This window comes from Streptomyces sp. NPDC004721, assembly GCF_053601495.1.
Window position 1 is genome coordinate 112,901 of the sequence record NZ_JBSGBZ010000018.1, and the last position, 52,651, is coordinate 165,551.

The 52,651-nt window shown below is 71.2% G+C and carries 42 protein-coding genes and 2 pseudogenes (1 of these 44 only partly in view); 23 read left to right on the plus strand and 21 right to left on the minus strand.

The features are described 5' to 3' along the window. Together ACWEK3_RS18820 and deoC are read right to left on the minus strand one after the other, a co-directional pair. A protein-coding gene (locus ACWEK3_RS18820; protein ID WP_453250150.1) for an aldehyde dehydrogenase family protein crosses the window boundary here: on the minus strand, positions 1-990 show its 5' portion. 462 nt of this gene lie to the left of the window's left edge; the window shows 990 of its 1,452 coding nt (coding positions 1-990); its start codon is at positions 988-990; the stop codon falls past the left edge of the window. 5 nt (positions 991-995) lie between these two features. Continuing rightward, positions 996-1,946, minus strand: coding sequence for a deoxyribose-phosphate aldolase (gene deoC, locus ACWEK3_RS18825; protein WP_453250164.1), 951 nt, complete (start codon positions 1,944-1,946; stop codon positions 996-998). A gap of 142 nt (positions 1,947-2,088) precedes the next feature. Here deoC and ACWEK3_RS18830 point away from each other — a divergent pair, with 142 nt between their 5' ends. Beyond that, complete coding sequence (locus ACWEK3_RS18830) at positions 2,089-2,781, plus strand: PH domain-containing protein (protein WP_361415824.1); 693 nt, start codon at positions 2,089-2,091, stop codon at positions 2,779-2,781. Positions 2,782-2,926: 145 nt separating this feature from the next. Here the strand turns inward: ACWEK3_RS18830 and ACWEK3_RS18835 are convergent, their stop codons facing one another. The 3 genes from ACWEK3_RS18835 to ACWEK3_RS18845 all read right to left on the minus strand — a co-directional run bounded on the left by ACWEK3_RS18835 (position 2,927) and on the right by ACWEK3_RS18845 (position 6,283). Continuing rightward, a complete protein-coding gene (locus ACWEK3_RS18835; protein WP_450543490.1) occupies positions 2,927-4,591 on the minus strand; it encodes a phospho-sugar mutase in 1,665 nt (554 codons plus the stop codon). Between the two features lie 284 nt (positions 4,592-4,875). After that, positions 4,876-5,700 (minus strand): purine-nucleoside phosphorylase, encoded by an 825-nt coding sequence (locus ACWEK3_RS18840; RefSeq protein WP_450543488.1) that lies wholly within the window; start codon positions 5,698-5,700, stop codon positions 4,876-4,878. A gap of 145 nt (positions 5,701-5,845) precedes the next feature. Next, on the minus strand, positions 5,846-6,283 hold the full coding sequence (locus tag ACWEK3_RS18845; RefSeq protein ID WP_361415818.1) for a gamma-glutamylcyclotransferase: 438 nt from the start codon (positions 6,281-6,283) through the stop codon (positions 5,846-5,848). A gap of 106 nt (positions 6,284-6,389) precedes the next feature. Between ACWEK3_RS18845 and ACWEK3_RS18850 the strand changes: the two genes are divergently transcribed. Together ACWEK3_RS18850 and ACWEK3_RS18855 are read left to right on the plus strand one after the other, a co-directional pair. After that, positions 6,390-7,853, plus strand: a complete 1,464-nt coding sequence (locus ACWEK3_RS18850) for an NAD(P)H-quinone dehydrogenase (protein WP_361415816.1) — start codon at positions 6,390-6,392, stop codon at positions 7,851-7,853. A gap of 175 nt (positions 7,854-8,028) precedes the next feature. Continuing rightward, complete coding sequence (locus tag ACWEK3_RS18855; RefSeq protein ID WP_390723192.1) at positions 8,029-8,988, plus strand: DeoR/GlpR family DNA-binding transcription regulator; 960 nt, start codon at positions 8,029-8,031, stop codon at positions 8,986-8,988. Between the two features lie 202 nt (positions 8,989-9,190). Here the strand turns inward: ACWEK3_RS18855 and ACWEK3_RS18860 are convergent, their stop codons facing one another. After that, positions 9,191-10,963, minus strand: a complete 1,773-nt coding sequence (locus tag ACWEK3_RS18860; RefSeq protein ID WP_450543484.1) for an acetyl/propionyl/methylcrotonyl-CoA carboxylase subunit alpha — start codon at positions 10,961-10,963, stop codon at positions 9,191-9,193. 365 nt (positions 10,964-11,328) lie between these two features. Here ACWEK3_RS18860 and ACWEK3_RS18865 point away from each other — a divergent pair, with 365 nt between their 5' ends. Then, a complete protein-coding gene (locus tag ACWEK3_RS18865; protein WP_450543482.1) occupies positions 11,329-11,892 on the plus strand; it encodes a hypothetical protein in 564 nt (187 codons plus the stop codon). Here the strand turns inward: ACWEK3_RS18865 and ACWEK3_RS18870 are convergent, their stop codons facing one another. The 4 genes from ACWEK3_RS18870 to ACWEK3_RS18885 form a co-directional block, all read right to left on the minus strand. Beyond that, positions 11,893-12,513, minus strand: a complete 621-nt coding sequence (locus ACWEK3_RS18870) for a Maf family protein (RefSeq protein ID WP_453250151.1) — start codon at positions 12,511-12,513, stop codon at positions 11,893-11,895. Positions 12,514-12,545: 32 nt separating this feature from the next. Continuing rightward, positions 12,546-12,674 (minus strand): morphogenic membrane protein MmpB, encoded by a 129-nt coding sequence (gene mmpB / locus ACWEK3_RS18875; RefSeq protein WP_361427639.1) that lies wholly within the window; start codon positions 12,672-12,674, stop codon positions 12,546-12,548. Between the two features lie 953 nt (positions 12,675-13,627). Next, a complete protein-coding gene (locus ACWEK3_RS18880; RefSeq protein WP_453250152.1) occupies positions 13,628-13,834 on the minus strand; it encodes an acyl-CoA carboxylase subunit epsilon in 207 nt (68 codons plus the stop codon). A 9-nt stretch (positions 13,835-13,843) separates the two neighbouring features. Further along, on the minus strand, positions 13,844-15,445 hold the full coding sequence (locus tag ACWEK3_RS18885) for an acyl-CoA carboxylase subunit beta (protein ID WP_376398283.1): 1,602 nt from the start codon (positions 15,443-15,445) through the stop codon (positions 13,844-13,846). A gap of 111 nt (positions 15,446-15,556) precedes the next feature. Here ACWEK3_RS18885 and ACWEK3_RS18890 point away from each other — a divergent pair, with 111 nt between their 5' ends. Further along, positions 15,557-16,441, plus strand: coding sequence for a biotin--[acetyl-CoA-carboxylase] ligase (locus tag ACWEK3_RS18890; RefSeq protein WP_450543477.1), 885 nt, complete (start codon positions 15,557-15,559; stop codon positions 16,439-16,441). A gap of 116 nt (positions 16,442-16,557) precedes the next feature. Then, positions 16,558-17,721: an adenylate/guanylate cyclase domain-containing protein gene (locus ACWEK3_RS18895; RefSeq protein ID WP_450543475.1), complete on the plus strand. Its 1,164-nt coding sequence runs from the start codon at positions 16,558-16,560 to the stop codon at positions 17,719-17,721. 19 nt (positions 17,722-17,740) lie between these two features. On the opposite strand, the gene ACWEK3_RS18900 is transcribed toward ACWEK3_RS18895, so the two are convergent. Then, the gene (locus ACWEK3_RS18900; RefSeq protein WP_450543473.1) at positions 17,741-18,493 is read right to left on the minus strand and encodes a hypothetical protein; all 753 of its coding nucleotides are present in this window, start codon (positions 18,491-18,493) and stop codon (positions 17,741-17,743) included. Between the two features lie 227 nt (positions 18,494-18,720). Here ACWEK3_RS18900 and ACWEK3_RS18905 point away from each other — a divergent pair, with 227 nt between their 5' ends. The 3 genes from ACWEK3_RS18905 to hutH all read left to right on the plus strand — a co-directional run bounded on the left by ACWEK3_RS18905 (position 18,721) and on the right by hutH (position 23,054). Beyond that, positions 18,721-19,515 carry an enoyl-CoA hydratase/isomerase family protein gene (locus ACWEK3_RS18905; protein ID WP_453250153.1) on the plus strand — a complete coding sequence of 265 codons (795 nt, stop codon included), beginning with the start codon at positions 18,721-18,723 and terminating at the stop codon, positions 19,513-19,515. Positions 19,516-20,266: 751 nt separating this feature from the next. Next, the gene (locus ACWEK3_RS18910; RefSeq protein WP_390877625.1) at positions 20,267-21,418 is read left to right on the plus strand and encodes a GGDEF domain-containing protein; all 1,152 of its coding nucleotides are present in this window, start codon (positions 20,267-20,269) and stop codon (positions 21,416-21,418) included. A 97-nt stretch (positions 21,419-21,515) separates the two neighbouring features. Then, positions 21,516-23,054, plus strand: a complete 1,539-nt coding sequence (gene hutH / locus ACWEK3_RS18915; RefSeq protein ID WP_383057239.1) for a histidine ammonia-lyase — start codon at positions 21,516-21,518, stop codon at positions 23,052-23,054. Positions 23,055-23,096: 42 nt separating this feature from the next. Here the strand turns inward: hutH and ACWEK3_RS18920 are convergent, their stop codons facing one another. After that, on the minus strand, positions 23,097-23,432 hold the full coding sequence (locus ACWEK3_RS18920) for an LAETG motif-containing sortase-dependent surface protein (RefSeq protein ID WP_450543469.1): 336 nt from the start codon (positions 23,430-23,432) through the stop codon (positions 23,097-23,099). A 109-nt stretch (positions 23,433-23,541) separates the two neighbouring features. On the opposite strand from ACWEK3_RS18920, the gene ACWEK3_RS18925 reads away from it, so the two are divergent. The 7 genes from ACWEK3_RS18925 (at position 23,542) to ACWEK3_RS18955 (ending at position 34,048) form a co-directional block, all read left to right on the plus strand. After that, positions 23,542-23,946: a hypothetical protein gene (locus ACWEK3_RS18925; RefSeq protein ID WP_450543467.1), complete on the plus strand. Its 405-nt coding sequence runs from the start codon at positions 23,542-23,544 to the stop codon at positions 23,944-23,946. A 220-nt stretch (positions 23,947-24,166) separates the two neighbouring features. Further along, a complete protein-coding gene (locus ACWEK3_RS18930; RefSeq protein WP_450543465.1) occupies positions 24,167-25,411 on the plus strand; it encodes a L,D-transpeptidase in 1,245 nt (414 codons plus the stop codon). A gap of 112 nt (positions 25,412-25,523) precedes the next feature. After that, complete coding sequence (locus ACWEK3_RS18935; RefSeq protein ID WP_450543463.1) at positions 25,524-26,975, plus strand: ABC transporter permease; 1,452 nt, start codon at positions 25,524-25,526, stop codon at positions 26,973-26,975. A gap of 69 nt (positions 26,976-27,044) precedes the next feature. Further along, a complete protein-coding gene (locus ACWEK3_RS18940) occupies positions 27,045-27,728 on the plus strand; it encodes an ABC transporter ATP-binding protein (protein ID WP_361413073.1) in 684 nt (227 codons plus the stop codon). Positions 27,729-27,953: 225 nt separating this feature from the next. Next, entirely contained in the window at positions 27,954-31,187 is a 3,234-nt protein-coding gene (locus ACWEK3_RS18945) for a S8 family peptidase (RefSeq protein ID WP_453250165.1), read from the plus strand. Positions 31,188-31,307: 120 nt separating this feature from the next. Beyond that, positions 31,308-31,820, plus strand: a complete 513-nt coding sequence (locus ACWEK3_RS18950; RefSeq protein WP_450543461.1) for a hypothetical protein — start codon at positions 31,308-31,310, stop codon at positions 31,818-31,820. A gap of 167 nt (positions 31,821-31,987) precedes the next feature. After that, positions 31,988-34,048, plus strand: a complete 2,061-nt coding sequence (locus ACWEK3_RS18955) for a restriction endonuclease (protein ID WP_453250154.1) — start codon at positions 31,988-31,990, stop codon at positions 34,046-34,048. A 132-nt stretch (positions 34,049-34,180) separates the two neighbouring features. On the opposite strand, the gene ACWEK3_RS18960 is transcribed toward ACWEK3_RS18955, so the two are convergent. Together ACWEK3_RS18960 and ACWEK3_RS18965 are read right to left on the minus strand one after the other, a co-directional pair. Continuing rightward, entirely contained in the window at positions 34,181-35,404 is a 1,224-nt protein-coding gene (locus ACWEK3_RS18960; protein WP_450543457.1) for an FG-GAP-like repeat-containing protein, read from the minus strand. Between the two features lie 358 nt (positions 35,405-35,762). Beyond that, positions 35,763-36,443 carry an NADP-dependent oxidoreductase gene (locus ACWEK3_RS18965; RefSeq protein WP_453250155.1) on the minus strand — a complete coding sequence of 227 codons (681 nt, stop codon included), beginning with the start codon at positions 36,441-36,443 and terminating at the stop codon, positions 35,763-35,765. A gap of 484 nt (positions 36,444-36,927) precedes the next feature. Between ACWEK3_RS18965 and ACWEK3_RS18970 the strand changes: the two genes are divergently transcribed. Then, positions 36,928-38,043 carry a quinone oxidoreductase family protein gene (locus ACWEK3_RS18970; RefSeq protein WP_453250156.1) on the plus strand — a complete coding sequence of 372 codons (1,116 nt, stop codon included), beginning with the start codon at positions 36,928-36,930 and terminating at the stop codon, positions 38,041-38,043. A 116-nt stretch (positions 38,044-38,159) separates the two neighbouring features. Here ACWEK3_RS18970 and ACWEK3_RS18975 read toward each other — a convergent pair whose 3' ends face one another. From ACWEK3_RS18975 to ACWEK3_RS18985, 3 genes and pseudogenes are all read right to left on the minus strand, one after another. After that, positions 38,160-38,495, minus strand: coding sequence for a hypothetical protein (locus ACWEK3_RS18975; RefSeq protein WP_453250157.1), 336 nt, complete (start codon positions 38,493-38,495; stop codon positions 38,160-38,162). Between the two features lie 257 nt (positions 38,496-38,752). Beyond that, positions 38,753-39,646, minus strand: a complete 894-nt coding sequence (locus ACWEK3_RS18980) for a hypothetical protein (protein WP_453250158.1) — start codon at positions 39,644-39,646, stop codon at positions 38,753-38,755. Positions 39,647-39,882: 236 nt separating this feature from the next. Next, positions 39,883-40,326, minus strand: a pseudogene (locus ACWEK3_RS18985) (DUF4291 family protein); the annotation flags it as partial. Between the two features lie 134 nt (positions 40,327-40,460). Here ACWEK3_RS18985 and ACWEK3_RS18990 point away from each other — a divergent pair. The 3 genes and pseudogenes from ACWEK3_RS18990 to ACWEK3_RS19000 all read left to right on the plus strand — a co-directional run bounded on the left by ACWEK3_RS18990 (position 40,461) and on the right by ACWEK3_RS19000 (position 44,143). Continuing rightward, entirely contained in the window at positions 40,461-41,180 is a 720-nt protein-coding gene (locus ACWEK3_RS18990; protein WP_450543447.1) for a helix-turn-helix domain-containing protein, read from the plus strand. Next, a pseudogene (locus tag ACWEK3_RS18995) lies at positions 41,180-42,965 on the plus strand (ABC transporter permease). The gene ACWEK3_RS18990 and the pseudogene ACWEK3_RS18995 overlap by 1 nt, the downstream one beginning before the upstream one ends. 584 nt (positions 42,966-43,549) lie before the next feature. Next, a complete protein-coding gene (locus tag ACWEK3_RS19000; protein ID WP_453250159.1) occupies positions 43,550-44,143 on the plus strand; it encodes a hypothetical protein in 594 nt (197 codons plus the stop codon). Positions 44,144-44,710: 567 nt separating this feature from the next. Here the strand turns inward: ACWEK3_RS19000 and ACWEK3_RS19005 are convergent. Further along, the gene (locus tag ACWEK3_RS19005; RefSeq protein WP_450543441.1) at positions 44,711-45,163 is read right to left on the minus strand and encodes an SRPBCC family protein; all 453 of its coding nucleotides are present in this window, start codon (positions 45,161-45,163) and stop codon (positions 44,711-44,713) included. 385 nt (positions 45,164-45,548) lie between these two features. On the opposite strand from ACWEK3_RS19005, the gene msrA (ACWEK3_RS19010) reads away from it, so the two are divergent. Beyond that, the gene (gene msrA / locus ACWEK3_RS19010) at positions 45,549-46,061 is read left to right on the plus strand and encodes a peptide-methionine (S)-S-oxide reductase MsrA (protein WP_450543439.1); all 513 of its coding nucleotides are present in this window, start codon (positions 45,549-45,551) and stop codon (positions 46,059-46,061) included. Between the two features lie 436 nt (positions 46,062-46,497). Here the strand turns inward: msrA (ACWEK3_RS19010) and ACWEK3_RS19015 are convergent, their stop codons facing one another. Continuing rightward, positions 46,498-47,817, minus strand: a complete 1,320-nt coding sequence (locus ACWEK3_RS19015; protein WP_450543437.1) for a membrane-associated oxidoreductase — start codon at positions 47,815-47,817, stop codon at positions 46,498-46,500. Between the two features lie 514 nt (positions 47,818-48,331). Between ACWEK3_RS19015 and ACWEK3_RS19020 the strand changes: the two genes are divergently transcribed. Then, the gene (locus ACWEK3_RS19020) at positions 48,332-48,976 is read left to right on the plus strand and encodes a CBS domain-containing protein (protein ID WP_450543435.1); all 645 of its coding nucleotides are present in this window, start codon (positions 48,332-48,334) and stop codon (positions 48,974-48,976) included. 306 nt (positions 48,977-49,282) lie between these two features. On the opposite strand, the gene msrA (ACWEK3_RS19025) is transcribed toward ACWEK3_RS19020, so the two are convergent. Together msrA (ACWEK3_RS19025) and ACWEK3_RS19030 are read right to left on the minus strand one after the other, a co-directional pair. Beyond that, entirely contained in the window at positions 49,283-49,948 is a 666-nt protein-coding gene (gene msrA / locus ACWEK3_RS19025; protein WP_453250160.1) for a peptide-methionine (S)-S-oxide reductase MsrA, read from the minus strand. A 202-nt stretch (positions 49,949-50,150) separates the two neighbouring features. Then, the gene (locus ACWEK3_RS19030; protein ID WP_453250161.1) at positions 50,151-51,269 is read right to left on the minus strand and encodes a hypothetical protein; all 1,119 of its coding nucleotides are present in this window, start codon (positions 51,267-51,269) and stop codon (positions 50,151-50,153) included. A 130-nt stretch (positions 51,270-51,399) separates the two neighbouring features. Between ACWEK3_RS19030 and ACWEK3_RS19035 the strand changes: the two genes are divergently transcribed. Next, entirely contained in the window at positions 51,400-52,554 is a 1,155-nt protein-coding gene (locus ACWEK3_RS19035) for a cystathionine gamma-synthase (protein ID WP_361413083.1), read from the plus strand. The last annotated feature ends 97 nt before the right edge of the window (positions 52,555-52,651 follow it).

A 52,651-nucleotide genomic window follows, 5' to 3' on the forward strand; every position in this document is an offset into this window, starting at 1 on the left:
GAGCGGATCGCCCAGGCGCAGGGTGGAGAGCCTGCGCTTGAGGGAGTCCAGCAGCTCGTCGTGGATCGACTCCTGCACCAGCAGGCGCGAGCCCGCGCAGCAGACCTGGCCCTGGTTGAAGAAGATGCCGTTCACGATGCCCTCGACGGCCTGGTCGATCGGCGCGTCGTCGAAGACGATGTTGGCGCCCTTGCCGCCCAGTTCGAGGGTGAGCCTCTTGTCCGTGCCCGCGACCGTGCGCGCGATCGCCTTGCCGACGGCCGTGGAGCCGGTGAAGGCGACCTTGTTCACGTCCGGGTGCGCCACCAGCGCGGCGCCCGCGTCGCCGTAGCCGGGAAGGATGTTGACGACACCCTTCGGCAGGCCCGCCTGGCGGCAGATGTCCGCGAAGAACAGCGCGGAGAGCGGGGTGGTCTCGGCGGGCTTGAGCACGACCGTGTTGCCGGTCGCCAGGGCCGGGGCGATCTTCCACGCCAGCATCAGCAGCGGGAAGTTCCACGGGATGACCTGGCCGGCCACGCCGAGCGGCTTCGGGTTCGGCCCGTAGCCCGCGTGGTCGAGCTTGTCCGCCCAGCCGGCGTAGTAGAAGAAGTACGCGGCCACCAGGGGCAGGTCCGCGTCCCTCGTCTCCCGGATCGGCTTGCCGTTGTCCAGCGTCTCCAGGACCGCCAGCTCACGGCTGCGCTCCTGGATGATGCGGGCGATGCGGAACAGGTACTTGGCGCGCTCGGAGCCGGGCAGCGCCGACCACTTCGTGAAGGCCTTGCGGGCCGCCTTGACCGCGCGGTCCACGTCCGCCTCGCCGGCCTGGGCGACCTCGGACAGCACCTCCTCCGTGCTGGGGGAGACCGTCTTGAAGACCTTGCCGTCGGCGGCCTCGGTGAACTCGCCGTCGACGAACAGGCCGTAGGACGGCGCGATGTCGACGACCGACCGGGACTCGGGAGCCGGTGCGTATACGAAGGGGGAAAGCGGGTTTTCCGTGTTCATGGGGCTCAGTCCACCGTCACGTAGTCGGGGCCGGAGTAGCGGCCGGTGGCCAGCTTCTGGCGCTGCATCAGCAGGTCGTTCAGGAGCGAGGAGGCGCCGAAGCGGAACCAGTGGTTGTCCAGCCAGTCCCCGCCGGCGGTCTCGTTGACCAGCACCAGGAACTTGATCGCGTCCTTGGAGGTGCGGATGCCGCCGGCCGGCTTCACGCCCACCTGCACGCCGGTCTGCGCCCGGAAGTCACGGACGGCCTCCAGCATGAGCAGCGTGTTGGCCGGGGTGGCGTTGACGGCGACCTTGCCGGTGGAGGTCTTGATGAAGTCGGCGCCCGCCAGCATGCCGAGCCAGCTCGCGCGGCGGATGTTGTCGTACGTCGACAGCTCGCCGGTCTCGAAGATGACCTTCAGGCGGGCGCTCGAACCGCAGGCCTCCTTCACGGCGGCGATCTCGTCGTACACCTTGAGGTACTTGCCGGCGAGGAACGCCCCGCGGTCGATGACCATGTCGATCTCGTCGGCGCCCGCGGCGACCGCCGCGCGCACGTCCGCCAGCTTGATGTCCAGCGGCGCCCGGCCGGCCGGGAAGGCGGTGGCGACCGAGGCGACCTTCACGGTCGAACCGGCCACGGCCGCCTTCGCGGTGGCCACCATGTCGGGATACACGCAGACCGCGGCCGTGGCGGGGGCCGTACGGTCCGTCGGGTCGGGGTGGACCGCCTTGGCGCCGAGCGCCCGGACCTTGCCCGGGGTGTCCGCGCCTTCCAGCGTCGTCAGGTCGACCATCGAGATGGCGAGGTCGATCGCGTACGCCTTCGCGGTGGTCTTGATGGAACGGGTGCCGAGCGAGGCGGCGCGCGCCTCCAGGCCGACCGCGTCGACGCCGGGCAGCCCGTGCAGGAAGCGGCGCAGCGTGCTGTCGGACGCGGTGACGTCAGCGAGAGGGGGTGCAGTGGTGGGCATGGTCACCAGGCGAGCATATCTACGCGCGTAGCGGCTGTACACCCCCGGGGCTCATCTTGTGGCCCGGCCGATATCCGCACCGTGACCCGTGCTCCGGCACCGCGGATGAGGCCGCCCGCGGACGTCGGGCACAATCGGGGCCATGACGACGCCCGAGCACGAACCCCCCGCGCCGCAGCCCTCCGCCTCCGCGTACGAGGACCGGGTCCACCGGTCGTCCGCAGGCATCGCGGGCGGTGTCCTGCTGCTCGCCATCATCCTGTGGCTGGGCATCGACGCGCTGGTCGCGGGCGAGGGCCGCACCCCGTGGCTGGCTCTCGCCGGGATGATCCTCGCGGTGCCGCTGGTGGTCGCCTTCACCCTGCGGCCCGCCGTGTACGTCAACGCCGACCGGCTGCGCGTCCGCAACCCCTTCCGCGTGATCGTGCTGCCCTGGGGCCAGGTCTCCGGGCTGCGCTCCGGCTACTCGAACGAGGTGCTGGACCGGTCCGGCACCAAGTACCAGCTGTGGGCGGTGCCCGTCTCGCTGCGGGGGCGCAAGCGGGCCGCCCGCCAGGAGGCGCGGGCCGCCGCCACGGGCGAGCGCGTCGCGGGGACGGGCCGGTCCGGCGGGCGCGGCGGTGGCGTCCTCGGGTTCGGCGGGCCGGGCGCCGGAGGCGACGGGCCGATCCGCGCGGCGGGCGACCAGTTCATGGACGATCTGCGCGAGCTGCGGGACACCCGGGAGAACGCCGAGGCGGCCCAGGGCGAGGTGACGGTCCGCTGGGCGTACGAGATCGTGGGCCCTGCGCTGGCCGGCGCGGTGGTGCTGGCGATCCTGATCGCGCTGGGCTGAAGCGCGCGGGCGATACGCCGGTACGCCGGCAGGTCGCCCGACGGCGTGTCCGTGCGTCCGCAGGCCGGACTGCCTGAGCCGGAACGGGTGCCCCTCCACCGGTGGAGGGGCACCCGTTCCGTTTCGCCGCGGGCCGGGCCGCGGGTCAGATGCCCGCCGCCTCCGACAGGTCCCGCTTGATCGACGCCAGCAGGGCGTCGGCCTTGCCGCGGGCCGCCGGGAGGTCGGCGTGGGTGCCGACCGGGATCACGACCTCCAGGTAGCACTTCAGCTTGGGCTCCGTGCCGCTGGGGCGGACGATGACGCGGGCACCGTCGAGGGTGTAGCGCAGGCCGTCCGTGGGCGGCAGCCGGTCCGTGCCCCGGGTGAGGTCCTCGGAACGGGTGACGGGCAGGCCCGCGAGCGCGGTCGGGGGCTGCTCGCGCAGGCGCCGCATCGCGTCGGCGATCAGCGAGAGGTCCTTGACGCGGACCGAGAGCTGGTCGGTGGCGTGCAGGCCGTGCTCGACGGCGAGGTCGTCCAGGAGGTCCAGCAGGGTGCGGCCCTCCTCCTTGAGCCGGGACGCCAGTTCGGTGATCAGGAGGGCGGCGGTGATGCCGTCCTTGTCGCGTACGCCGTCGGGGTCGACGCAGTAGCCGAGGGCCTCCTCGTAGCCGTAGCGCAGACCCTCCACGCGGGCGATCCACTTGAAGCCGGTGAGCGTCTCCTCGTGGGGCAGGCCCGCCTTCCCGGCGATGCGCCCGAGGAGGGAGGAGGAGACGATCGACTCCGCGAAGGTGCCGGTCACGCCGCGGGAGACCAGGTGGGCGGCGAGCAGGGCGCCCACCTCGTCGCCGCGCAGCATGCGCCAGTCGGTGCCGTGCCCGACGGCCACCGCGCAGCGGTCGGCGTCGGGGTCGTTGGCGATGATCAGGTCGGGCTCGGTCGCGCGGGCCCGGGCGAACGCCAGGTCCATCGCACCGGGCTCCTCCGGGTTGGGGAACGCGACGGTCGGGAAGTCCGGGTCCGGCTCGGCCTGCTCGGCGACCAGCTCCGGGGCCGGGAAGCCGGCCCGGGCGAACGCGGCGAGGAGGGTGTCCTTGCCGACGCCGTGCATCGCCGTGTAGACGGTGCGGGCCGTGCGCGGCGAGCCGGGGGCGAGGACCGCGTCCGTACGGGCCAGGTAGGCCTCCAGGACGGAGTCGTCGAGGATGTCCCAGCCGGAGTCCGGGCGGGGCACCGCGGTGAGTGTGGTGATCGCGTCGATCTCGGCGGCGATTCCGGCGTCCGCCGGGGGCACGATCTGGGAGCCGTCGCCCAGGTAGACCTTGTAGCCGTTGTCGCGGGGCGGGTTGTGGCTGGCGGTGACCTCCACACCGGCGACCGCGCCGAGGTGCCTGATGGCGAAGGCGAGGACCGGGGTGGGGAGGGGGCGGGGGAGCACGGCGGCGCGCAGTCCGGCGCCGGTCATGACGGCTGCGGTGTCGCGGGCGAAGTCGGCGGACTTGTGCCGGGCGTCGTAGCCGATGACGACGAGGCCGGCGTTCTCGTCCCCGTGGGCGGTCCCGTTCTTCTTCAGGTACGCGGCGAGGCCGGCGGCGGCGCGGATGACGACGGAGCGGTTCATGCGCATGGGCCCGGCGCCGAGTTCGCCGCGCAGGCCGGCGGTGCCGAACTGGAGCGTGCCGGTGAAGCGGGCGGCCAGCTCCGCGGTGCTCTCGGTGGCCCCGGTGTTCGCGGCTTCGAGGAGCCGGGCGAGTTCGTCACGGGTGTCGGCGTCGGGGTCCTCGGCCAGCCACGCCTTGGCCCGTGCGATGAGGTCGTCGTGCACGTTGGGGTCAGCCTCTCGTGAGTTTGTCGGCCTGGGCCGTCTGCCTCCGGCGAGTGGGTGCCGGGGCACCTGGGATGCGTTGGGGGCGGAGCCGTGGGGCGCGTCCGGCCGCCGCGCGCGAGCGTACTGCCCGGGGTTTCGAGGCCGCGCCGGGCGGAGACCGCCGGGCGGGCACGAAGTGTGGGGCAGGGGCCGCCGGCACACCCCACGGCCCCTTCCGCAGTCCGGCGGCTCTCCCTTCGTGGGTGCCGCCGGTCGTTCGGCGTGCCGCGGGGTGGCGGGGTCTACAGGCGGCCCAGCACCTGGCTCAGCAGGGAGCCCATGCGGGTGGCGCTGTCGCGGCCCGCCTGGAGGACCTCCTCGTGGTTGAGGGGCTCGCCGGTCATGCCCGCGGCGAGGTTGGTCACCAGGGAGATGCCGAGGACCTCCGCGCCCGCCTCGCGGGCGGCGATCGCCTCCAGGACCGTGGACATGCCGACCAGGTCCGCGCCGATGGTGCGGGCCATGCGGATCTCCGCCGGCGTCTCGTAGTGCGGGCCGGGGAACTGCGCGTAGACGCCTTCCTCGAGGGTGGGGTCGACCTCCTTGCACAGGGCGCGCAGGCGCGGCGAGTACAGGTCGGTGAGGTCGACGAAGTTGGCGCCGACGATCGGCGAGGTGGCCGTCAGGTTGAGGTGGTCGCTGATCAGCACCGGCTGGCCGGGGCGCATGCCCTCGCGCAGGCCGCCGCAGCCGTTGGTGAGCACGATCGTCTTGCAGCCGGCCGAGACGGCGGTGCGCACGCCGTGGGCCACGGCGGCCACGCCCCGGCCCTCGTAGTAGTGGGTGCGGCCCAGGAAGACCAGCGCGCGCCGGTCCCCGATGCCGTACGAGCGGATCTTGCCGCCGTGGCCCTCCACCGCCGGCGGCGGGAATCCGGGCAGCTCGGTGACCTGGAACTCGGCGTCGGGGGTCCCCAGGGCGTCGACGGCCGGTGCCCAGCCGGACCCCATCACGAGGGCGACGTCGTGGGACTCGGCACCCGTGAGTTCGCGCAGGCGCGCGGCAGCGGCGTCGGCGGCGGCGTACGGATCGCCCTGGATGTCGTCCGGAAGAAGAGATGCGTTCACGCGGATGAGCGTAGCCGGTATTCGCCTACGCGCGTAGATGCCAGTGGTCACGGCAATGCGATCGTTGTCTTGTCGTTTCCGGCGAGGAGTGGTGCCGGGGAGCCCGCTCAGGCCTTCGTTCAGGCCTTCACGAGCCCCGCGCCGCTCAGCACGGCCGCTTCCGCAGCTCCATCACATAGTCGTGGGGTGCCCCCGCCGACTCCGCCGCGTCCGCGATCTCGCCGAGGTAGCGGGCGGAGGGGAGACCGCCCTCGTAGGCGTTGAGGACGTAGACCCAGGCCCGTTCCTCGCCGTCCAGGGTGTGGACGCGCACGCGTGCGCGCCGGTAGACGTCCATGCCCACACCGACCCAGCGGTCGAGGGCGTCCTCGTCCATCGGGGCGATGTCGTACAGGGCCACGAAGACCTGGGAGATCGGATCCTCGACCAGGGTCGCCAGCGCGCCCTCCCAGCTCACCTGCTCGCCGCCGAAGGTCAGCCGCCAGCCGTTCAGCCAGCCCGTGGCACGCAACGGCGAGTGCGGGGCGCGGCGGGACATCAGCCGCGCGTCGAGATTGCCGGCGTATGCGGCATAGAGCGACATGCGTCGAGCGTACGGCAGCCGCGCACCCGCCTCACGGGTCCCAGGCGCAACGGGAGAGTCCGGCACCGAGCCCCCGGGGCCGTAGCACCTTGAACGGTGCGGGACAATGGAGTACGTGACTCGGATCGTGATCATCGGTGGTGGACCCGGCGGCTACGAAGCGGCGCTGGTGGCGGCGCAGCTCGGCGCGGAGGTGACCGTCGTCGACTGCGACGGTCTGGGCGGAGCGTCGGTGCTGACCGACTGCGTGCCGTCGAAGACCCTTATCGCTACGGCCGAGGTGATGACCACCTTCGACTCCTCGTACGAGGAACTGGGGATCACCGTCGCCGACACCCCCTCCGACGGCGGCCCCGCCCAGGATCTCCCGGCGGACCAGGTGGTGGGCGTCGACCTGGGGAAGGTCAACCGCCGGGTGAAGCGGCTGGCGCTCGCCCAGTCCCACGACATCACCGCCTCCGTGACGCGGGCCGGCGCCCGGGTCGTGCGCGGGCACGGCCGGCTGGAGGGCATGCAGGCGCTCGACGGGTCGCGCACGGTCGTCGTCAGGGCGGCCGACGGGAGCGAGGAGCGGCTCACCGCCGACGCCGTGCTGATCGCGACCGGCGGCCACCCGCGCGAGCTGCCCGACGCCCAGCCGGACGGCGAGCGCATCCTCAACTGGACCCAGGTCTACGACCTCACCGAGCTGCCCGAGGAGCTCATCGTGGTCGGCTCGGGTGTCACCGGTGCCGAGTTCGCCGGCGCCTACCAGGCACTCGGCTCGAAGGTCACGCTGGTGTCCTCCCGCGACCGTGTGCTGCCGGGTGAGGACCCGGACGCGGCCGGCGTCCTGGAGGACGTCTTCCGCCGCCGCGGCATGAACGTCATGGCGCGCTCGCGGGCCGCCGCGGCCAAGCGGGTCGGGGACCGCGTGGAGGTGACGCTGGCGGACGGCCGGGTCATCACGGGCAGCCACTGCCTGATGGCCGTCGGCGCCATCCCCAACAGCGCCGGGCTCGGCCTGGAGGAGGCCGGCGTCAAACTGCGCGAGTCCGGTCACATCTGGACCGACAAGGTGTCGAGGACGACGGCTCCGGGCGTGTACGCGGCCGGCGACGTGACCGGAGTCTTCGCGCTGGCGTCGGTGGCGGCGATGCAGGGACGTATCGCCATGTACCACTTCCTCGGCGACGCGGTGGCCCCGCTGAACCTGAAGACGGTCTCCTCCAACGTCTTCACCGACCCCGAGATCGCCACCGTCGGCTACAGCCAGGCCGACGTCGACGCCGGCAAGATCGACGCCCGCTGCGTGAAGCTGCCGCTGCTGCGCAACCCGCGCGCCAAGATGCAGGGCATCCGGGACGGATTCGTCAAGATCTTCTGCCGTCCGGGCACGGGCATCGTGGTCGGCGGCGTGGTCGTAGCGCCGCGCGCCTCGGAACTGATCCACCCCATCTCGATCGCCGTCGACAACAATCTGACGGTCGAACAGATCGCGAACGCCTTCACCGTGTATCCCTCGCTGTCGGGGTCGATCGCAGAGGTGGCACGGCAGTTGCACACGCGCAAGGCGACGGCCGAGGCGTAGGCGGGTCCGGCGTCCTGACCGACTCCCCATCGGTCACGGGGAGTTGCGGACCATGCCGGTGGCACGGGCGAGGGGACCAGGCCCTATACCACCTCGCACCCTGCCCTGCGAACAACTTCTGCTATTCGGCGCAAACTGCTGAAAGCAGACGGTCGCTGGGGTTACTGTCAGTTTCGTGTTCGCTGCTGAACGTCGCCAATTGATCCTCGAAATGGTGCGAGCGAACGGTGCCGTGTCGCTCCGTGAACTCGCCCGCGTCGTCCAGACCTCCGAAGTGACCGTACGGCGGGACGTGCGGGCGCTGGAGGCCGAAGGACTCCTCGACCGCCGGCACGGCGGTGCGGTACTCCCGGGTGGGTTCACCCGGGAGTCCGGCTTCCCGCAGAAGTCGCATCTCGCGACCGCGGAGAAGACGGCCATCGCCGACCTCGCCGCGAGCCTCGTCGAAGAGGGCGAGGCGATCGTCGTGGGCGCGGGTACCACCACTCAGGAGCTGGCCCGCCGGCTCGCCCGGGTGCCCGGCCTGACCGTCGTCACCAACTCCCTGCTGGTCGCGCAGGCGTTGGCCCATGCCAACCGCGTGGAGGTCGTGATGACCGGCGGCACGCTGCGCGGCTCCAACTACGCGCTCGTCGGGTCGGGGGCGGAGCAGTCGCTGCACGGGCTGCGGGTGTCCAAGGCCTTCCTGTCGGGGAGCGGGCTGACGGCCGAACGGGGCCTGTCCACCTCCAACATGCTGTCGGCGTCCGTCGACCGGGCCCTGGTGCAGGCCGCCGCGGAGGTGGTGGTCCTCGCCGACCACACCAAGCTCGGTACGGACACGATGTTCCAGACCGTCCCGACCGATCTCATCACCCGCCTGGTGACGGACGAGCCCCCGGGCCACGACGACCGCGCGGCCACCGAGCTCCAGGCCCTCGCCGACCAGGGCGTCCAGATCGCCGTGGCCGGCGCGACGGGAAACCCGGTGGCGGACCAGCCCCCGCCCCGCGACCGTCGCCGTGAGGTCCCGCTCCCGGGCCCCCGCCGCAACCAGCCGCCGAGCGCGAACCTCCGCCCGGCGTCCCTGGGCGGGGAACAGCCGCACGGCACGGAACGCCCGGCCGCGCGGGTGGCGGACCTCCGGAGGCGATGAGGGGCGTCGAACCGCCCTTGGGACCTTAGGACCGCCTTCGGGGCCTTAGGACCGCCTTCGGGGCCTTGGAGCCGCCCTCGGGAGAGACTTCCGACCGTCCTGCGCAAAGACTTCCGACCGCCCTACGGAAAGCACGGCGCCCGGCGGGCCGCTCTCGCGGCTCGCCGGGCGCCTGTGCGTGTGGTGCGGGTGCTCCGGGGGATCAGTCCTTGATCTCGCAGATGACGGCGCCGGAGGTGATGGAGGCGCCGACGTCGGCCGACAGGCCCTTGATGGTGCCGCTGCGGTGGGCGTTGAGGGGCTGCTCCATCTTCATGGCCTCCAGGACGACGACCAGGTCGCCTTCCTTCACCTCCTGGCCCTCCTCGACGGCGACCTTGACGATGGTGCCCTGCATCGGGGAGGCGAGGGTGTCGCCGGAGGCGACGGGGCCGGACTTCTTCGCGGCGCGACGCTTGGGCTTGGCGCCCGCGGCGAGGCCGGTGCGGGCCAGGGACATGCCCAGCGAGGTGGGCAGGGAGACCTCCAGGCGCTTGCCGCCGACCTCGACGACGACGGTCTCGCGGCCCGCTTCCTCGTCGGTGTCGGTCTCGGCGAGGGCGGTGAAGGGCTTGATGTCGTTGACGAACTCGGTCTCGATCCAGCGGGTGTGGACCGTGAACGGGTCGGTGGAGTCGGTCAGTTCGGGGGCGAACGCCGGGTCGGTGACGACCGCGCGGTGGAAGGGGATGGCGGTGGCCATGCCCTCGACCTGGAACTCCTCCAGGGCGCGGGCAGCCCGCTGGAGGGCCTCCTTGCGGGTGCGGCCGGTCACGATCAGCTTGGCCAGCAGGGAGTCCCAGGCCGGGCCGATGACGCTGCCGGACTCCACGCCCGCGTCCAGGCGAACGCCGGGGCCGGACGGCGGGGCGAAGTTCGTCACGGTGCCGGGGGCGGGCAGGAAGCCTCGGCCCGGGTCCTCGCCGTTGATGCGGAACTCGAAGGAGTGGCCGCGCAGCGGCGGGTCGTCGTAGCCGAGTTCCTCGCCGTCGGCGATACGGAACATCTCGCGGACCAGGTCGATGCCGGCGACCTCTTCGGTGACCGGGTGCTCGACCTGGAGGCGGGTGTTGACCTCGAGGAAGGAGATCGTGCCGTCCTGGCCGACGAGGAACTCGCAGGTGCCGGCGCCGACGTAGCGGGCCTCCGTGAGGATGGCCTTGGAGGCGCGGTACAGCTCGGCGACCTGAGCCTCGGACAGGAACGGCGCGGGGGCCTCCTCGACCAGCTTCTGGTGGCGGCGCTGGAGGGAGCAGTCGCGGGTGGAGACGACGACCACGTTGCCGTGCTGGTCGGCCAGGCACTGGGTCTCCACGTGGCGGGGCCGGTCCAGGTAGCGCTCGACGAAGCACTCGCCGCGGCCGAAGGCGGCCACGGCCTCGCGTACCGCGGACTCGTACAGCTCGGGGACCTCGTCCAGGGTGCGGGCGACCTTGAGGCCGCGTCCGCCGCCGCCGAAGGCGGCCTTGATGGCGATCGGCAGGCCGTGCTCCTCGGCGAAGGCCACGACCTCCTCGGCGCCGGAGACGGGGTCGGGCGTGCCGGCCACCAGCGGGGCGCCGGCGCGCTGGGCGATGTGCCGGGCGGCGACCTTGTCGCCGAGGTCGCGGATGGCCTGCGGCGGCGGGCCGATCCAGATCAGGTCGGCGTCGAGCACGGCCTGGGCGAAGTCGGCGTTCTCCGAGAGGAAGCCGTAGCCGGGGTGGATCGCGTCCGCGCCGGACTCCTTCGCGGCCTTGAGTACCTTGTCGATGTCCAGGTAGCTGGTGGCCGGGGTGTCACCGCCCAGGGCGAACGCCTCATCCGCGGCGCGGACATGCAGAGCGTCCCGGTCCGGGTCGGCGTAGACGGCCACGCTCGCGATACCGGCGTCCCGGCAGGCCCGGGCAACGCGGACAGCGATTTCGCCACGGTTGGCGATGAGCACCTTGCGCACGATTGAGGCTCCCTCCTTGAAACAAGCCGAGTTTAGGGACTGCCGACACGGCACTTCGACCCGTCCCCGATGGTGAGCTTGCCCACACGGAGCGTGATTCGAGGCGCGCTCGACCTGCGAAATCCCTTGTCGCATCGCTGTACGCAGGACTCCTCCGGAAAACCCTAGCCCTCCCATGTGGCCAAGGTCTCTGTGAGGGCGTGCTGCGACGCACTTCGTTTCTTTGTGGAGTCCCTACGAATGGCCCAACGATTCTTTGCCGGTGGCAGAACCCTTGTCCCCCGGTTTACCCGTTAGTAGCGTTCACGATGTCTCGGCGGTACTCGCGGTAACAGGGCTCCGGACGGAGCGGCAGTCGGAAGTGGGTGGGACCGGTGCGCAGACCGGTGGCGTGGGTGGTGGCGGTCGTGCTCTTCGCCGAGGCGTTCGGCGTGGTGGCGCTGAACTGGTTCCTCGGCGAGGTCGTGCACCGGCAGAGGATGTCCCTGGCTGGCCTGGATCCGAACGTGATGTCGAACTCGTCGAAGGCCGGCGGTCTGGTCTTCGGCCTCTACTTCGCCCTGTGCGGGCTGGTCGCCCTGCTCGTGGCGGTACGGGGCCGCCGCCCGGCCGGCTTCGGACGCGTCCTGCTGATCAGCGCGGCCGTGGCGCACGGGCTGCTGGGCGCGTTCGCCTGGGGACTGGTGGGCTGGCGGGCGTTCCTGTTCATGGTGCTGGTGCTCGGGCTCATCGTGCTGCTGCTGATGACGTACGACCGCGAGGAGGGGACGGCCGGTGAAGTGCCGGGCGGCGGCGCCTGGGACAAGGGTGGCCCAGGGTTCGAGGCCGACCCAGGGTCCGGGAGCGCCCCCGGGCCCGCGAACCAAGCGGATCACGGGAGCGAGGCGCCCCGGCCTGTCACCCCTCCGGCCGAGGCCCGCACTCGCTGATCAGTCCTCGGCGGGCGCCCACAACTCGGTGATGCCCACGCCGAGTTCGGCCAGCAGGCGGCGGATCAGGGGCAGGCTGATGCCGATGACGTTGCCGTGGTCGCCGTCGATGCCGTCGATGAACGGCGCCGAGCGGCCGTCCAGGGTGAAGGCGCCGGCCACGTACAGCGGCTCGCCCGAGGCGACGTACGCGGCGATCTCCTCGTCCGTCGGCTCGCCGAAGCGGACCACGGTGGAGGCGGTGGCCGAGGCGTGCCGCCCGCTCTCCGTGTCCCAGACGCAGTGCCCGGTCTGGAGGGTGCCGGCCCGGCCGCGCATCGCCTTCCAGCGGGCGGTGGCCTCCTCGGCGTCGGAGGGCTTGCCCAGGGCGTGGCCGTCCAGGTCGAGCACGGAGTCGCAGCCGATCACCAGCGCGCCCCGGACCTCCGGCCGGGCGGCCACCACGGAGGCCTTCGCCTCGGCGAGCGCGAGGGCCAGTTCGGCGGGGGTGGGCGCGGTGATCGCGTCCTCGTCGACGCCGCTGACGATGACCTCCGGGTCGAGCCCGGCCTGCCGGAGCAGCCCGAGCCGGGCGGGGGACTGGGAGGCGAGCACGAGTCGGCGGCGCGGCTGGTCTGTCATACGGTCAGCGTATCGGCGGCGGCTCTTCCGGCTCACCTCACGCCGATCACGAACATCGCCAGCACCATGGCCAGTGCCATGAGAATCCCCAGCCGCCGCAACATGTCCTGCGTGTCACGCAGTTCCTTCGGCGGCTCGTTCTCGGGATCGGACCACAGCATCCTCCGATCGTGCGACCGCGACCACGCCACGCGCCTGAGTACGCGTACTCAACTTTGCCCCACACCCGCCCCACCGAGCGCTCACGCGGGCGGGCCGGCCGCGCCGCCTCAACGGCTGAACCGAACTTGACGACCGGGGTCCGACCCCGGTTCACCGCTCCGACGTCGGCCCTGTGGCTGTGGGCGCTACTGAGCGGGACAGCGGCCGGCCGGCGGACGGGTAGACCCGGGGCGGAGCCATGCCCGAGCACACAGGGAGACGCCGAGGAACCCGGCCGGAACACAGGGGCGACGCCCAGCCGAGACGCAGGGACGGGGTGCGGGGGGCGGAGCCCCAGGTGCGGTCGCTTGAGTTCTGCCGAGTCGGGCGGGCGGTGGGGCAGGCACGCGGGGTGCAGCCCCGGCGGGGTGCGGGGGCGGAGCTCCGCCGGGGTTGGGGCGGAGCCCCAGGGAACGGTCACTTGAGCCTTACCGAGTCGGGCGGGCGGTGTGCCAAGCACCCTGGGCGGAGCCCCTCAGGGGTGCAGGGGCGGAGCCCTGCGGGGTCGGGGGCGGAACCCCAGGTGCGGTCGCTTGAGTTCTGCCGAGTCGGGCGGGCGGTGCGGCAGGCACGCGGGGTGCAGCCCCGGCGGGGTGCGGGGGCGGAGCCCCTCAGGGGTGCGGGGGCGGAGCCCCGGGTGGCGGTCGCCTCAACCCTACCGAGCCGGGCGGGTGGGTGGGCAAAGCGGGGCGCAGCCCGGCAGGGGCGCAGGGGCGGAGCCCCAGGGAACGGTCGCCTGAGCCCTGCCGAGTCGGGCGGGCGGTGCGGCAGGCACGCGGGGTGCAGCCCCGGCGGGGTGCGGGGGCGGAGCCCCGCCGGGGTCTGGGGCGGAGCCCCGGGGAACGGTCTCCTGGGCCCCACCGAGTCGGGCGGGCGCGTGGGTAAAGCACTCTGGGCGGACGGTGGCGGGCGGTCAGCCGGGCCAGTAGGTGCGGGACCAGGCCGTCGGGCCCGGGTGCGGGACCAGGTGGGTGGCGATGCGGGACGGATCGGACCAGGAGTCTCGGGGGGCCGGCGCGCCGGACGGCGTGCTGGCTGCCGCCGCGGCGCGGGCCCGGACCACCGCCAGGGCGGCGGCAAGCTCCTCCGGGGTCGGATTGCCTCGTACGACCTTGATCACAGCGGCTCCTTACAGGGGGATGTTGCCGTGCTTCTTCGGAGGCAGGGATTCCCGCTTGGTGCGCAGTTGACGCAGGCCGCGCACGAGGTGGGAGCGGGTGTCGGAGGGTTTGATCACGGCGTCGACGTAGCCGCGTTCGGCCGCGACGTAGGGGTTGAGGAGGGCGTCCTCGTACTCCTGGATGAGGCGGGCGCGGGTCGCCTCGGCGTCGCCCGTGGCCTCGGCCTCGGCGATGGTGCGGCGGTGCAGGATGTTGACCGCGCCCTGGGCGCCCATGACGGCGATCTGGGCGGTCGGCCAGGCCAGGTTGAGGTCGGCGCCCAGGTGCTTGGAGCCCATGACGTCGTAGGCGCCGCCGAAGGCCTTGCGGGTGATCACGGTGATCAGCGGAACCGTCGCCTCGGCGTAGGCGAAGATCAGCTTGGCGCCGCGGCGGATGATGCCGGTGTGCTCCTGGTCGACGCCCGGGAGGAAGCCGGGCACGTCGACGAAGGTGAGCACGGGCACGTTGAAGGCGTCGCAGGTCCGTACGAAGCGGGCGGCCTTCTCGGAGGCGTCGATGTCCAGGCAGCCGGCGAACTGCATGGGCTGGTTGGCGACGATGCCGACCGGGTGGCCCTCCACCCGCCCGAACCCGGTGAGGATGTTCGGCGCGAACAGCGGCTGGGTCTCGAAGAACTCGGCGTCGTCCAGGACGTGCTCGATCACCGTGTGCATGTCGTACGGCTGGTTCGCGCTGTCCGGGACGACCGAGTCCAGCTCCAGGTCCTCGCCGGTGACCGCCACGTCGGCCTCCTCGGGGAAGACCGGCGGCTCGGAGAGGTTGTTCGAGGGCAGGTACGACAGCAGCTGCTTGACGTACTCGATCGCGTCCTTCTCGTCCCCGGCCATGTGGTGGGCCACGCCGGAGGCGGTGTTGTGGGTGCGGGCGCCGCCCAGCTCCTCGAAGCCGACGTCCTCGCCGGTGACCGTCTTGATGACGTCCGGGCCGGTGATGAACATGTGCGAGGTCTGGTCGACCATGATCGTGAAGTCGGTGATCGCCGGCGAGTAGACCGCGCCGCCCGCGCACGGGCCCACGACCAGGCTGATCTGCGGGATCACCCCGGAGGCGTGGGTGTTGCGGCGGAAGATCTCCCCGTACGCGCCGAGGGAGGCGACCCCCTCCTGGATCCGGGCGCCGCCCGAGTCGTTGATCCCGATGACCGGGCAGCCGGTCTTCAGGGCGAAGTCCATCACCTTGACGATCTTCTGCCCGTAGACCTCGCCGAGCGCTCCGCCGAAGACGGTGAAGTCCTGCGAGAACACCGCGACCGGGCGGCCGTCGACCATGCCGTAGCCGGTGACGACGCCGTCCCCGTACGGCCGGTTCTGCTCCAGGCCGAAGTTGGTGGAGCGGTGCCGGGCGAACTCGTCCAGCTCGACGAACGACCCCTCGTCGAGCAGCAGTTCGATCCGCTCGCGAGCCGTCAGCTTCCCCTTGGCGTGCTGCTTCTCCACGGCGCGCTCGGAGCCGGCGTGCGTCGCTGCCAGGACGCGGCGCTGAAGATCCGCGATCTTGCCCGCGGTCGTGTGAATGTCGATCTCTTGGCGCTCTTCCGGCTCGGACATCGGGATCGCGGCTCCCTGCCTGCTCACAAGGGGGGACGGTTACTCATCCGTAGCGTAGTAGGGCGTCCGCCGTTCGGCAGTGCGGCGTTTCCCACACCTAGGGTGGCTTGCATGACGCCCCGAGATGCAGCAGACGGCAACCCCGACAACACGCCGCACGACAGCCGCTGGTCCGACCTGGACCGCCCGCCCCTGAACGCCGGGGCCCTGCGGCGCGGGCTGGTACGGGCGGACGGGCTGTGGTCCGAGGTGGACGTGGTGCAGAGCACGGGCTCCACGAACACGGACCTGGTGGCCCGCGCCGCCGCCGGGAAGGCCGCCGAGGGTGCCGTCCTGGTCGCCGAGGAGCAGACCTCCGCCCGGGGCCGTCTGGACCGCCGGTGGACGGCCCCGCCCCGCTCCGGGCTGTTCTTCTCGGTGCTGCTGCGGCCCAGCGAGGTGCCGGTGGCCCGCTGGGGCTGGCTGCCGCTGCTCACCGGCGTCGCGGTGGCCACGGGCCTGTCCCGGGCCGCCGGGGTCGACACGGCGCTGAAGTGGCCGAACGACCTGCTGGTGACCGTCGGCGGTGAGGAGCGCAAGGCCGGCGGCATCCTGGCCGAGCGGGCCGGCGAGGGCGCCGTGGTCATCGGCGTCGGCGTCAACGTCACGCTGCGGCAGGAGGAGCTTCCCGTCCCGCGGGCCGGCTCCCTCGCCCTCGCCGGAGCCGTGAGCACCGACCGCGATCCGCTGCTGCGGGCGGTCCTGCGCTCCCTGGAGGACTGGTACGGCCGATGGCGGGCGGCGGGAGGCGATCCGGCCGCGAGCGGTCTCCAGGAGACGTACGCGGCGGGCTGTGCGACGCTCGGGCGGGTGGTCCGGGCGGAACTGCCGGGCGACCGGTCGTTGGTGGGGGAGGCGGTCGCGGTGGACGGCGACGGCCGGCTGGTCATCGCCACGGAGGAGGGAGTGCAGGAGCCGGTCGGCGCGGGCGACATCGTGCATCTGCGCCCCGTGTGAATCGGTGCCGGTCAGCTCCTCCCTCGGCGCAGCCTGACGGAGTGAGCTGGCGCACACCTGCCGTAGAGTTGAGGCCGGTCGATACCTGACCGTGGCAGATCGGAAGGGCAGCAGGCGTGACCGTCGACGACACGGGCTCCGGCGCGGACGCGGACGGCCGGGAGGAGCCTCCGCCATTCCCGTCCTCGCTCGAGCAGGAGGACTCCGACGACGCCGAATCCGGCGGACACCCTCTCGCGCTGCGTCTCGAACAGCTCATCCTGGGCGCGGAGCGGCGCTACACCCCGTTCCAGGCGGCCCGCAGCGCCGGCGTCTCCATGGAGCTGGCCTCCCGCTTCTGGCGGGCCATGGGCTTCGCCGACATAGGCCAGGCCAAGGCGCTCACGGAGGCCGACGTACTGGCCCTGCGGAGGCTCGCCGGTCTGGTCGAGGCGGGGCTGCTCAGCGAGGCCATGGCCGTGCAGGTGGCCCGGTCCACCGGGCAGACCACCGCCCGTCTGGCCGAATGGCAGATGGACTCCTTCCTGGAGGGCCTGACCGAGCCGCCCGAGCCCGGCATGACCCGCACCGAGGTCACGTACCCGATCGTCGAGCTGCTGCTGCCCGAGCTGGAGGAGTTCCTGGTCTACGTCTGGCGCCGCCAGCTCGCCGCCTCGGCCGGCCGGGTCGTGCAGGCCGCCGACGACGAGGAGATGGTCGACCGGCGGCTGGCCGTGGGCTTCGCGGACCTCGTCGGCTTCACCCGGCTGACCCGCCGTATGGAGGAGGAGGAGCTCGGAGAGCTGGTCGAGGCGTTCGAGACGACCTCGGCCGACCTCGTGGCCGCGCGCGGCGGCCGGCTCATCAAGACGCTCGGCGACGAGGTGCTGTACGCCGCCGACGACGCCGGAACGGCGGCGGACATCGCGCTGCGGCTGGTCGAGACGATGGCCCACGACGAGACGATGCCGGAGCTGCGGGTGGGCATGGCGTTCGGCACGGTGACCACTCGTATGGGCGATGTGTTCGGCACCACCGTCAACCTCGCCTCCCGGCTCACCTCGATAGCGCCGCGTGACGCCGTCCTGGTGGACAGCGCCTTCGCCGAGGAGCTGATCCGTACCGGGGACGCCCCGGCGTCCGAGGCGGAGGCGGCCGAGGCCGCGGCGGCCGCGGAGAAGGAGGGCGAGGAGCCGCCGGTGTACCGGTTCGCCCTTCAGCCGATGTGGCAGCGTCCGGTGCGCGGTCTGGGCGTGGTCGAGCCCTGGCTGCTCACCCGGCGGAGCGACGGGACCCCGTAACCGGCGGTCGCGGTCCGGATCAGCGGCCGGGGACGGCCTCGACGCCGACGCAGAGCCCGATGATCGGCAGGCACAGACCGCCCCCGCCGGAGGGCGGGGCCGGGGGCTGCGTACTCCGGCTCGGGGCCGGTGCGGGGCGCGGGGCCGGGGCCGTGCTGGCGGACGGCCGTGGTGCGTTGGTGGGCTCCGGGTGCTCGGGGTGCTCGGGGTGCTCGGGGTACTCCGGCGGGTCCGGGTCCTCGGGGAGTGCCGTGGGAACGGTCGTGGTCTCCGGGAGCGCCGAGGGCTCCGCGGCGGCCGTCGCCGCGGACGGGGACGCCACCGGTACGGCGCTTCCGTCCGGGACCGGTGCGCCGCTCACCCCGTGCAGGGCGACGGTCGCCGAGGTCGCGGTCGCCGGACCTGCCCCGATCGTGCTGGAGGTGTCGGCGGGGGTTCCGGCGGAGCCGCCCGAGTTGTGGCCCGGGGCCGCGTGGGGTTCGGCCTCCGCGGCGCCCAGGCGGGTCGGCCCGGACTCGGGCGCCAGCCGTACGAGGCTCAGCACGCCGGCGGCCACCGCGAGCCCACCGGCGGCCAGCAGCGCCTTGCGCGGCCGGCGCCTGCGGTGCCGTCCGCGGGCACGGGGGCCCCAGGGCCGCGTCCATGCGCCGGCGGCGTCCTCCGCCGTGGCGCCGGCGCCTATGCCTGTGCTGTCGCAGTGATCGCCGTTGTCGTTCTTGTTGCCGTCGTTCTTGTGGCCGTCTTGCCGGACTGTGGCCGTGTGCGTCGTCATCGCCGTCCTCCCCGATGCGCTCGCGCCCCCCGATGCGCCATGGCGGAGGCACGTTATGCGCTCTCATGGGGGTTCGGCGGGAGTTGGCCGGGGATGTCACTCGAACGGGGGGCCGGGTCTCGACAACGGGGCCGCGCCTGTGCCTCGTCCGCCCTTTCCTCGGCGCGGGCCCTGCTGCGATGATCGGGGCAGGTTTCTTGTTAACCCGCGTTAACCAGGAGGGTGTCATGAGCGAGGAGCGGTTCGGCGAGTTCGTGCTGGTGCGACGGCACGACTACGTCGCGGAGCTCGTCCTGGACCGGCCCAAGGCGATGAACGCCGTGTCCACGGACATGGCCCGGTCGATCGCAGGGGCGTGTGCGGCGCTCGCCGCCGACCGGGACGCGCGCGTGGTCGTCCTGACGTCCTCGCACCAGCGGGCGTTCTGCGTCGGCGCCGACCTGAAGGAGCGCAACTCCTTCAGCGACGCCAACCTGGTGCGCCAGCGCCCGGTCGCGCGCGGGGCGTACACCGGCGTACTGGAGCTGCCGATGCCGACGATCGCCGCCGTGCACGGGTTCGCGCTCGGCGGCGGCTTCGAACTGGCCCTGTCCTGCGATGTGATCGTGGCCGACCGTACGGCCGTGGTGGGGTTGCCGGAGGTCTCGGTGGGGGTGATCCCCGGCGGCGGCGGTACGCAGCTGCTGCCCCGGCGGGTGGGCGCCGCGCGGGCGGCCGAACTGATCTTCACGGCGCGGCGGCTGGAGGCGCCTGAGGCGGCCGAGCTGGGCCTCGTGGACCGCCTGGTGGACGAGGGCCGGGACCGCGAGGAGGCCCTGGAGCTGGCCTCCCGGATGGCGGCGAACTCGCCGGTCGGACTGCGCGCCGCCAAGCGCGCCCTACGGCTCGGACACGGGCTCGACCTGCGGGCCGGCCTGGAGGTCGAGGACGCGGCCTGGCGCTCGGTCGCCTTCTCCGCGGACCGCGCGGAGGGAGTGGCAGCCTTCAACGAAAAGCGCCCCCCGCACTGGCCGGGCGAGTAGCCACCCCTTCGCGACAACTGCACCCCACACCGACCGGGACGGCGGCCACTCGACACCGAACAGTCCGGCGACCGCCGCGCTGACCGGAGAAGCCGGGCGCCACCGCAGGGCACGGACGGCCCGCGGCCCCACACCTGCCGTCTGCCGGGACCGCGGTACCGGCCGGGTTGCGGCGGCCCGGCGCTGTTGCCGTCGTGCTCGGCGGTGCCGGCCGTCCGGTGCCGAGCCGGAGTCGGCGTCCGGCGACTGCGGGCAGCCGTGCAGCGCGCTGATCGGTAGAGGTCGGTGCCGCCGTCGGGCGCGGACGGCCCGCGGCCTCGTGCTTGCCGTCAGGCATGATCGCCGGGCCGTGTGGCCGCCGTGTCGGCGGGGCTGTGGCTGCCTGGTGCTGTGGTCGTGGTGCTTGGCCGGGCTGCGGCTGCCTGGCGCTGTGGTCGGCGGGTGGTGGCTGTTCGGCCTCTGGCGGGGAGCCGGCAGTCGGGCGGCTGCCGGCGGCTGCGTCGCGCACTGGCCGGAGGGGTCGGGAGCCCGTCTGCCGGGCCCGGACGGCCTGCGGCCCTGCACCTGCCGTTCGCCGTGACCGCCGTGCTCGGCGAGCCGCGCGCCTGGCCGGGGCCCCGGGCGCCGTGCCTCGCGGATTCGGGGGCGTGCGAGCCCGTGTGGGATTCTGTGGGCCCGGCGGAGTCGTTCGCGGCGCACTGGCAGGTGGGCCAATGTCTCGATTCATCTGAAACATCCCTAGCCTGGGGTGATGGGCGAGAACAGGCGGCTGGCGGACGTCGTGGCGTTGGCGCAGGGGATGGCCGCGGCGCAGACCTCGCGTGAGTCGTGGCGGGCGGCGGCGCTCGGCGCGTGCCGGGCGCTGGAGGGGAGCTTCGCCGCGCTCTCGGTGTGGGAGCGCGAGCACGGCCGGCTGCGGGTCCTGGTGAACGTGGGGGACCGTGCGCCGGAAGAGGCGGAGTTCCCGGAGGGCGAGGCCTACCCGGTGCACCAGTTCCCGGAGATCACCGAGTTCCTGCACGAGCGGTGGGCCTCGGGCGGCGAACCCGACGCCTGGGTGGAGACCGCCGACGGCGCGGCCGCGGGCCACCCCGGCTACAGCCACCAGCGCGTCGCCGCGCTGCGCAGGCGAGGGCGCGGCTGCTGCGTGGTCGCGCCGATCGTGCAGCACGGACGCGCCTGGGGAGAGCTCTACGTCGCCCGTCCGGTCGGCACCCCCCTCTTCGGCCGCTCCGACGCCGACTTCGCCACCGTGCTGGCGGCCGTGGTCGCCGCCGGGCTCGCCCAGAGCGAGCGGCTGGAGGAGGCCCGCAAGCTGGCGTTCACGGACGCGCTGACCGGACTCGCCAACCGCCGTGCCGTCGACGTGATGCTCGACGAGGCGATCGAGCGGCACCGCGCGGACGGCGTCGTCGTCAGCCTCGTCGTCTGCGACCTCAACGGACTCAAGCAGGTCAACGACACCCTCGGCCACGCCGTCGGCGACCGGCTCCTCGAACGGTTCGGCTCCGTGCTGTCGCTGTGCGGCGCGATGGTGCCGGGCGCGCTCGTGGCACGGCTCGGCGGCGACGAGTTCTGCCTGGTCGCGGTCGGCCCCTCGGCCGACGACGTGATCAAGGCGGCCGACGAGCTGTGCCGGCGCGCGGCCGAGCTGGAGCTGGGCGAGGGCGTCGCCTGCGGGGTGGCCTCGACGGAGCACGCGATCCGGCCGGTGCCGTCGGCCCGGCGGCTGTTCCGGCTCGCCGACGCCGCCCAGTACCGGGCGAAGGCGCTGCGCGCCGACCGGCCCGTGGTCGCCGGCCGTGAGGGCGCGCAGGACCCGGTCGTCCGCCTCGTCGACGCGCCCCCGCCCGCACCGGAGGCCCCGGTGGAGCGGCGCCGCTTCCGGGGCCGCAGGCCCTGACCGGCACCCGGGGTTTTCGGCCGCGAGTTGTAAGAGGCACTCCCGGCATCCACTAGTGACATCTTCGCATTCACTGCGTACGCTCCTGAATATGGATATGCATACTGTGGTGGTGGGGACGTCGGGGGTCACGGCGTCCGACGTTCTCGCCGTGGCGCGCGGCGGCGCCCGTATCGAGCTCTCCGACGAGGCGGTGGCGGCCCTCACGGCGGCCCGGGAGATCGTGGACGCGCTGGCGGCCAAGCCCGAACCCGTCTACGGCGTCAGCACCGGCTTCGGCGCCCTGGCGACCCGGCACATCAGCCAGGAGCTGCGCACCCAGCTCCAGCGCAACATCGTCCGCTCGCACGCCGCCGGCATGGGCCCGCGGGTCGAGCGCGAGGTCGTGCGGGCGCTGATGTTCCTGCGGCTCAAGACCGTGTGCTCCGGGCACACCGGCGTACGCCCCGAGGTCGCGCAGACCATGGCCGACGTGCTCAACGCCGGCATCACCCCGGTCGTGCACGAGTACGGCTCCCTCGGCTGCTCCGGCGACCTCGCCCCGCTGTCCCACTGCGCCCTCACCCTCATGGGCGAGGGTGACGCGGAGGGTCCCGACGGCGTCGTACGCCCCGCCGCCGAGCTGCTCGCCGAGCACGGCATCCAGCCCGTCGAGCTGCGCGAGAAGGAGGGCCTGGCCCTCCTCAACGGCACCGACGGCATGCTCGGCATGCTGATCATGGCCCTCGCCGACCTCGACACCCTGTACAAGTCCGCCGACATCACCGCCGCCCTCAGCCTGGAGGCGCTGCTCGGCACGGACAAGGTCCTCGCCCCCGAGCTGCACGCCATCCGCCCGCACCCGGGACAGGGCGCCTCCGCCGCCAATATGCTGGCCGTGCTCAAGGGTTCCGGCCTCACCGGGCACCACCAGGGCGACGCGCCCCGCGTCCAGGACGCCTACTCCGTGCGGTGCGCCCCGCAGGTCGCCGGCGCCGGCCGGGACACCCTCGCGTACGCCCGGCTGGTCGCCGAGCGGGAACTCGCCTCCGCCGTGGACAACCCCGTCGTCCTGCCCGACGGCCGTGTGGAGTCCAACGGCAACTTCCACGGCGCCCCGGTCGCCTACGTGCTGGACTTCCTCGCCATCGCCGCAGCCGACCTCGGCTCGATCGCCGAGCGCCGTACCGACCGGCTGCTCGACAAGAACCGCAGCCACGGCCTGCCGCCGTTCCTCGCCGACGACGCCGGCGTCGACTCGGGTCTGATGATCGCCCAGTACACGCAGGCCGCGCTGGTCAGCGAGATGAAGCGGCTCGCCGTACCGGCGTCCGCCGACTCCATCCCGTCCTCCGCCATGCAGGAGGACCACGTCTCCATGGGCTGGTCGGCGGCGCGCAAGCTGCGCACGGCCGTCGGCAACCTGAACCGGATCATCGCGGTCGAGCTGTACGCCGCCGCGCGCGCCGTTCAGCTGCGCGAGGGCCTGACCCCGGCTCCGGCGAGCCAGGCGGTCATCGACGCCGCTCGCGAGGCGGGCGTCGAGGGACCGGGTCCGGACCGCTTCCTCGCGCCCGACCTCGCCGCGGCGGACGCCTTCGTGGCGGACGGCCGGCTCGTCGCGGCGGCCGAGACCGTCACCGGCCCGCTCCAGTAAGTCGGCGGGCCGGGGGCCAAGTCGAGGGAGCGCCGGGCGGGTTCAGAAGCCCAGGCGCTCCCGGCGCACGGAGTAGACCACGAAGCCGGCGCCCAGTATGAGGAGCGCGGTGCCGCCGGCGACGTACGGAGTGGTGTCGATGCTTCCGGTGTCGGCGAGTTCGGTCCCGCTCCCGGCGGAGGCGTCCTCCCGGGCGCCGGACGTCTCCGCCGCCGAGGCGGGCCGCCCCTGCTCCGTGACCTGGGCGGTCGGTACCGCCGGGCCCGCCCCTCTCGCCGGAGTGCCCACCGACGCGTCCGCGGAGGGGACGAACCACAGGGCGCCCAGCAGGGTGCCCGCGGCGGTGGCGGTCAGCAACGTACGGCGAGCGGATGACACGGAATATCGATCCCCTTGTGGCGCTGGCGAATTGGCCGTGTGGGGCGATGTTAGTGAACGTCGCGGGTCACAGGAAAGTCACGGGACGTTTGAGCCGTACCCTCCGACCATGAGCACTCCAGAGACTTCACGTTTTGTACGCCTCAGTGTCGAGCTCGTCCTCGAGATCGAGGACGAGGACGCCGTCATCGGGGCGGCCCGCAGCCGGATCGCCGAGCACATCGAGGACGGCGAACTGGACCCCGCGGAGCGGGCGCACGCCGAGGGCGCTGTGACGGAAGACACCGCCGAGGCCCTGGCGTACCTGGTCGATCCGTTCGACCTGGTCGGTGAGGTGCCGGGGGTGGAACTCCAGCAGGCCTCCTGGTCGAGCGAACCCATCGCGTACGACCCGGATTCGCCCGACTGGGAGTTCGGCGAGGATGATGACGACGAGGAAGCCGACGAGGAAGGCGACGAGGGCGACGAGGACGGGGACGACGAGAAGGTGGGCGGCGCCGGACACTCCGGCTGACGTCGCCCGGATCACATCGGCGACCCCGGCCGCAACCGACGTCCGGGGTTTCGTCGTCTCATGCAACGTGCAGGCCGGGCAGCGCACCGTCCGCTACGGCGGACGTGGCGAGTCCCACATTTCCACGACGTGGGAAGGGGACGAAACGGTCGTAGCGTTGAGGTTTCGCGACGGGGGCCTCGAGGGGTTTTGGGACTCGCCAACGATGGAGAAGCGTGTGATGACGAACAGTAAGCGGCGCAAGCGCCTGACGGCCGCGTCCGCACTGCTCGGCGGTGTACTGGTGCTCACGGGCTGTTCCGGCAGCAGCGACGCGGCCGACGGCGGTGGCGACACCTCGCAGGCCAAGGCCGACAAGGCCGCGGCCGAGGAGTCGTCGGAGGCCCAGATCAAGATCACACCAGCGGACGGCTCCGACAACGCCTCGATCAACAACTCCGCCGCCGTGACCGTGGCCAAGGGCACGCTGACGAAGGTCAGCATGACGACGGCCGACGGTACGGCCGTCGAGGGGCAGATATCGGCCGACAAGAAGAGCTGGAAGCCCGACGCCCAACTCCAGCGCGCCACCACCTACAAGGTCGCCGCGAGCGCCACCGACGCCAAGGGCCGGGCCGCTCACGAGAACGCCTCCTTCACCACGGTCGCCCCGGCGCACAGCTTCATCGGTTCCTTCAATCCGGACAACGGCACCACGGTCGGCGTCGGCATGCCCGTCTCGATCAACTTCGACAAGGCGATCACCAACAAGGCGGCCGTCCAGAAGGGCATCACCGTCACCTCCTCCAGCGGCCAGGAGGTCGCCTGCCACTGGTTCGGTGTGCAGCGCATGGACTGCCGTCCCGAGCAGTACTGGCAGGAGAACTCCACCGTCACGCTGAAGCTCGACCTCGACGGCGTCGAGGGCGCCCAGGGCGTCTACGGCGTCCAGCAGAAGACGGTCACCTTCAACATCGGCCGCAACCAGGTCTCCTACGTCGACGCGAAGACCAAGCAGATGAAGGTCACGCGGAACGGAAAGGTCGTCAAGACCATCCCGATCTCCGCGGGGTCGCCCGAGAACAAGACGTACGAAGGCCGGATGGTGATCTCCGAGAAGTTCAAGGAGACCCGGATGAACGGCGCGACGGTCGGTTTCACCGACGACGACGGCAAGGGCGAGTACGACATCAAGGACGTGCCGCACGCCATGCGCCTGACCAACTCCGGCACCTTCATCCACGGCAACTACTGGGGCGGGCCGGGCGTCTTCGGCAACGTCAACACCAGCCACGGCTGTGTCGGCCTGCAGGACAAGAAGGGCGCGAACGACCCGAACACGCCGGGCTCGTGGTTCTTCGACAACTCGATCGTCGGTGACGTCGTCGTCGTCCAGAACACCGGCGACAAGACCGTCGCCCCGGACAACGGCCTCAACGGCTGGAACATGAGCTGGGCGCAGTGGAAGGCCGATTCGGCCGCCTGACGACCGCTTGCCCGTGAAGACCGGTGCCGCCCCTCGGGGCCGCACCGGTCTTCTCATGCTTCTCTTATGACGGCCTCAAGACCTCATCAGGCGGCGCTCCTACCGTCGGCGCATGTTCTTCACCTACCTGAGGCGCGAGCTGCGCCGCCGTCGAAAGGCGGCTCTCGTCGTCGCCTCCGGCCTCGCGCTGGGCATCGCGCTGGTCATCGTGGTCAACTCCGTGTCCAACGGCATGGGCAGGGCGCAGGACAAGGTCCTGCAGTCGCTGTACGGGCTGGGCACGGACATGACCGTCAGCAAGGCCGCCACGCCGCCGTCCGGCGACTCGCGCCCGCGCTTCAAGTTCGACGCCAAGGGGAACGGCGACGAGGGCGAGCAGAGCAGTGACCGGGTCATGGCGCAGGGCTTCACCACCCTGTCCGCCTCCACGGTCACCAAGGTGGCGGACCAGCAGGGCGTCTCCTCCGCGGTCGGCGGGCTCAGCCTCAACGTGGTGAGGGTCAACGGCCAGTTCACCCGCGGCCAGTTCCAGCAGGGCGGCGGCGGTGGCGAGACGCGCGGGGCGCCCGGCTCCGGGCCGCAGGGCCGGGTCATGGGCGGCGGCGCCGACTTCGACGTCAACCAGTACACGGTCTACGGCACCGACGTCACCCGGCCGGAGCTCGGCCCGCTGACCTCCTCGGAGATCACCGACGGCCGCACCTTCAAGTCCGGCGAGACCGACGCCAAGGTCGCCGTCGCCGACTCGGCGTATGCCAAGGAGAAGAAGCTCAAGGTCGGTGGCAGCGTCACCATCAAGGGCGTCAAGTACGAGGTCATCGGCATCGCCACCGCGAGCAGCGGGGACGCGGCGGCCAACTTGTACATCCCGCTGAAGCAGGCGCAGACCCTCAGCGGCGACAAGGACAAGGTCACCACGATCTACGTCAAGGCGGCCGACTCCCAGCAGATCGACGCCGTCAAGAGCGCCATCCAGAAGAACGTCCCGGGAACCACGGTCACCACCTCCGCCGACCTGGCCAAGACCGTCTCCGGCTCCCTGTCCACCGCCTCCGATCTGGCCACCACCGTCGGCAAGTGGCTGTCCATCGCGGTGCTCGTGGCCGCCTTCCTCGTCGCCGGCCTGCTGACCTCCTCGGCGGTCTCCCGGCGGGTGCGCGAGTTCGGCACGCTCAAGGCGCTGGGCTGGAAGTCGGGCCGGGTGACCCGGCAGGTGGTCGGCGAGGCCGTCGTCAACGGCCTGGTCGGTGGCGCCCTCGGGATCGCGCTCGGCCTGGCGGGCGCGTACGCGGTGACCGCGATCAGTCCGACGCTTCAGGCGCAGCTGGGTGGTTCCGGTGGCGGCCCGGGTGGCGGGGGCGTCTTCCGCGGCGGCGGGGGCCTCGGCGGACCCGGCCGGCAGGCCGCGAAGTCCCTGGAGGTCGCGCTGACCGCGCCGGTCAGCCTCACCACTATCGTCCTCGCGGTCGGCCTCGCCGTGGCCGGCGGCCTGATCGCGGGCGCGTTCGGCGGCTGGCGGGCCTCCCGGCTGCGCCCGGCCGACGCCCTGCGGCGCGTCGAGTAGCGCGCCGCCCGCCGCGACCCAGAGGGCCGTCGGCCCAACTTCTCCCCGCATCCCAGGAGCTGTTCCCCCATGTACGAACTCACCGGCGTCACCAAGCACTACACCCGGGGCAAGGAGGTCGTCCGCGCCCTCGACGAGGTCGACCTGACCATCGGCGACGGCGACCGGCTGGTCATCCAGGGCCCCACCGGCGGCGGCAAGTCGACGCTGCTGCAGATGCTGGGCGGCCTGGACCGGCCCACCTCCGGCCAGGTCGTCCTCGACGGCACCGACCTGGCGAAGCTGCCCGAGGCCCGGCTCACCCGGGTGCGCAGCGAGAGCATCGGCTTCGTCTTCCAGTCCTTCAACCTGATCCCGACCCTGACCGCGCAGGAGAACGTCGAGACCGCCCTCGTCCCGCTCGGCTTCAAGGCCGCCGAACGGCGCGAACGGGCCGCCGAGGCACTGGAGTCGGTCGGGCTCGGCGAGCGGCTCGGGCACCTGCCGTCCGAGATGTCCGGCGGCCAGCAGCAGCGCGTTGCCATCGCCCGCGCCCTGGTCAAGCAGCCGAAGGTGCTGCTCGCCGACGAACCCACCGGAAACCTCGATGAGTCCATGCGCGACGAGATCATGGACGTACTGGAACGCATGTGGAAGGAGCACGGGCTGACGTTCGTCATGGTCACCCACGACTCCGCCATCGCGAGGAAGGCCCCGCGCGTCGCGACCATCCGCAAGGGCCGCATCACCGTCAAGGAGAACGCGGGCGCCTGAGGGGGAGGCCTGACCGCACCCTGGTATTGAGCAGTTGATCACCCCCCGGCATACTTCTTCTTCCGGGGGGTGGGGGTGTAGCGCACGTGTGCGAGCCTTCCCCCGGCCGAGTGGACAGGGAATCCGCTCGGCACTCTTTTTCCAGGGGGAGTTTTGCGCAGACAAGTGAAAAGAGCGTGCTTGGGCACGGTCGCCGCAGCGGCGGCCGTCGCCCTCGCCGCGGGTATGACCAGCCCCGCCTCGGCGGGGCCCGAGCAGCGCTCGGCCCACGCCGCCGGGCCCACGGCCCACCGCACCGTCACTCTCATCACCGGCGACCGGGTCACCGTGGACGCCAAGGGGCGCGTGGTCGGCCTGCACCGGGCCGAGGGCCGCGAGCAGATACCCGTGCAGGTCCGCCGGACGGGCGGACACACCCTCGTCGTGCCGGCCGACGCGTCCCGTCTGATCGCCTCCGGCAAGCTGGACCAACGCCTGTTCGACATCACCGAGTTGAACAAGTCCGCCACCCGCAGGTCGCTCAAGAACGGCCTGAAGGTCATCGTCGGCTACCAGGGCGCGGCCACCACCGCCCGGGCCGACGTCCGCGAGGCCGGCACCCTGCGCCGGGCCCTGAAGGCGCTGAACGCCGACGCGGTGCAGACGCCCCTCAAGGACACGCCCGAGCTGTGGAAGGCCCTCACCAAGGGGGACCGGACCAGCGCCGGCATCGCGCACATCTGGCTCGACGGCGTCCGCAAGGTCAACCTCGACAAGTCCGTGCCGCAGATCGGCGCGCCGAAGGCCTGGCAGACCGGCTACACCGGCAAGGGCGTGAAGATCGCCGTCCTGGACACCGGTGTCGACGCCACCCACGACGATCTGAAGTCCCAGGTGGTGGCGGCCAAGAACTTCTCCACCGCCGCCAGCACGACCGACCGCTTCGGCCACGGCACCCATGTCGCCTCCATCGCGGCGGGCACCGGCGCCAAGTCGGGCGGCAAGTACAAGGGCGTGGCGCCCGGCGCCAAGATCCTCAACGGCAAGGTCCTCGACGACGACGGCTACGGCGACGACTCCGGCATCCTGGCCGGTATGGAGTGGGCGGCCCAGCAGGGCGCCGACATCGTCAACCTCAGCCTCGGCGGCCCGGACACCCCCGGAGTCGACCCGCTGGAGGCGGAGGTCGACAAGCTCTCCGCCGAGAAGGGCATCCTCTTCGCGATCGCCGCGGGCAACGAGGGCCCGGAGACGCTCGGTTCGCCCGGCAGCGCCGACTCCGCCCTCACCGTCGGCGCCGTCGACAAGAAGGACCGGTTCGCCGACTTCTCCTCCACCGGCCCGCGTCTGGGCGACGGCGCCATCAAGCCCGACGTCACCGCGCCGGGCGTGGCCATCACCGCCGCCGCGGCCAAGAACAGCCTGATCGCCAAGGAAGTTGGCGAGAGCCCGGCCGGCTATCTGACCATCGACGGCACCTCGATGGCGACCCCGCACGTCGCCGGTGCCGCCGCGCTCCTCAAGCAGCAGCACCCCGACTGGGGTTACGCCGAGCTGAAGGGCGCGCTGGCCGGCTCGGCCAAGGGCGGCCCGTACACCCCCTTCGAGCAGGGCGCCGGCCGTATCGCCGTCGACAAGGCGATCCAGCAGACCGTGATCGCCGACCCGGTGTCGGTGAGTTTCGGCATCCAGGCCTGGCCGCACACCGACGACGAGCCGGTCACCAAGCAGCTGACCTACCGCAACCTCGGCACCGAGGACGTCACGTTCAGCCTGGCCATGACGGCCACCGGCCCCAAGGGCCAGCCCGCCCCGGCCGGTTTCTTCACGCTGGGCGCGACCGAGGTGACGGTCCCGGCCGGCGACAAGGCCTCCGTCGACCTGACCGTGAACACCCGGCTGGGCGGCACTCTGGACGGCGCGTACTCGGCGTACGTGACGGCGACCGGCGGCGGGCAGACCGTCCGCACGGCCGCGGCCGTGCAGCGCGAGGTCGAGTCGTACGACGTCACCGTCAAGCACATCGGCCGGGACGGGAAGCCCGCCGTCGGCTACGACACGGTCCTGTTCGGCTACACCGGCCTCGGCGCGGACCGCGCCTACCAGGTGCCCGCGGGATCCGGCACGTCGACCGTGCGCGTGCCCAAGGGCACCTACCTGCTGGATGCCTGGATCGCGAAGGACTTCACCACCTTCAAGGGCGGCCTGGACTGGCTGGTCCAGCCGAAGCTGACCGTCACCGGGAACGTCACGGTCACGGTCGACGCCCGCAAGGCCAAGAAGGCCGACATCACCGTGCCGGACAAGACCGCACGGCAGCACATCGGGACGATCGGCTACGTCTACGACCCGGCGATGATCGACCTCTCCGTGATCGTCGACTCCTGGTCCGATCTGCGCACCGGCTCCATCGGCGGCGACGTCACCGGGCTCACCCAGGCCTGGAGCGGCCAGTGGACCAAGGGCGCGAAGGCCGAGTACGACGTGGCGACCTCCGCGACGGTCAAGCGGTTCCAGGGCGGCAAGGTCCGCCACTTCGCCGCGCGTGAGCTCGCCACGGTGAAGAACAACGTGGGCGCGGGCGCCTCCGGCAAGACCGGCGCCGTCACGCCGTTTGGCATCCTCCCCGACAGCATCGCCGTCACGGACAGCATCGAGCAGAAGCTGCCGGGTACGCGGACGCTGTACCTGTCGACTGGCAACGGCATCATGTGGGGCCTGTTCATGGAGCAGTTCCGCGGCCACGACAAGAAGGGCCGGCCGATCACCGAGGCGCTGTACGCGCCCGACAGCTTGAAGACCTACAAGGGCGGCAAGACCTACACCAACACCTTCAACAGGGCGGTGTTCGGTCCCCACCTGAGCCGGAACTACGGCGTCTTCCGCTACGGGAACGAGCTCTACGGCGCCCTGCCGCTGTTCTCCGACTCCCAGGCGCACTGGGGGCTCTCGACATTCACCTCGGCGAACACGACCCTGTACCGCAACGGCAAGAAGGTCGCCTCCAACAAGGACCCGCTGTTCGGGGACCAGCCCTTCATCGTGACCGCGGGTGACGCCCAGTACCGGCTGACCACCTCGGTCAAGCGCAGCGTCAAGGTCGCGAACGCCTCCACCCGCGTCGACGCGAGCTGGACGTTCCGTTCCAAGAAGCCGTCCGGCCGGGCAGAGGTCCAGCTGCCGGCCTCCATGCTCCGCTTCAAGGCCGGCACCGGCCTGGACAACCGTGTCCCGGCGGGCAAGAAGGCCACCTTCCCGGTCACCGTGGAGGGCGCGGCCGCGGGCAAGAACCTCAAGTCGCTGAGCGTCTGGGTGTCGTACAACAGCGGCAAGACCTGGAAGAAGGTCACCGTCACGAAGGGCAAGATCACCGTCAAGAACCCGGCGAAGGGGAAGGCGATCTCCTACAAGGCCAAGATCACGGACAAGAAGGGCAACGTGTCCACGGTCTCGATCTACGGTGCGTACTACGGCAAGTGAGCCGGTAGTCGACGGCCCTTGATGGGTTGATGGGCCTGACGGTCCGCCGGAAGCATGGCTTCCGGCGGACCGTTTTCGTTCCCGTCCCCGCTGGGCCCGGGTTGGCCTAGGGTCGTGGCCATGACAGCCGAACTGACCGCGATGATCACCGCCGTCGTCGGCGTCCTCGGTACGCTCTTCGCGCCCGTGCTCAGCCAGCGGCTGACCGCACGCGGGCGCGCGGAGGAGGCCGAGGCGGCGGAACGCAGACGGCGGTTCGAGGAACGCCGCGACGCGTACACGGCGATGAACCGGGCCTCGCGCCAGTTCCACACGCTTCTCAAGGACGCCCTGCACCGCATCCGCGACGGCGTGTACTCGGAAGAGGACCGCGGCCGGCTGGAGGAGGCGCGGCGCGACCACCGCGACCGCTATGCCGAGGCCCAGATGGTGGTGCCCGAGCGGATCCTGAGCGCCTCGCGGGCGGTGAACGAGGTCCTCGCGGGCGTCGACGCCGCGGCCAAGCGCCTCGACCGGGGCCTGGCCGGGGAGGTCGAGAGCGCGGAGCAGGCCCTGCTCGACCTGAAGGAGGCCGAACCGCGCCTGTCGATGATGCGCAGGATGATGCGGGAGGACCTGGGCGTGCGGGACTGAGGCGTGCGGAGCCGGGTGGTCCCTGTGCGGGACCTCTGGAAAGGGGCGACGACTGAGCGGGATGCTCCTGCCGGGCGGATGTGCGAGACGGCCATCGCTGGATAGAGTCGTCCCGTTACAACTGGTTGTGGGGACAACCGGAGTGCCTTGGGGAGGGCCCGCAACACATGAGTCGTCGTTCTAATGGCTTGGTCGGTGCCTGGGCTGAGATGCAGAGGCAGCAGCAGCGCCAGATGGAGGCCGAAGCCCGACGGCGGCGTCAAGAAGCGCAGCAGGCACGTGTCCATCAGCGGCGAGCCGCACAGAGCCATCGCGAGTACAGGCAGGCAGAGGCCCGACGCCGTACCGAGGAACTCGACGCACAGGTTGCGTCCCTGCAGGCTCTTCTCGCCTCGGGTTGTCAGGCTCCCGCGTTCAGGGCTTCCTCTCTCACGCGCCGTGAAGAGATCCAGCCCTTTGCTCCAGGCCCACTGGCGCAGCCCGTGCCCATGCCGAATTTGGATCACTACCAGGCGCAGGGCGGGTGGACTGCCAGTCGCCGAGCACAGGCGCAGGCCGAAGCTCGGGCGCGCTTCGAGCGGGACTGGCACGCGGCGCAGGCGGCGGAGGCGCAGCGGCAGCAGCAGCTGGCGTCGTACCAGCGGGAGTACCAGCAGTGGGCCGACGCCCAACTGACCGATGTACGGCGGCACAACGCCGGCATCGTCGAGCTGACCGAGGGCGTGAGGCGCCGCGATCCCGACGCCGTGGTCGAGTACTTCTCCGCCGCTCTCTACGCGTCGACCGCGTGGCCGGAGGGTTTCCCCCGCCAGGTGGCGGCGGCGTACGACGCGGCAGCCGGACAGTTGGTGCTGGACTGGGAGCTGCCCGCCTACGGCGTCGTCCCCGAGGTCAAGTCCGTCCGGTACGTGTCCGCGACGGACCAGGACAAGGAGACCGCCCGGCCGGTGACTCAGCGCAGGGCCCTTTACCGGGAGGTTCTGGCGCAGTGCGCGCTGCTCGTCCTGCACGAACTCTTCGCCGCGGATGAGCTGGGCGCGCTCGAGTCGGTGACCTTGAACGGCTTCGTGGACGGGCACGACCCCACGACGGGACGGCCGGGCCACATCTACCTGGCGACCGTCATGGCCCCGCGCTCGACGTTCCGCGATCTGCACTTGGCGCAGGTGGACGCCTGCAGCTGCCTGGCCGATGCGCTGCGCGGGCAACTCTCGGCCCGCCCCGACCAACTCACTCCGGTACGGCCGAGCCGCCGGCCGCAGGAGGTGGGGAACCGTGTCGTCACGCATGGCAGCGATGAGGAACCCGACCTGTACGAGATGGATCCGATCGCTTTCGAGGATCTCGTTGCCGATCTCTTCCGGGCCATGGGGATGCAGGCAGTCACCACCCAGCGCTCGAACGACGGCGGAGTGGACGTCGACGCGCTGGATCCGGCACCGATCCGCGGTGGCAAGATCGTCGTCCAGGTCAAGCGCTACCGCAACACGGTGCCGCCCACCGCCGTGCGCGACCTGTACGGGACCGTGCAGGACGTCGGCGCGAACAAGGGCGTGCTCGTGACGACGTCGAGGTTCGGCCCCGGCTCACACACCTTCGCCAACGGCAAGCCGCTGGAACTGATCCCGGGAACCGAACTCGTCGACCTGCTGCACCGCCATGGGCTGCGCGGACGCCTGGGCGATGGCGCCCGTCAATCAGCGGCTCAGCCGACGACGACGGTCGTGGACACTGGGCCGCCCGACGACCACAACGTCCTGGGCATGTCGTGGACCGGAAGTGTCGCCCTGGACGTGTGCGCTCTCGTCTGCCGTGGCAACCGTGTCCTCAGCGACGATCACTTCGTCTTCTTCAACAACCCGCGTACACCGGACGGCTCCGTGCGTGCCGTTCCCGCCAACCCACCCGACAAGGCCGCGATCTGCGTCTCCTTCGACGCGCTGCCGGCCGAGGCCGACCGATTCGTACTCGTGGCCGCCATCGACCCGGAGGTCAACCCGGACGCCGACCTCGCGGGCTTCACGGACGCCTCCATCCGCCTGTTCGACCCGAGGCTGGCCGAGCTGGGACGCCTGGAAGTCTCCGACGGCCGTCCCCATGAAACCGCCCTGGTACTCGGCTCCTTCCGCCGCAGGCCCAACGGTGACTGGGACTTCGTCCTGGGCGGCAGGGGCTACACGGGCGGCCTGGAGGAGCTCGTCCAGGACTTCGGCATCGAGGTGGAGTAGAACCAGTGGGCGGGGCAGTTCGAAGATCTGCCCGCGATCCCATGAAGCCGAGCGCGCGCAGACCAGGGGTGGTCTGCGCGCGCATCACGGAGGCGTGCGCCTCCTGTGCCGTGCTGGTCGAAGCCGGCCGTCCTAGCAGAAGCCGTTGAGGCCCCACCATTCGCCGTCGGTTCGCGCGCCGGCCGTCAGGGTGCCGGTGTCCCGTCCCCGGTAGGTGACCAGCCAGCCCAGGTGGCCGGAGTAGCCGTCGATCACGTACTTCGTGTTGGTCACGGCGGCGAGGTCGGGACGCCCGTCGCCGGAGAAGTCGCCGACCGAGATCAGGTTCGCCATGGCGTTCCAGCCGCCGGAGCCGATGAGCTTGCGCGCGCCGAGCCTGCCCGTGGAGGTGCCCGGGTAGAGCCACAACTTGCCCGTGGACGCCTCGCGTGCGTAGAGGTCGGGACGGCCGTCGCCGGTCACGTCGCCCATGCCGACGAGCGCGTTCATGCTGTTCCAGCCGCTGGAGCCGATGAGCTTGCGCGCGCCGAGCTTGCTGGTGGAGGTGCCGGGGTAGAGCCACAGCTTGCCCGTGGCCTTCTCGACCGCGATCAGGTCGGAGCGTCCGTCACCAGTCAGGTCGCCGAAGGCGGTGATGTGGTTCATGGAGTTCCAGCCGCTCGAGCCGAGCAGCCTGCGGGTGCCCAGGGAGCCGGTACCGGTGCCGGGGTAGAGCCACAGCTTGCCGGTGGACGCCTCGCGGGCGATGAGGTCCTCGCGGCCGTCTCCACTGAAGTCGCCGTGGCGGGTGAGGGCGCTCATGCTGTTCCAGCCACCCGCGCCGATGAGCTTGCCGGTACCGTTGCCCGGAGTGAGCCAGAGCCGTCCGGCCATGTCACGGACGATCATGTCGGCCCTGCGGTCGCCGTTCATGTCCCCGAAGCCCAGGGCCTTCGGGGAGGTCTCGGAATACCAGCGCGGGTAAGCGGGCTGGCTGCACTCGCGCTCGGTGCGGACGAACTTGATCGAACTGGTGGTCGCGTCCGGGCCCCAGCTCCACTCGTCGGCCTTGTTCGGCTTCTGGGCCCAGTAGCCGCCCCACGGCACGTAGTTCTTGTCCTCGTAGAGGCAGGCGATCTTCTTCGTACGGTTGGTGTACGTGTGGATCTTGTTGTCCCAGCTGCCCAGGTCCGCGACGTTCTTGTTCGTCTTCCACATCGAGCCGTTGGGGCCCTCGCCCTTCCACCCGCAGAAATAGCCCGCCGGGCAGCTGTTCGAACTCGCGGCCGCCGGCGCGGCGTTCACGGCGGCCAGACCGGTGCCGGCGAGCACGAGGCCGACGAGTGTCGCCACGCCTCGGTTGAAACGGTTCTGCATGTGCTGTCTCCCCTCCCTTGGACGTGCGCCGGTGCCTCGTCCCGTCAACACCTCGGGGTTTCCGGATGGTTGCTGCGGGCTCCTGGTGGCCGTCCGACACAAGCCAGGTGATCGTAAGGCACCTTGAGCTCCCCTTGCAGCGCCAGTTCCCGCGCACCTGGCGGCGTCGACGGGGCGCGGTGATCCGTGGAGTTCGCCGGCCGATCGTTCTCTCAAGGCGACGACGAGCGGCGAAGGCCTCCACTTCTTTCCTGTCCCACCGCACCTGCTCGTAGCCGCGGCCGTGAGGAGTTTGCCACGGTATCTGCGTCCCCGGCTCGTAGGGGAAGCGGGCCCGACTGTCGTGGACCGTGGCTGACTATCCGTCCGCGACATGGCCCACCGTGTCGAATACGACGTCCAGATCGGCCACGTGGTCGTCGAACCGGCCGCCTGCGTAGTCGATGACGTTCCGGGCGCCGAGGCCCGCGACGAATTCGGTGTCGCGGGCCGGGGCGGTCGCGGTGACCCGTGCGCCCAGCGCGGCGGCGATCCGTACGGCGAACGAGCCGACGCCTCCGGCACCACCGTGGACGAGGACATGCTGGCCGGACTCCAGGTGGGCTTGGCCGACGAGTCCCTGCCATGCCGTGAGCGCCGGCAGTGGGACGGCCGCCGCGCTGCGGTGGTCCAGGCCGGCCGGCTTGGCGGCGAGGATCCCGGCCGGTACGGCGACGTACTCGGCGGCGGCTCCGTCACGCAGGAACGGGATGAGCCCGTACACCTCGGCACCCAGGGCCGGGGCCGTGACACCGGCCCCGTGCTCGACCACGACACCGGACACCTCGTGCGCGGGAATGACGGGCGTCCGCTCCCGCCCGGATCCGTCGAAGCTGTCGGTCCAGGTGGCGTCCCAGGCAAGCTCTCCTGCGGTGATGGAGGCGGCCCGTACCGCGACGACGACGTCGCCGGGGCCGGGCCGGGGACGCGGCGCGGCCTCGTAGACCAGTTGTTCGGGGCCGCCGCGCCGGTGAGCACGTACTGCGCGCATCGTGGCCATGAGGCCGTCACCTCCTGATGATGGGCGGTGCCGTGCCGAAGGCCACGCAGTCACGACCAGCCTCACAGGTGCGACCGAAGCCAGGCATCGCCCATTCAAGGGATCTCTGCCGCCGCGCCGTGCCGATCGGGCAGGATACGCCGGCGCCTGCGAGCCTGCGCTGTCATGTGCTCCAGTAGGGGGTTGATCAATGGATTGCCCAGGCTTCTGTGGGAGTCACGCGCTTGAGCCGACGAGACACAGCAGATGAGACGAGCACGGGGTCGGGAGGAGAGTCGTACCGGTCACTGTCTTACACGTGGGCGCGCACGAACGGGCGATGGGCGATGGCCGCTGAGCGTGCCGACGGCCCTCCCCGGTGCTTAGCATGGTGCTGTTGAGGTGACCGTTTCGTCACGGTTTCCGCAGGGGGTTCCTTGCGTGAAATCGCGTTCGTCCTGCCGGCGCCGTCGCGGCCGTGCATGTCATCGGATGGAAGCGAAACATGCAGCAGCAGACTCAGACGATTCCGAAGACGCGTCTCGGCGTCGGTTACACAAGAGACCGAGCTGGGCTGCCGCTCGAGGCGGTGCGTGTTCCCGTCCCGCAACCGGCCGCCGACCAGGTTCTGATCCGCGTCGCCGCCTCGTCGCTCAACCCACTGGAGTACAAGCTGGCCGAGCTCAATTTCATGGGACGGACGCCTCCCGTAGCCCTTGGTCTTGATCTCGCGGGCCTGGTGGTTGCCGTGGGCCATGGTGTGAGTGGCGTAGCCGTCGGCGACGCGGTTGCCGCCATGGCCGATTTGAACGGTGATGGCGGCTGGGACGCAACGGGCGGGAGCGGAAGCGAAGGCGGCTATGCCGTCACCCGTCAGTTCCTCACTGCCCGCAAGCCGCCATCCCTGAGCTTCCGCGATGCGGCGGTGCTTCCGATGGCCTTCCTGTCCGCTTTCGCGGGTCTTTACCGGACTGTCCAGGACGGTGACACGGTCTATGTCCCCGGAGGCGGGGGCGGCGTCGGGCATCTCGCCGTGCAGATGGCGGCGCGTGCCCTGGGTGCTGGACTGGTCATCAGCAGCGGCAGCACGCCGCAATCGATCGCTCTGGCCCGGCGTTGCGGGGCCCAGCACGTTTTCGATTACAAGCGCGACGACGTTCCGGCCGAAATCGCGAAGCTGACGAACAGCCGGGGCGTCGACCTCGTTTTCGATGCCACCTACAGCGAGCGGGGCTTTGTCGAGACCGCGAAGGCCGTCCGGCGGGGCGGCAGTTGGATCGTGCTCGGCGTCGGCCCCGGCAAGACGACACGCTTGGTCGAAACGGACAGCCCGGTGGATGCCATCCTCGCCGAGCGCGGCGCCGAGCGTGTCGACGTCAATTTGCTGCGCTACTTCTCCGAACCCGCCACGCTCGACAGCGAGGCGCAGGCCTTTTTGCAGCGCGGGATGGTTCTGGCGATGGAGTGGGCGACGCGAGGACGTGTGGTCCCGCACGTCAGCCAGACCATCGACAGCACCGTTGAGGCGATCAACGCGGGACTGCAGTCGCTCAAGGCGGGCCGTGGCACCGTGGGCAAGGTGGCGGTGATCGTGGATGGCGACCTGGCCGCGGAGAAATGACGGACGGCCGTCTCGCGCCCCGGATGCCCGTGCCCCATCCACGCACGCCGCGCTCAGCTCCAGCCGGATCGGCGACACCCGTAACAACGACGGCCCGGGGACCGGACCCCGCGATGTCACTCGGGGGCGAAGGAGAAGCTGCGCCACGGACCGGTGACCCTGGCAACCTGGTCGGACTGTCCGATGTCCAGGTAGTTGCGCTGCCCACCCGGCGGCACGGTGCAGTCCGGTGTGGTGTACAGAGCCAGGTTGCTCTGTGTCCGGTTCTCGACGTGTGTCACGCCCTCGGGGAAACGGTGACATCCGTGGATCGGCGGGTTGGAGACGGTTTCCACGAGCCTGACACCGTTCCGCGCCACGATCTGACCGGACGCCTGGTCCCGGCACGCGGTGAGCGCAATGCCGACCAACGCGATGCCGATGAACGCGGCCAGCGACCGTGAAGAAGGCATCGAGCCTCCTGAAGTACGGGGAGCTGCAGGAAACGTCGTCCTTCCTTCACTATCCGACAGACCTGACGGACCCGCATGGTGAGGACAGCCGTCGCGGTCCGTGGACCGAACCGAGCGCTCGGTGACGGCGACCGCCGGCATCTCCCAGGCCACCGGCTACCGCTACCTGTACGAAGGCAGGCATCGACGGCCTCGCCGATCAGGCCCCAGACCTGCACGGGGTCCTGGACCGCAGCCGACGCGGGACGGTGAGCCCCCTATGGCCGTCCGTACGGCACCGGCAGACCGGTGAACGCGTCCAGGAGCACACGCTCGCCGAGCGGCCGGTCCAGCTTCACCGGCACCACCTCGCTGAGCCCCTGGTCGGTGCAGGGACCCTCCTTCCTCCCGACGACGGACGCGGACAGCACCACACTCCCGTCCGTCTCCAGCACAGCCACGGCAGGACCGTTGTCACAGGCCCCGTGGTCGGCGATCACCGTGACGGACCGGCCGTCCCTCGCGGTCCCGGCCAGCTGCCGAAGCGGCTGCAACGTGTCGCTGGGCCCCTCCGCTATCGGCTCGACCGGCGGCGTGGGGGGCTTCAAGGGACGGACGGCGGCCCGCTTGAGCGGAGTGCCGTAGCCGTCCAGGGTGAAAAGCCAGGCCGGGACGGTCGCCGGGCCGCGGCTGGTGGACAGGGTCATCTCACCCAGCTTCGCCCCGGTCACGGTCAAGTGCGGTCCGTCGTTGCCGCCGCGGGCCACGGCCTCGTAGGCCTGCCGCGCCTCCATCAGCGGCAGCGTGAGCGAGGCCCCGCTCTCCCACTTCACCCGGCCGTTCTTCCGTGGCGCGGCGGGGAGTTGGCCGCGCAGGGCGAAGTTCTGGTTTCCGTAGGCCTGCTTGTCGGCTGCGTCGTGGAAGGCGTCCTCGGGCAGCTGGACCACCTCTCCGATCGGGTAGTAGCCCTTCCGCCAAGCCCGGGCGGCCTCGGAACCGTCCCAGGCGTCGGCGACCTGACGAGCGCGGGCCTCCGCCATCGGGCTGTGGCCGGGGGTGCGGGCCTGAACGCCACGACCGCTGTCCTGTTCGCTGCCGCAGCCGGTGACGGCCCCGCCCGCTACGGCGAACAGTGCGAGGACGAGGAACAGTTGGGCGATGCGTGCGGACATGGGTCCCCCTGGGTCCGACGGTGACGAGCACAGGCTTCGCGGTGTGGGGCCGCGGCGTGCTGCTCCTATGACGTACCAGGCCCGGTTTTCGTTGTACCCGAGGGCGACGCCGCACCGTCGACGGCACAGCAGCCACAGTGGACCGGCGGCGGCCATCTCGTCCATGTGGTCTGTCTCTTGGACGAGGTGGATGCCGGCGGACTCGCAGATCTCGACGGCCGCCTGCAGCTCGCCGGGTCTCCAACGGGACAGGGGCGTTCCTGGGGCAGCAGTCGGGCGGCGGAGTCCAGGTCCCCACTGGTGACGAGGGCTTGGATCTCGTGGGCGAGTGGGGTCACGTCGCGGATGGCGACCGTCCACTCGTCCGCATAGCGTCGTACGGCCTCACCGGACAGGCCGAGTTGCAGGGACCGGTACGGCAGGGGCTGCAGGCGCGGGTCGCGCTCCGGGTCCCACTGCACACGGGTGGGCGCGCGTTTCAACTGACGCTGCCAGGTGGCGCGGTCGGCGTGGACCCCACGGGCGTAGCTCGGCAGACAGGCGTGGCGCAGCACCCACTCGAAGCCGTCGCGGGTGATCTCGACAGCGAGAACGGTCTCCTGCCCCGCCCTGGCGCCCCAGTCGCAGCGGTACATCATGCCCGCCCAGCACCACGGTTCGCCGCGGCGGATGGTGTGCACTCGCCGGTTCCGGCAGCTACCGGGTCCGCTGCCTGCCTGCCTCCTGCCTGCCTGCCTGGGTGGGGCTAACCCCCTGTCGAAGACGCCGGTCCACCGCAGTGCACAGGCCCCTGTGCACAGACGACTGTGTACGCATGGCACAGGAACCCGGCACTCCCGGACCACATGCGCTGGCCGGGCAGGCCCCGGCGCTGCCGCCCGATCCGGTCGAACTCTCCGACCTCGCCACCCTGAAGGCGCTCGCGCATCCGCGTCGGCAGCGCATGCTGCAGCACCTCACCCTGCAAGGCCCCGCGACCTCCGCGACGCTCGCTCGGGCGCTGGGGCTGAACACCGGCTCCACCAGCTATCACCTGCGGGAACTCGCGCGGCACGGCTTCGTGGAGGAGACGGCGAAGGCGCAGGGGACGAAGGAGGCGGGCGGGGCCACCGGCCGGGAGCGGTGGTGGCGGGCGATCCCGGGTGACCGGCGGTTCCCGCCGCGCAGCCGGCAGAGCCCTGAGATGCGGCTCGTCATGGACGAGCTCAACCACCACGCCTACGCGGCCGACCTGCAACTCTTCGAGCAGGTTCAGCAGGACACCACCGACGACGACCCTTGGGCGGACGCCTTCCCGTACTCGCGCGGCAGCCTACGGCTGACGCTGCCCGAACTGCACGCGTTCTTCGAGGAGTACATCGCCCTGCTCAACCGCTACAAACGCCCCGAGGCCGGCACCCCGTCCGGCGCACGCACCGTGCTTACCCGAATGCTCGCCTTCCCCGCACCCGCCGTCGACGGCCGCGACGGCCGCGACGGCCGTGCCGCGCACACCACGAATCCGCCCACGGCGAAGAGGACCGAACCCTCATGATGCTGCGCTATGCCCTGAAGTCGGTCCGTGCCCGCAAGGCCGGATTCCTCGGTGCCTTCCTCGCTCTGATGTGCGCGGCGGCCCTGATCACCGCCTGCGGCACCCTCTTGGAGACGGGCCTGCGCGGGACGATCCGCACCGAGCGCTACGCCGCCACCCCCGTCGTGGTCTCGGCCGACCAGAGCGTCCACCAGACCACCGTCAAACACAAGAAGGGCAAGACCAAGATCAAGCACAAGGCGAAGCCCATCGCCGAGCGCGCCTGGCTCCCGCAGAGCCTGGAAGGCACCCTCGCACACTCCCCGGGCGTCGCCCGGGTCGTGCCCGAACTGACCTTCCCCGCAGAGCCGTTGGTGCCGGACGGGACGGGCGGCCGTACTGCCTACGGGCATGCCTGGGAGTCCGCCGCCCTTACGCCCTACAGGCTGACCGCGGGCAACGCGCCGAAGGTCGCGACCGACCTCGTCGTCGACTCCTGGCTCGCCGGGCGGGCCCACCTGAAGGTCGGCGGCGCTTGCCGGCGTCTCCGTGACTCTGGCCGGAGCCTGGGCCTCCGCCCGGGTCGCTTCCCGCCGGATCGCCCGGATCCGTCCGGTCGAGGCGCTGGCCGAGTCCCACACCGAGCCCGCGCGGCCTCCGTGGGGACGTGTCCTCGCGGGGCTCCTCCTGCTGGCCGGCGGCGGCCCGCTGCGACTCACGGGGCCGGGCAGCCGGCTGGCCACGGCCAACCTGCGCGGCAACGCCGCCCGTATGGCCTCCGTCGTCACCCCTCTCACCCTCCTCGTCGGCATGACCTGCACGGTCCTGTTCGTCCAGCCCACCCTCGGCAACGCCGCCCGGGCCCAGGCCCGCGAGGGCGTGCGCGCCGACTGGGTCGTCGTCTCGGCCGGACCGGGCGTCCCGGCCGAGGCTGCCCGGGAGCTCCGTGCGCACCACGACGTGGCCACCGAAGTGGTGCGTACGACCGTCCGGGTCGGCCTCGACAAGTACGCGGCGCAGGGCGTCACCCCCGTCGGGCTCACCCGCACCTGGGACCCGGGCGTCACCGCAGGCTCGCTCGACCGGCTCACCGACCGCACCGTGGCCGTGAGCGAACTTGCCGCCGACCAGCTTCACCTGAAGCCCGGCAGCACCCTGAAGCTCACGCTCGGCGACGGCACACCCGCCACGCTGACCGTTGGCGCCGTCTACACCAAGGGGCTCGGCTTCGGAGACCTCACCTTCACGCACGACCTGGTCGCACGCCACGTCGACAGTCCCCTCGCCACCTCTGTTCTCCTCAGCACGACCCGTACGCAGACGCAGATCGCGACCGCGCTCCGTGATTTCCCCGGCGTCCGTGTCGTCTCCCCACAGACCGCCGACCACCTTCAGGCAAAGCAGCGGCAGGCGAACGCGGAGGTCAACTACCTCGCCATGGGACTGGTCCTGGCCTTCACCGCCATCGCCGTCGTCAACACGCTCGCCATGTCGGTCTCCGAACGAGTCCGTGAGTTCGCACTGCTCCGACTCGCGGGGGCCACACGCCGACAGGTGCTGCGCATGCTGCGTACCGAGGCGCTGTCGGTGCTGCTCCTCGCCACCGTGCTCGGCAGCGGCATCGCCCTCGCGGTCCTGACCGCGTTCAGCGTCGGCATGACCGGCCGCGCTGCCCCGGCCGTCACTCCGCTGCTGTACGTCGCCGTCGTGGCCGTCGCCGGACTCCTCGCCCTCGTCGCCACCGCCCTGCCAGGACGCGCGGCACTCCGGGTGCGCGCGGTGACGGTGGCCACCGCCAAGGAGTAGCGCCAGGAAGCTGACGGGCGGACACCGCACACGCATGGTCAGCTTGCGTGTCAGAGAACTCCCCTACGAGCGCAGTCGCCTCCCGTGGCCACGCTTGCTCCCGGCGAGTGGCATGCCCTCATCCTCGGTGGTTCACCCCGCGAGCCGACCCGGGCGCCGGCGAACCTTCCCGGACAGGCCAGCAGGAGCGGATGACGTCTGTGAACGCGGCTTGATGACCCACGTCAAGCCGTGCTCACAGACCATTTCACCTGTCTTCGTTGCCACCATCCACGGCTCCTCCAAGCCGGAGCGATGCCGATCGGGCAAGAGGCGCCGGTCCCGCCGATGGGTTCGTGGTGCGTTGCAGGCAGTCAATGAGCCGCGAGACTGCCTGAGCCCGGCATGGTCGGGCCCCATGCCGTGGCCTATGGTGCCCACCGGGAGCTGACCGCGTGGTTTCGTACGCGTTCAGCGACAGCGTCTGTCCTGGTTGTACTGGCAGTTGGTGACCGACGAGCTCATGGATCTTCATGAGAGATGACGGCACTGGTGGCGACTGTCGGGGCCGTGGAAGCGAGGGGGCACCGGTGAGTGAGCGGCACGTGCTGAAGATGCTGCGGCAGATGGCGAGCGGGCAGCCCGTTGAGGTCGCCCCGGGCATGGCGTCAACGAAGGAGTTTGCCCGACTCGCCTCTATCGCCCAGGAGTTCGGGTACGAGTACGCAGGCGTTCGGCAGAAATGGGGGTACGTGATGTTGTTCGTGCCCGGCCTCAGCCCGCAGGGCCGCGCGCGAGCCGCACAGAACTGGGCGCAGTACCCGAATGCGAGTGACGGGGGAGCGCTGCCGCCCCTCGTGCCCGCGGCGATCGAGCTCCTCAAGGCCCGCATCACGTTCGACATGACCGCCCTGTACGGCAACCAGGTGATAAGGAGCATCGGGCTTTGCGTCATTCTTCTCGGCCTCGGGCTCCAAAGGGGCACCACTTCCGTTCTCCTCGCCGGCGCCTTCTGTGCCGTGCTGATGGTCGCCGTACCTCTCGGACTCGCCATCAATCGACGTCGCAAAGCCAAGTGCACCGCCCTCCTGCAGGCCGCCGGGTTCATACCGGTGACCGACCAGAACGGACGGCTGCGGTATGTGCCGCCGAGCGGGCAGTTTCCTGGCCAAGGCAATCCGTTCGCCGGCAGACCGTAGTGCCCACGGCGCCGGGCAGGGGACACGGTCCGCCTCGGTTGCTGACCGGCCAATAAAGGCGCGTGCCTGCCTGCCCAGGCCAGGGCCGTTAGGGTGCGGCACCATGAGTACGGACATCCATGGCGGCATCGGCGCGACGGAACGCGTGGAGTGGACTACCGATGAATCGGTGTGCACATACGAACCGTCGACGCTGTCCTGGGTCCTGGTACTCACTGGCCACACGTCTTCGCCGTGATGAAGGCTCTGGCAGGCCGCTTCGGTGACGACGGTGTCCGCTTGGTCGTGGCGTTCGACTGACCGCGCCGAGCCGCTTACCTCACACAGCGCAGCGGCGCTGTGGGCAAGAGCATGGATGGATGATTGTCCGCTCCGGAGTAGAAGACCTGGTTCGCCTTCGTGGCACCTGGTTGGCGGACTTCGTCATGGCGTCCCTTCGACTGAGCAGCACTAGCCGTCGTGGTGACGGACCAGATCGAACTGCTCAGCCGGTCGGTCGGCGGACAGGACCGGGCGTGTTCCAGCCCGCCGCGTGGTCCGGGGCCCACTGTGAGCTGTGAGCGGGGTTCAGTCCCTCGCTCCATCGGCCAGGAAGGCGTTCAGACTGTCGAGGAGCATGGTGCTGCCCTGCTCGGCCATGTCGCGTTCCTCGGCGGTGTCGCAGGTCTGGCGGAGCACGATCTGCGTGTGGTGGTCGTCCTGCTCGTCGAGTTCCATGGTCATGGCCGCGGGCGCGGGCTTGCCGGGTACGTCCATGCCGACCACCAGGAGGCGGTTCTCGACGACCTCGAGATAGGAGCCGGTCAGTGGGAACTGTCCGCCGTCGGGCGTGACCATCATGGCCTTCCACGCTCCGCCCGGCCGCACGTCCATCTCGACGGAGCCGGCAGCGGCGTAAGCCCACTGGGCATACTGCTCGGGGGTGGTCCACGCCTGCCACACCCTCACCGCGGGGGCGTCCAGCGTACGAGTCAGCTTGTAGGAGAAACCGCCGGCCGGGGTGGTCTGCTCGGTGCTCATCTTTTCGTCTCCTGGTCTCATGTTGCTCGGGACTGTTGCACCTGTAGACACCCGCGGGAGCGGAGATTCATCGGTCTGCCGGAACTTCTTGCACGGCCATACTGCACGGATCCTGCGTTGCGGTTCTTCCATGGCGTACAGCGTGGAGTCGGCCGGTTCAGGAGGCCACTGATTTTCGACTGCCGTTCACCGTGACGGAGCGTGCCGGTGGCACCGTGCGGACGGTCGGTGCGCTCCTCGTGGCGCTCGGCGACCGCAGGGCGGGTCGGACGGGCACGGAATCGCTTCGAAGACTCGTGCGTTGAGGACAGTGGGCATGGGATGCCGGTGGTGTGGGAGCCGAGTAGCCCGATCGACCGAGCTGACAGACATTGGAGGGGCCGTAATGGCTGCGCAGACGCAGAGGGCAGTGCTGGCAGGCGGATGCTTCTGGGGGATGGAGGAGCTGATCCGCCGGCTCCCGGGCGTGACTGCGACCCGGGTCGGATACACGGGGGGTGACGTGCCGAACGCGACGTACCGTAACCACGGCACGCACGCGGAGGCCATTGAGATCCTTTTCGACCCCGCGAAGACCGACTTCCGCGCGATCCTGGAGTTCTTCTTCCAGATCCACGACCCGAGCACCAAGAACCGTCAGGGCAACGACATCGGCCTCAGCTACCGCTCGGCGATCTACTACGTGGACGACGAGCAGAAGAGGATCGCCGAGGACACGATCGCGGATGTGGACGCCTCCGGACTGTGGCCCGGCAAGGTCGTCACCGAGGTGGAGCCGGTCGGCCCCTTCTGGGAGGCCGAGCCCGAGCACCAGGACTACCTGCAGCGTTACCCGGACGGCTACACCTGTCACTTCCCGCGCCCGGGATGGAAGCTGCCCGCCCGCGCGGAGGGCTGACCGCGAGGCGGCTGGCGGAAGGCGGAGAGCCGACCGGCCGAGGCTCCGCAGCCGGGCCGCGCCTGCGGGGCCGGCGCCGCCCTGCTGTGGACGATGGGGGCCGGCGGCGGGACACTTCCGGGAAAGGGCAGAACGGGTCCGGCGGTCCCGATCCAACTTTGCTGAACCCGTGCGTCTCAGCCGTCGGTCGTGGCGACGCCGGTGGGGCAGGAGGCGCCCCAGTTCGTCTCGAAAGGGTCACCCGGCTTGACGCCCGTGCCGCCGAGCCTGCCGCGTCATGTAACCCGTTGCACGCGTTGTGTGCCCGATGCGAGTACTGCCACGCGTCCCCGCAGGCGTTGCTTCCCCCGTGCCTTCGACTGCTGGCTCGTCGAGACCGCTGGTGCCGTCGCCTGGGTCAGCATCGTGTTCGCCCCTGCGCGTGATCAACTTCTGGCTATTCGCGTGAGAGGACCCGGGTGATGCCTGTGGCGAGCGCGGTGGCCAGCAGCCAGCCCGCACCGATCAGGAGCCAAGCAAACCACTGCGTCGGCCCCGTCGGCTGGAACGCCCGCTGCTGACCGAAGTCGATCACAGGAAGGAGCAGGTCCAGGCTGTAGATCACGGGACTGAACACCGGATGGCGCGTACCACTGGGCGGGACGGGCCGGTGCAGGGCGAAGACGGTGGCACCGGTGGCGAGCAGGGCCAGCAGCCACACCGCAGCACGTTCGGGCAAGTAGCCGTACCCGACGGTGGCATCCTGCACATGCCCCCAAACGCGGGCGTACCAAGGGAGTGTCGTGCGGCGGTGACGCTGGCGGGTCAGGAGCACGGTCCGGGCATCGCGGTCCTGGCCGATGGACTGGTAGACGGTGGCGAGCTGTTGGTACGGCTGGGGTCTGTACCCATCGGGATCACGGCTCAGCAGCTCAAGGCGGTGGTTGACAGGTAGGTGCGGTTCCAGCGACCGGTAGACCAGTCCATCGAGTTGGAGGCGTGGCTGCTCGTGGCGGTCGTCATGAAGCCGGAGTACACCGATGGCGGCGTGACGCAGGTCCATGCCTCCCGCGGTCCGCGCGGGCCGCAGGAGTAGCTCTTCGGCTTGGAGGTGATGGCAGGACAGGGCGTTCCCCTGGGTGGGTATGAGGGACGCGGTGTCGAAGCTGACCGACCCGCCGACGGTGGCGCTGTTCAGCGTCACCGCTCCGTCGGCACGGAAGCCCTCGCTGCAATCGATATTCGTGGAGACCTGGATACCGGGGGCGGACAGGGCCTCACCGCCAGGTCGGTGCAGTGCGGCCCCTCGCAGGTGCAGACCTTCACTGAGGCGCGCCTGAAGCAGCCGCAGCTCCCCGTCAGCGCGGAATCCGTCGGTCGCGACGACACCCTTCGCCTCAAGGCGTGTGCCGTCCAGGGCCAGACCGCCGGCATTGGAGAGGTACGCGCTCTGGAGGAGCAGGCTTCCGCCGATTCGGGCGTCAGGCACGCTGACCCTGCCCTGAACGCGGCAGTTCATCAGGTCGAGGTTCCCGTCAACCGTCGTGGCGCCCATCCCAAGCCCCGGTAAGTGCGAGCCGCCGAAACTGGTCACTCGGAGTTTGGCCCCGTACAGCTGCGGTGCCTCCTCGAACCAGCACTCCTCCAGCCACAGCACACAGCCCACCTCCGCGAAGAGCAGGCGAAGCTTCCCCGACACCCGGGCGCCCACCAGGTGGACCATCGGAGTTTCACCGCTGACGGCGTCGGCACTGCCCAGCAGCAACGAGCGGATCACCGAGGCCCGCACCTGACGTTCAGGCCCCCAACTGCCACCGTCCGTCACCGATCCGCCATCCGCGTCGCGCGGGCGCAGGTCGACTTCACCCCCTGCGGCGAATGCCTCCCAGAGCCGGAGTTCCGGGCCAGTGAGGTCATCAGGGCGCATCCGGGGCCTCCGGCTGGTCGGGAGCAGGGTCTGGCCATGGTCAAGCTGGGCGAGAACGCTGCGCAAGAGTGCCGCTGCCCGTGCCGTACCACGTCGCTCCAAGCTGCACTCGGGCGAACAGCGACCGAGGGCGCCCGTCGGGCGGTTACGCTCCCCGGCCCATCGAACCCTGGGCGTGCCTACCGCTGCTCGGACTGACCGACTCGCTGGACGCCGCCGTGGGATTGTTGGCCCTCCCCGCCAGGCCGAACGTCACTGGTCGCCGGAGCGGCGCGGTGTTGTCATGGGTAGGGAGACGGGACGTGGACGAGAGGCCGCGAAGGCCGGGGCGCCGCGCCGTCGCGAAGCGGAGGAGGCCGATGCCATGCTGCACCGCCGCACGGTCGGTGACGTGATGACCGAAGAAGTCATCACCCTCCGCCCCGACACACCGTTCCACGAGATCGCCTCCCTGCTGGACGCGAATGACATCGCCGCGGCCCCGGTCATCGATGATGAGGGCGCCCCCATCGGCGTCGTGTCCGCGTCCGACGTGCTGCGGCATGAGACCGGCATGCCCGATCCGCAGGGGCAGTACGGGAACGACGAGCGCGCGTGGGGCAAGGCCCGGGCCCGGACCGCGGGCGCGCTCATGAGCAGCCCTGCCTTCACCGCCCGTGCCGACTGGACGATCCCCCGGGCCGCGCGGGAACTCCGCAGGCGGCACGTCAAGCAACTGCCGGTCGTCGGCGACCACGGGCTCCTGACCGGCATCGTCAGCCGTAGCGACCTGCTGACCACCTTCATCCGCTCCGACGTTGAAATCCGCGGCGAGGTCGAGCGGGACGTCCTGGGGCGCATCCTCGGCCTGGAAGAGGGCACCGTCGCGGTCGAGGTCCGGGACGGTGCCGTTACCCTACGGGGTCACGTCCCGGAACCGCGTCTTGTCCCGGTGGTCGTGGGCCTGTGCCAGGGCGTCGACGGTGTCGCAGCCGTGGACGCCCACCTCGCGGTCGCCCGGGCGGACTAGTCGCTGGTGACTTCTCGCGCCGGAGAGATGCACGTCGGGCTGTACGCCCGTGCTCGATCGCTCGACGTCCGGGACTCACGGAACTGCCCAACCAGCTTGAAGAGCCCGATCACTGCGACAGCGCTTCGTCTGCGGTCAGTGACCGGTAGCGCGGCTGTTGATGGCGCTGCCGGCCATCCCCGACACCCGCCACGGCTCGGGGCCAACCAGCTGATGCCACTCGTGTCCCCACCCGCCGGCGCAGTAGCGCCCACAGAACCGGCCAGCGGTAACCGCGACGTCGCCGCGGCCTCGTGCGAGAGGACCTCAGCCATCCGCCTTGGCCACACCGATCGGGCAGGACACCCCGGTGCCCCCCAGCCCGCAGTAGCCCGCCGGGTTCTTGTCCAGGTACTGCTGGTGGTACGCCTCCGCCGGGTAGAACTCGCGGCCCTCGGCGGGGAGCAGTTCCGTGGTGATGCGGCCGTGGCCGGAAGCCGTGAGGACCTTCTGGTAGGCCTCGCGGGAGGCTTCGGCGGTGGCCGCCTGGGCGGGGGTGTGGGTGTAGATCGCGGAGCGGTACTGGGTGCCCACGTCGTTGCCCTGGCGGAAGCCCTGCGTGGGGTCGTGGGACTCCCAGAAGACCTGGAGGAGGCGCTCGTACGAGATCTTCTTCGGGTCGTAGACCACGCGGACCGCCTCCGTGTGGCCGGTCAGGCCCGAGCAGACCTCCTCGTAGGCGGGGTTCTCCGTGGAGCCGCCCTGGTAGCCCACCAGGGTCGTCCACACGCCCGTCGGGAGCTGCCAGAACTTGCGCTCGGCTCCCCAGAAGCAGCCCAGACCGAAGTCGGCGATCTCCAGGCCCTCGGGGTAGGGGCCGAGGAGCGGATTGCCGAGGACAGTGTGACGGTCGGGGACCTCGAACGCAGGCGTGGGCCGCCCCTTGAGCGCCTGCCCGGGGGTGGGCAACTGCGGCGTTCGGCCGAAGAGCACGGGGTCTCCCTGTCGGTCTGGGGCGGGCCCGTCCGTCACAACGGGCCCGTCGGTTTCGCCGCTCCCGCGTACGCGGGCGACGGCATAGAGGACAACGATCCTGCCGCCGCCGTCATTCCGGCGGGCGCACCGGCTTGCGCCGCCGCAAGCTCAGGCGGTCGACCCGGTGGCCGAGCCTGTCCGGACGCGCGGCCGGTACCGCTCAGTGGAGCAGCGTCGCCGGGCTGCCGCCGTTGGCCTCGTAGCCCGCCACGGCCAGGGCCCGGTAGACGGCGAACTCCGCCGCCGGGTCCTCGGACAGAGTCCACGGCACCGCGCCCACATGGCCGTCGACGTGTATCAGCTGGCTCATCGCCTCCGCCCAGCGCTCGGAACGGACCAGGAAGAAGAGCAGCAGATGGCGGACGTGGGCGAGCATCGGGTCGTCGGGGCGGGCCGCGTGCACCGCGAAGAGCGCGCCGTGGACCGCCTTGGTCACGACCTCGCTCTGGTAGAAGCCCCTGACCAGGTTGACCTCGGGGAGGTGCTCGAAGACCGCGAACAGCGGCATGGCCGCCAGCAGCGAGCCCCGGGGCGCACGGGCCGCGGCGGCCTCCGCGAAGGAGTACGCCAGCTCACGCGAGCCGTGCCACTTCTCGCACCAGTAGTGCAGGGCCGCCAGATGCGCCCCTGTGTGAGCCGGCGCCCGGTCGAGGATCTTCAGCCACAGCTTCTCGAACTCCGGCTGCGAGTACGCCAGGCCCCGCGCCACGGACAGCTCGACGATGTACGGGACCGGGTCGCCCGGGGCCAGCAGCGCCGCCTGCCCGCACGCCTCCCGGGCCTCCTCCATGATGATCCGGAACTCGTCCGTGCCCGGCGTCGCCGTACGCCATGCCTGCTGGACCAGGAACTCGGCGTGCACCGCCGCGCCGCCCGGGTCCTTGGGCACCTCGGCCCGCCACACCCGCAGCCACTGCCCACCGGGCGCCTCGCTGACCCCGCCCGGCCGCTGCTGGAGCTCCAGCGAGGCCGCGCCGGCGAAGGCCTGGATCCGCTGCCAGCGCAGCTCGCCCTCCTTCTCCGTGCCCACGAGGAGCTGGGAGGCGGCGCGGTAGTCCTGCGTGCGCTGCACCAGCTCCAGGACGTCCAGCAGGTCCTGGTCCGGTCCGGGCATGCGGACGTCGAGTTCCTCCTGCCGGACGAAGCCGTAGTTCGCCGGATCCGCGGCGTCCGGATGCCCGGGCGCTACCTGCTCGATGCCGGCACGCCTGCGCCTGAGGAACGGGACCAGCACGAAGCCCAGCATGGCCAGCGCCATCAGGACCCAGAAAATCTCCATGCGACAAGCGAACCAGACGGCGCCGACACTTGGCCAACCTGTACCGCGAGCCTGTGGATAACCCTGCCTCCCGTGCGGCCCGGGGCCCGCCGTCCGCCACCACCCCCACAAGCGCACTACCCTCGGGCCCATGAGCGACAGGCACATCAGTGAGCACTTCGAGACGCTCGCGATTCACGCGGGCAACACCGCCGACCCCCGGACCGGGGCGGTCGTCCCGCCGATCTACCAGGTCTCGACCTACAAGCAGGACGGCGTGGGCGGTCTGCGCGACGGCTACGAGTACAGCCGCAGCGCCAACCCGACCAGGACCGCCCTGGAGGAGAACCTCGCCGCCCTGGAGGGCGGCCGCCGCGGACTCGCGTTCGCGTCCGGACTGGCGGCCGAGGACTGCCTGCTGCGCACGCTGCTCAGCCCCGGCGACCACGTCGTCATCCCCAACGACGCCTACGGCGGCACCTTCCGTCTGTTCGCCAAGGTCGTCTCCCGGTGGGGCGTGGAGTGGTCGGTCGCGGACACCTCCGACCCGGGCGCGGTACGGGCCGCCATCACCCCGAAGACCAAGGCCGTGTGGGTGGAGACCCCCTCCAACCCGCTGCTCGGCATCACCGACATCGCCGCCATCGCTCAGGTCGCACGGGACGCGGGCGCCAAGCTCGTCGTCGACAACACCTTCGCCACGCCGTACCTCCAGCAGCCGCTCGCGCTCGGCGCGGACGTGGTCGTGCACTCGCTGACCAAGTACATGGGCGGTCACTCGGACGTCGTCGGGGGCGCGCTGATCGTCGGCGACGCCGGGCTGGGCGAGGAACTGGCGTTCCACCAGAACGCGATGGGCGCTGTCGCCGGACCCTTCGACTCCTGGCTGGTGCTGCGCGGCACCAAGACGCTCGCGGTGCGCATGGACCGGCACAGCGAGAACGCGACGAAGGTCGCCGACATGCTGTCCCGGCACGCGCGCGTGACGCAGGTCCTCTACCCGGGCCTGCCGGAGCACCCCGGTCACGAGGTGGCCGCCAAGCAGATGAAGGCGTTCGGCGGCATGGTCTCCTTCCGGGTCGAGGGCGGCGAGGAGGCGGCCGTCGAGGTCTGCAACCGCGCCAAGGTGTTCACGCTCGGCGAGTCCCTGGGCGGCGTCGAGTCGCTGATCGAGCACCCCGGGCGCATGACGCACGCGTCCGTGGTGGGCTCCGCCCTCGAGGTCCCCGGGGACCTGGTGCGCCTGTCCGTGGGCATCGAGAACGTCGACGACCTGCTCGAGGACCTGAGGCAGGCCCTCGGCTAGTGCCAAGGCCGTGAAGTTACGGCTCGGGCGGGGTTGTCCAGGGTCTTTGAGGTGTGGATTCGCCGGACATGAGGAGCGGAGCCCCGGTAGAACTGGC

Excerpts from the sequence above, each read along its gene's own strand:
- deoC (WP_453250164.1), bottom strand. The coding sequence starts at position 1,946 with ATGCCCACCACTGCACCCCCTCTCGCTGACGTCACCGCGTCCGACAGC.
- ACWEK3_RS18830 (WP_361415824.1), top strand. The coding sequence starts at position 2,089 with ATGACGACGCCCGAGCACGAACCCCCCGCGCCGCAGCCCTCCGCCTCC.
- ACWEK3_RS18845 (WP_361415818.1), bottom strand. The coding sequence starts at position 6,283 with ATGTCGCTCTATGCCGCATACGCCGGCAATCTCGACGCGCGGCTGATG.
- ACWEK3_RS18850 (WP_361415816.1), top strand. The coding sequence starts at position 6,390 with ATGGAGTACGTGACTCGGATCGTGATCATCGGTGGTGGACCCGGCGGC.
- ACWEK3_RS18870 (WP_453250151.1), bottom strand. The coding sequence starts at position 12,513 with ATGACAGACCAGCCGCGCCGCCGACTCGTGCTCGCCTCCCAGTCCCCC.
- mmpB (WP_361427639.1), bottom strand. The coding sequence starts at position 12,674 with ATGCTGTGGTCCGATCCCGAGAACGAGCCGCCGAAGGAACTGCGTGAC.
- ACWEK3_RS18885 (WP_376398283.1), bottom strand. The coding sequence starts at position 15,445 with ATGTCCGAGCCGGAAGAGCGCCAAGAGATCGACATTCACACGACCGCG.
- ACWEK3_RS18890 (WP_450543477.1), top strand. The coding sequence starts at position 15,557 with ATGACGCCCCGAGATGCAGCAGACGGCAACCCCGACAACACGCCGCAC.
- ACWEK3_RS18900 (WP_450543473.1), bottom strand. The coding sequence starts at position 18,493 with ATGACGACGCACACGGCCACAGTCCGGCAAGACGGCCACAAGAACGAC.
- ACWEK3_RS18905 (WP_453250153.1), top strand. The coding sequence starts at position 18,721 with ATGAGCGAGGAGCGGTTCGGCGAGTTCGTGCTGGTGCGACGGCACGAC.
- ACWEK3_RS18910 (WP_390877625.1), top strand. The coding sequence starts at position 20,267 with ATGGGCGAGAACAGGCGGCTGGCGGACGTCGTGGCGTTGGCGCAGGGG.
- hutH (WP_383057239.1), top strand. The coding sequence starts at position 21,516 with ATGCATACTGTGGTGGTGGGGACGTCGGGGGTCACGGCGTCCGACGTT.
- ACWEK3_RS18925 (WP_450543467.1), top strand. The coding sequence starts at position 23,542 with ATGAGCACTCCAGAGACTTCACGTTTTGTACGCCTCAGTGTCGAGCTC.
- ACWEK3_RS18930 (WP_450543465.1), top strand. The coding sequence starts at position 24,167 with ATGACGAACAGTAAGCGGCGCAAGCGCCTGACGGCCGCGTCCGCACTG.
- ACWEK3_RS18935 (WP_450543463.1), top strand. The coding sequence starts at position 25,524 with ATGTTCTTCACCTACCTGAGGCGCGAGCTGCGCCGCCGTCGAAAGGCG.
- ACWEK3_RS18940 (WP_361413073.1), top strand. The coding sequence starts at position 27,045 with ATGTACGAACTCACCGGCGTCACCAAGCACTACACCCGGGGCAAGGAG.
- ACWEK3_RS18945 (WP_453250165.1), top strand. The coding sequence starts at position 27,954 with ATGACCAGCCCCGCCTCGGCGGGGCCCGAGCAGCGCTCGGCCCACGCC.
- ACWEK3_RS18950 (WP_450543461.1), top strand. The coding sequence starts at position 31,308 with ATGACAGCCGAACTGACCGCGATGATCACCGCCGTCGTCGGCGTCCTC.
- ACWEK3_RS18955 (WP_453250154.1), top strand. The coding sequence starts at position 31,988 with ATGAGTCGTCGTTCTAATGGCTTGGTCGGTGCCTGGGCTGAGATGCAG.
- ACWEK3_RS18960 (WP_450543457.1), bottom strand. The coding sequence starts at position 35,404 with ATGCAGAACCGTTTCAACCGAGGCGTGGCGACACTCGTCGGCCTCGTG.
- ACWEK3_RS18965 (WP_453250155.1), bottom strand. The coding sequence starts at position 36,443 with ATGGCCACGATGCGCGCAGTACGTGCTCACCGGCGCGGCGGCCCCGAA.
- ACWEK3_RS18970 (WP_453250156.1), top strand. The coding sequence starts at position 36,928 with ATGCAGCAGCAGACTCAGACGATTCCGAAGACGCGTCTCGGCGTCGGT.
- ACWEK3_RS18975 (WP_453250157.1), bottom strand. The coding sequence starts at position 38,495 with ATGCCTTCTTCACGGTCGCTGGCCGCGTTCATCGGCATCGCGTTGGTC.
- ACWEK3_RS18980 (WP_453250158.1), bottom strand. The coding sequence starts at position 39,646 with ATGTCCGCACGCATCGCCCAACTGTTCCTCGTCCTCGCACTGTTCGCC.
- ACWEK3_RS18990 (WP_450543447.1), top strand. The coding sequence starts at position 40,461 with ATGGCACAGGAACCCGGCACTCCCGGACCACATGCGCTGGCCGGGCAG.
- ACWEK3_RS19005 (WP_450543441.1), bottom strand. The coding sequence starts at position 45,163 with ATGAGCACCGAGCAGACCACCCCGGCCGGCGGTTTCTCCTACAAGCTG.
- msrA (WP_450543439.1), top strand. The coding sequence starts at position 45,549 with ATGGCTGCGCAGACGCAGAGGGCAGTGCTGGCAGGCGGATGCTTCTGG.
- ACWEK3_RS19020 (WP_450543435.1), top strand. The coding sequence starts at position 48,332 with ATGCTGCACCGCCGCACGGTCGGTGACGTGATGACCGAAGAAGTCATC.
- ACWEK3_RS19030 (WP_453250161.1), bottom strand. The coding sequence starts at position 51,269 with ATGGAGATTTTCTGGGTCCTGATGGCGCTGGCCATGCTGGGCTTCGTG.
- ACWEK3_RS19035 (WP_361413083.1), top strand. The coding sequence starts at position 51,400 with ATGAGCGACAGGCACATCAGTGAGCACTTCGAGACGCTCGCGATTCAC.